The organism is Roseateles sp. P5_E1, from assembly GCF_054049335.1.
In genome coordinates, this window is sequence record NZ_JBFUMN010000032.1 from 1 (window position 1) to 56474 (window position 56474).

At 67.6% G+C, this 56474-nt stretch carries 51 protein-coding genes and 1 pseudogene (1 of these 52 running past the window's edge); 33 read left to right on the top strand and 19 right to left on the bottom strand.

Annotated features, from left to right (window positions below; translation table 11 throughout):
* Window positions 1-199 (top strand): annotated as a pseudogene (locus ACXJKJ_RS20520) (IS110 family transposase); the annotation flags it as partial.
* Between the two features lie 487 nt (window positions 200-686).
* Here ACXJKJ_RS20520 and ACXJKJ_RS20525 read toward each other — a convergent pair.
* The 3 genes from ACXJKJ_RS20525 to ACXJKJ_RS20535 all read right to left on the bottom strand — a co-directional run bounded on the left by ACXJKJ_RS20525 (window position 687) and on the right by ACXJKJ_RS20535 (window position 3266).
* On the bottom strand, window positions 687-1460 hold the full coding sequence (locus ACXJKJ_RS20525; RefSeq protein ID WP_457391935.1) for a Rieske (2Fe-2S) protein: 774 nt from the start codon (window positions 1458-1460) through the stop codon (window positions 687-689).
* The gene (locus tag ACXJKJ_RS20530) at window positions 1457-2209 is read right to left on the bottom strand and encodes a hypothetical protein (RefSeq protein ID WP_457391937.1); all 753 of its coding nucleotides are present in this window, start codon (window positions 2207-2209) and stop codon (window positions 1457-1459) included. Before ACXJKJ_RS20530 ends, ACXJKJ_RS20525 begins: the two co-directional genes overlap by 4 nt.
* Window positions 2210-2969: 760 nt before the next feature.
* Window positions 2970-3266, bottom strand: a complete 297-nt coding sequence (locus ACXJKJ_RS20535; protein ID WP_457391940.1) for a hypothetical protein — start codon at window positions 3264-3266, stop codon at window positions 2970-2972.
* 15 nt (window positions 3267-3281) lie between these two features.
* On the opposite strand from ACXJKJ_RS20535, the gene ACXJKJ_RS20540 reads away from it, so the two are divergent.
* The 3 genes from ACXJKJ_RS20540 to ACXJKJ_RS20550 all read left to right on the top strand — a co-directional run bounded on the left by ACXJKJ_RS20540 (window position 3282) and on the right by ACXJKJ_RS20550 (window position 7438).
* On the top strand, window positions 3282-5243 hold the full coding sequence (locus tag ACXJKJ_RS20540; protein ID WP_457391942.1) for a M28 family peptidase: 1962 nt from the start codon (window positions 3282-3284) through the stop codon (window positions 5241-5243).
* Between the two features lie 23 nt (window positions 5244-5266).
* Window positions 5267-7201 (top strand): M36 family metallopeptidase, encoded by a 1935-nt coding sequence (locus ACXJKJ_RS20545; RefSeq protein WP_457391945.1) that lies wholly within the window; start codon window positions 5267-5269, stop codon window positions 7199-7201.
* A 90-nt stretch (window positions 7202-7291) separates the two neighbouring features.
* Window positions 7292-7438 (top strand): hypothetical protein, encoded by a 147-nt coding sequence (locus ACXJKJ_RS20550; RefSeq protein ID WP_457391948.1) that lies wholly within the window; start codon window positions 7292-7294, stop codon window positions 7436-7438.
* Here the strand turns inward: ACXJKJ_RS20550 and ACXJKJ_RS20555 are convergent.
* Window positions 7435-7761: a hypothetical protein gene (locus ACXJKJ_RS20555; RefSeq protein ID WP_457391951.1), complete on the bottom strand. Its 327-nt coding sequence runs from the start codon at window positions 7759-7761 to the stop codon at window positions 7435-7437. The two genes, ACXJKJ_RS20550 and ACXJKJ_RS20555, sit on opposite strands and share 4 nt — an antisense overlap.
* Before the next feature lie 490 nt (window positions 7762-8251).
* On the opposite strand from ACXJKJ_RS20555, the gene ACXJKJ_RS20560 reads away from it, so the two are divergent.
* Both ACXJKJ_RS20560 and ACXJKJ_RS20565 read left to right on the top strand, forming a co-directional pair.
* Complete coding sequence (locus ACXJKJ_RS20560) at window positions 8252-8674, top strand: hypothetical protein (protein WP_457391954.1); 423 nt, start codon at window positions 8252-8254, stop codon at window positions 8672-8674.
* 2 nt (window positions 8675-8676) lie between these two features.
* A complete protein-coding gene (locus ACXJKJ_RS20565; RefSeq protein WP_457391956.1) occupies window positions 8677-9561 on the top strand; it encodes a hypothetical protein in 885 nt (294 codons plus the stop codon).
* A gap of 444 nt (window positions 9562-10005) precedes the next feature.
* Here the strand turns inward: ACXJKJ_RS20565 and ACXJKJ_RS20570 are convergent, their stop codons facing one another.
* Window positions 10006-11010 carry a diguanylate cyclase gene (locus ACXJKJ_RS20570; protein WP_457392053.1) on the bottom strand — a complete coding sequence of 335 codons (1005 nt, stop codon included), beginning with the start codon at window positions 11008-11010 and terminating at the stop codon, window positions 10006-10008.
* Window positions 11011-11328: 318 nt separating this feature from the next.
* On the opposite strand from ACXJKJ_RS20570, the gene ACXJKJ_RS20575 reads away from it, so the two are divergent.
* From ACXJKJ_RS20575 to ACXJKJ_RS20670, 20 genes are all read left to right on the top strand, one after another.
* Window positions 11329-13506 carry a LamG-like jellyroll fold domain-containing protein gene (locus ACXJKJ_RS20575; RefSeq protein WP_457391959.1) on the top strand — a complete coding sequence of 726 codons (2178 nt, stop codon included), beginning with the start codon at window positions 11329-11331 and terminating at the stop codon, window positions 13504-13506.
* Window positions 13507-13728: 222 nt separating this feature from the next.
* Window positions 13729-14004, top strand: a complete 276-nt coding sequence (locus ACXJKJ_RS20580) for a DUF2249 domain-containing protein (RefSeq protein ID WP_457391961.1) — start codon at window positions 13729-13731, stop codon at window positions 14002-14004.
* 35 nt (window positions 14005-14039) lie between these two features.
* Window positions 14040-16307 carry a nitric-oxide reductase large subunit gene (locus ACXJKJ_RS20585; RefSeq protein ID WP_457391964.1) on the top strand — a complete coding sequence of 756 codons (2268 nt, stop codon included), beginning with the start codon at window positions 14040-14042 and terminating at the stop codon, window positions 16305-16307.
* 12 nt (window positions 16308-16319) lie between these two features.
* Window positions 16320-16775 carry an Rrf2 family transcriptional regulator gene (locus ACXJKJ_RS20590; protein WP_457391967.1) on the top strand — a complete coding sequence of 152 codons (456 nt, stop codon included), beginning with the start codon at window positions 16320-16322 and terminating at the stop codon, window positions 16773-16775.
* Entirely contained in the window at window positions 16772-17104 is a 333-nt protein-coding gene (locus tag ACXJKJ_RS20595) for a metal-sulfur cluster assembly factor (RefSeq protein WP_056197899.1), read from the top strand. Before ACXJKJ_RS20590 ends, ACXJKJ_RS20595 begins: the two co-directional genes overlap by 4 nt.
* Before the next feature lie 8 nt (window positions 17105-17112).
* Complete coding sequence (locus tag ACXJKJ_RS20600; RefSeq protein ID WP_457391970.1) at window positions 17113-18210, top strand: hypothetical protein; 1098 nt, start codon at window positions 17113-17115, stop codon at window positions 18208-18210.
* Window positions 18185-19375, top strand: a complete 1191-nt coding sequence (locus ACXJKJ_RS20605; protein WP_457391973.1) for an NnrS family protein — start codon at window positions 18185-18187, stop codon at window positions 19373-19375. The genes ACXJKJ_RS20600 and ACXJKJ_RS20605 overlap by 26 nt, the downstream gene beginning before the upstream one ends.
* 17 nt (window positions 19376-19392) lie before the next feature.
* Entirely contained in the window at window positions 19393-20061 is a 669-nt protein-coding gene (locus ACXJKJ_RS20610) for a hypothetical protein (protein ID WP_457391975.1), read from the top strand.
* Window positions 20058-20273 carry a DUF3079 domain-containing protein gene (locus ACXJKJ_RS20615; protein WP_056197895.1) on the top strand — a complete coding sequence of 72 codons (216 nt, stop codon included), beginning with the start codon at window positions 20058-20060 and terminating at the stop codon, window positions 20271-20273. Before ACXJKJ_RS20610 ends, ACXJKJ_RS20615 begins: the two co-directional genes overlap by 4 nt.
* A gap of 62 nt (window positions 20274-20335) precedes the next feature.
* A complete protein-coding gene (locus tag ACXJKJ_RS20620) occupies window positions 20336-22204 on the top strand; it encodes a type IV pili methyl-accepting chemotaxis transducer N-terminal domain-containing protein (RefSeq protein WP_457391978.1) in 1869 nt (622 codons plus the stop codon).
* A complete protein-coding gene (locus ACXJKJ_RS20625) occupies window positions 22201-22866 on the top strand; it encodes a response regulator (protein WP_457391981.1) in 666 nt (221 codons plus the stop codon). The genes ACXJKJ_RS20620 and ACXJKJ_RS20625 overlap by 4 nt, the downstream gene beginning before the upstream one ends.
* A 127-nt stretch (window positions 22867-22993) precedes the next feature.
* Complete coding sequence (locus ACXJKJ_RS20630) at window positions 22994-24259, top strand: MFS transporter (RefSeq protein ID WP_457391984.1); 1266 nt, start codon at window positions 22994-22996, stop codon at window positions 24257-24259.
* A 20-nt stretch (window positions 24260-24279) separates the two neighbouring features.
* On the top strand, window positions 24280-25890 hold the full coding sequence (locus ACXJKJ_RS20635; protein ID WP_457391987.1) for an MFS transporter: 1611 nt from the start codon (window positions 24280-24282) through the stop codon (window positions 25888-25890).
* 178 nt (window positions 25891-26068) lie between these two features.
* Window positions 26069-27406 carry an MFS transporter gene (locus tag ACXJKJ_RS20640; RefSeq protein ID WP_457391990.1) on the top strand — a complete coding sequence of 446 codons (1338 nt, stop codon included), beginning with the start codon at window positions 26069-26071 and terminating at the stop codon, window positions 27404-27406.
* Window positions 27407-27417: 11 nt separating this feature from the next.
* Complete coding sequence (locus ACXJKJ_RS20645; protein WP_457391993.1) at window positions 27418-31209, top strand: nitrate reductase subunit alpha; 3792 nt, start codon at window positions 27418-27420, stop codon at window positions 31207-31209.
* 19 nt (window positions 31210-31228) lie between these two features.
* Window positions 31229-32752 (top strand): nitrate reductase subunit beta, encoded by a 1524-nt coding sequence (narH, locus tag ACXJKJ_RS20650; protein WP_457321501.1) that lies wholly within the window; start codon window positions 31229-31231, stop codon window positions 32750-32752.
* Between the two features lie 8 nt (window positions 32753-32760).
* Entirely contained in the window at window positions 32761-33453 is a 693-nt protein-coding gene (gene narJ / locus ACXJKJ_RS20655) for a nitrate reductase molybdenum cofactor assembly chaperone (RefSeq protein WP_056197879.1), read from the top strand.
* Window positions 33450-34145, top strand: a complete 696-nt coding sequence (gene narI, locus ACXJKJ_RS20660) for a respiratory nitrate reductase subunit gamma (RefSeq protein ID WP_457391995.1) — start codon at window positions 33450-33452, stop codon at window positions 34143-34145. Before narJ ends, narI begins: the two co-directional genes overlap by 4 nt.
* 8 nt (window positions 34146-34153) lie before the next feature.
* Window positions 34154-34903: a peptidylprolyl isomerase gene (locus ACXJKJ_RS20665; RefSeq protein WP_457391997.1), complete on the top strand. Its 750-nt coding sequence runs from the start codon at window positions 34154-34156 to the stop codon at window positions 34901-34903.
* Window positions 34903-35592 (top strand): carbonic anhydrase, encoded by a 690-nt coding sequence (locus ACXJKJ_RS20670; protein WP_457392000.1) that lies wholly within the window; start codon window positions 34903-34905, stop codon window positions 35590-35592. The genes ACXJKJ_RS20665 and ACXJKJ_RS20670 overlap by 1 nt, the downstream gene beginning before the upstream one ends.
* On the opposite strand, the gene ACXJKJ_RS20675 is transcribed toward ACXJKJ_RS20670, so the two are convergent.
* Window positions 35589-35981 (bottom strand): ribonucleotide reductase subunit alpha, encoded by a 393-nt coding sequence (locus tag ACXJKJ_RS20675; protein ID WP_457392003.1) that lies wholly within the window; start codon window positions 35979-35981, stop codon window positions 35589-35591. The genes ACXJKJ_RS20670 and ACXJKJ_RS20675 overlap by 4 nt on opposite strands.
* Before the next feature lie 172 nt (window positions 35982-36153).
* Between ACXJKJ_RS20675 and moaA the strand changes: the two genes are divergently transcribed.
* The 4 genes from moaA (at window position 36154) to ACXJKJ_RS20695 (ending at window position 40541) form a co-directional block, all read left to right on the top strand.
* The gene (moaA, locus tag ACXJKJ_RS20680; RefSeq protein ID WP_457392056.1) at window positions 36154-37224 is read left to right on the top strand and encodes a GTP 3',8-cyclase MoaA; all 1071 of its coding nucleotides are present in this window, start codon (window positions 36154-36156) and stop codon (window positions 37222-37224) included.
* 87 nt (window positions 37225-37311) lie between these two features.
* Window positions 37312-38517, top strand: coding sequence for an NAD(P)H-dependent flavin oxidoreductase (locus tag ACXJKJ_RS20685; protein WP_457392006.1), 1206 nt, complete (start codon window positions 37312-37314; stop codon window positions 38515-38517).
* Between the two features lie 101 nt (window positions 38518-38618).
* A complete protein-coding gene (locus ACXJKJ_RS20690) occupies window positions 38619-40061 on the top strand; it encodes a hypothetical protein (protein ID WP_457392008.1) in 1443 nt (480 codons plus the stop codon).
* A gap of 36 nt (window positions 40062-40097) precedes the next feature.
* Window positions 40098-40541, top strand: a complete 444-nt coding sequence (locus ACXJKJ_RS20695; RefSeq protein ID WP_457392011.1) for a hypothetical protein — start codon at window positions 40098-40100, stop codon at window positions 40539-40541.
* Window positions 40542-40544: 3 nt separating this feature from the next.
* On the opposite strand, the gene ACXJKJ_RS20700 is transcribed toward ACXJKJ_RS20695, so the two are convergent.
* From ACXJKJ_RS20700 to ACXJKJ_RS20730, 7 genes are all read right to left on the bottom strand, one after another.
* Complete coding sequence (locus tag ACXJKJ_RS20700) at window positions 40545-41108, bottom strand: SCO family protein (protein ID WP_056197864.1); 564 nt, start codon at window positions 41106-41108, stop codon at window positions 40545-40547.
* Window positions 41105-41833, bottom strand: a complete 729-nt coding sequence (locus tag ACXJKJ_RS20705) for a formylglycine-generating enzyme family protein (RefSeq protein ID WP_457392015.1) — start codon at window positions 41831-41833, stop codon at window positions 41105-41107. Before ACXJKJ_RS20705 ends, ACXJKJ_RS20700 begins: the two co-directional genes overlap by 4 nt.
* A complete protein-coding gene (nirK, locus tag ACXJKJ_RS20710) occupies window positions 41833-43266 on the bottom strand; it encodes a copper-containing nitrite reductase (RefSeq protein WP_056197860.1) in 1434 nt (477 codons plus the stop codon). The genes ACXJKJ_RS20705 and nirK overlap by 1 nt, the downstream gene beginning before the upstream one ends.
* A gap of 206 nt (window positions 43267-43472) precedes the next feature.
* Window positions 43473-45602 (bottom strand): S1 family peptidase, encoded by a 2130-nt coding sequence (locus ACXJKJ_RS20715; RefSeq protein ID WP_457392019.1) that lies wholly within the window; start codon window positions 45600-45602, stop codon window positions 43473-43475.
* A 15-nt stretch (window positions 45603-45617) separates the two neighbouring features.
* Window positions 45618-46658: a hypothetical protein gene (locus ACXJKJ_RS20720; protein ID WP_457392022.1), complete on the bottom strand. Its 1041-nt coding sequence runs from the start codon at window positions 46656-46658 to the stop codon at window positions 45618-45620.
* A 69-nt stretch (window positions 46659-46727) separates the two neighbouring features.
* The gene (locus tag ACXJKJ_RS20725) at window positions 46728-50150 is read right to left on the bottom strand and encodes an ATP-binding protein (protein ID WP_457392024.1); all 3423 of its coding nucleotides are present in this window, start codon (window positions 50148-50150) and stop codon (window positions 46728-46730) included.
* A 17-nt stretch (window positions 50151-50167) separates the two neighbouring features.
* Complete coding sequence (locus ACXJKJ_RS20730; RefSeq protein WP_457321478.1) at window positions 50168-50374, bottom strand: hypothetical protein; 207 nt, start codon at window positions 50372-50374, stop codon at window positions 50168-50170.
* Between the two features lie 109 nt (window positions 50375-50483).
* Between ACXJKJ_RS20730 and ACXJKJ_RS20735 the strand changes: the two genes are divergently transcribed.
* The 3 genes from ACXJKJ_RS20735 to ACXJKJ_RS20745 all read left to right on the top strand — a co-directional run bounded on the left by ACXJKJ_RS20735 (window position 50484) and on the right by ACXJKJ_RS20745 (window position 51527).
* Complete coding sequence (locus ACXJKJ_RS20735) at window positions 50484-50699, top strand: hypothetical protein (RefSeq protein ID WP_457321476.1); 216 nt, start codon at window positions 50484-50486, stop codon at window positions 50697-50699.
* A gap of 4 nt (window positions 50700-50703) precedes the next feature.
* A complete protein-coding gene (locus ACXJKJ_RS20740) occupies window positions 50704-51246 on the top strand; it encodes a 2'-5' RNA ligase family protein (protein ID WP_457392027.1) in 543 nt (180 codons plus the stop codon).
* 92 nt (window positions 51247-51338) lie between these two features.
* Window positions 51339-51527, top strand: a complete 189-nt coding sequence (locus ACXJKJ_RS20745; RefSeq protein ID WP_056197841.1) for a hypothetical protein — start codon at window positions 51339-51341, stop codon at window positions 51525-51527.
* A 1-nt stretch (window position 51528) separates the two neighbouring features.
* Here the strand turns inward: ACXJKJ_RS20745 and ACXJKJ_RS20750 are convergent, their stop codons facing one another.
* The 6 genes in view from ACXJKJ_RS20750 to pxpB are tightly spaced (at most 16 nt apart) and all read right to left on the bottom strand, a layout consistent with a single transcriptional unit that may run on beyond the window.
* A complete protein-coding gene (locus ACXJKJ_RS20750) occupies window positions 51529-52512 on the bottom strand; it encodes a DUF72 domain-containing protein (protein WP_457392030.1) in 984 nt (327 codons plus the stop codon).
* Window positions 52512-53471, bottom strand: a complete 960-nt coding sequence (locus tag ACXJKJ_RS20755; RefSeq protein ID WP_457392032.1) for a DUF979 domain-containing protein — start codon at window positions 53469-53471, stop codon at window positions 52512-52514. The genes ACXJKJ_RS20750 and ACXJKJ_RS20755 overlap by 1 nt, the downstream gene beginning before the upstream one ends.
* A complete protein-coding gene (locus ACXJKJ_RS20760) occupies window positions 53468-54184 on the bottom strand; it encodes a DUF969 domain-containing protein (protein WP_457325032.1) in 717 nt (238 codons plus the stop codon). The genes ACXJKJ_RS20755 and ACXJKJ_RS20760 overlap by 4 nt, the downstream gene beginning before the upstream one ends.
* 16 nt (window positions 54185-54200) lie before the next feature.
* Window positions 54201-54935: a 5-oxoprolinase subunit PxpA gene (pxpA, locus tag ACXJKJ_RS20765; RefSeq protein WP_457392035.1), complete on the bottom strand. Its 735-nt coding sequence runs from the start codon at window positions 54933-54935 to the stop codon at window positions 54201-54203.
* Window positions 54920-55852 carry a 5-oxoprolinase subunit C family protein gene (locus ACXJKJ_RS20770; RefSeq protein ID WP_457392038.1) on the bottom strand — a complete coding sequence of 311 codons (933 nt, stop codon included), beginning with the start codon at window positions 55850-55852 and terminating at the stop codon, window positions 54920-54922. The genes pxpA and ACXJKJ_RS20770 overlap by 16 nt, the downstream gene beginning before the upstream one ends.
* Window positions 55849-56474, bottom strand: the 3' portion of a protein-coding gene (gene pxpB, locus ACXJKJ_RS20775; RefSeq protein ID WP_457392040.1) for a 5-oxoprolinase subunit PxpB. Its footprint extends 34 nt past the window's final position; only the last 626 of its 660 coding nucleotides appear in the window; the start codon falls outside the window, past its right edge; it ends in the stop codon at window positions 55849-55851. Before pxpB ends, ACXJKJ_RS20770 begins: the two co-directional genes overlap by 4 nt.

Below are 56474 nucleotides of genomic sequence, written 5' to 3' on the forward strand. Positions count from 1 at the left end.
GGACAAGGGCAAGGCGGTGACGGCAGCGGCTCACAAGCTGGCGCGGTTGATCTACGCGATGCTCAGCAAAGGCCAGGAGTACACCGATGCGGGTCAGGACTACTTCGAGGAGCGCTACCGGGAGCGGGTGCTCAGGAACCTGCGGCAGCGGGCTCAGCAACTCGGCATGCAGATCGTGCCCGTGGCCCAGACCGCCTGAAACCTCTTTGCAGATCAACTATTTGGTGGGTGTTTCTTGAGAGCTGCCCGCACGGTCGACGAAGGTGATCGGCGGGCAAGGGATCTGGATGTTCTGAATCCTGCCCAAGAGCCCCATCTGCTTCCGCCGCGCTGCGTCTCCGACGACCGGTTCACCCTGGGAAGCGGTCGTTCGTAGCATTCAGCCCATCAGGTCCAGTGGCGTCTCGGCGAGCGACTGCGTCCGACGGCGCTGACCAGACGCTTCCGACCCTCAGCTGCCATTCGCGGTTCTCCGGAGCTGCCCGACAAGCGCGCCCAGTTCTTTCGCGCTGCACTTTCACGAAGCAGCCGTTCGTGGGCACCGGGACCTTGCCAAGAGCGCACAAACGACAGCTATGCAGCACGCTAGCAATGCGCTGCGAAACTTGGCCTTCGACAAGCGCGGTTTATCGCTGATTGCCAGTCACGCAGTCGCATAGCGGGAGCCGAACGGGGGGCAACCACGGTCAGCGAATCTGCTTGAACGTACCGCGGAATTTCACGAACGATTGGTCAGGGTTAGTAATGTTGGTGTAGATGATGGATTGCTCGTAGTCCTCTAAGTGCACAACTGTTGTTCGATCGGACTCCTGCCAAGTCACCATGAACAGGTCATCGCGTAGATAGGTTGCCTGAATCGCGACGGTTTCAGAAGATCCTCGCGAACCATCTCTTCGGATTCCGGTGTAGGTCAGCGTGGTCTCGTTCTCGAAGAACAGCTCGACAACAAACACGCCAAAATCTACCAAATACTTATTTCCGGTGCCTGGGAATGTTGAGGAAGTGGGTGCGATGCTTACCTCTGCATCCAAATGTAGGTTAAATCGCATAGCGGGATTGACCGGCTCGGCGGCAATCGCAACGAACACTTCATCGCCTCGCACTTCTGTTGCAAACGAAATCAGCGGAGTCCTTGCCGGCCCACGTACAACCGCACCGCTTTGAACGTTGAATTGACTGCCGTGACAGGGACACGTCACAACGTGAGACAAGGCGTCAAAGATCGGCGCATCCGTAGATCCCCAAACGCCATCGCCCGTTAGAACAGGGCAGCCACGATGTGTGCAGGTCGACGCGATGACACTCAGTGCTGGAGTCCCATTAGCCGCGTCAACAAATCGCGAAAGCATGCGCGGCCAAGCGTTCGGTGCGACCGCTTGCAGTGCTCCTGATATGTCGACGGGAGGACCGTCAACAATGAATGCGTCGATTTTCCCGACGCTGACATATCCATCGCTCATGGCTGTTTCCTTTGGGCTCGAAAGAGTGACCACAGAAAGTCAAGTTGCGTATATCGTAGAGTTGATGTGTGTGGAAGTGCCGTGGCGCCCGAATAGGTAACGAAGTCGTTAGGATTCGGTGGGCCAAAAGGTGTGAGAACCTGACTCTCCGAAAAAGGCGGTTCAAATATCGAAAGTCGGTTGGAAAATTTACCGCTCTTTGGGCCAATAGAGGCTCGCGCATGGCAGGAGATGCAAGAGGACGAGGTCTGGAAATCTGTCTCAATCTGAGAGTTCGCAAGTTTTGTGGGGCGACCTGTCGAATCAACGAAGTCGATTTGCGTGCCTCTCAAGCGATAGTTTTCCCACTTTGTTCCTTCTAGGCCGATGCCCTTTGGTGCAGCTTCGCAATCGAGTTGGTTGCCTGGGCAAGAGAAGGCATCGCGGGAGGGTAAAAGCCAAGGACCGTACCCTTCCTTGCCCATGTTTTCGGCCTTCTTGTTATCGACATGCTCGAACGTTGCCCAGAACCAATTGGGAAGATCCTTAGTCAAGATGTGTAGCGCAGTCAGTCCGTATAGCTTTCCGCCTGAGCGGCACGAGTGATAGCGCTTGGCATCTAGCTCTGAAATCTCGCGCCACTGGGCTTTGACCTCCTTCGCGGCCGCCGGGAACTTGATCGTCTGAGTTCCGGAAACAAACAGTGCTTCTTGGCCCTCCACCGAAAAGAGGCCGTTCTGAACGATGAATGTGAATGTCTCAAAGTTCATTCGAACCTCGTCGACTCCCGGTTGAGCTACTCCGGGGTCGAAAAGGACCGACATTCCCTTTCCCTTGCGGAGAAGGTTCTGCAAAGGCGCTATGTCGCGCGCGGTCGCGTCGCAATATGAATCAAGAGGGGCGTTCCATGACGCGGGTGTTGCTCCGCCAGTTTGGAACACCTCGCTCTTTTTTGGGCCTCCTGAGACTAGCTTCCAGGATTCCCATACGACCCGTCCATCGGTGCCTAGCTTCCGCGTGGAATCGGGATCTCGGCTGCCCGCTTTAGCTGGCCAATTCAGTGCGACGAACAAACGCCATGCGTACTCGTCAGGCGATGTAAGCGCCATCGCCGAGTCCTGAGGCTGCTGCCAGCCGGACAAGGTCCATGCGGGCTGACCGGCGTTCTGAGCTGAGGCCAAGGCTGACACGATACAAAGCCCGGCCGCAAGGACTTTCACAAATATGCGCATGGCAAACCTCCCCCTGAAAGGTGTTTTCGGGCGCTGGTTGATCGCCCAACGCTACGTTGGATTTGGTTCCAAGGTTCCCGGCGTCGCATCACCAACATTGACGACGACTTGTGCCGCCAAGAGCCTGGCGCCAGCGCGGATCAATCCAGATAGCAATACGGCTAAGACGGACTGCCTTGAAGGCCTGGACCGGCCGGACGTGGCTTAGCACCGCAGCGTGCGGCCGTTGACGGCTGCATGTTGACTGTCGATAAACTGCGGCTTGCCGCTAGTTCGCTGGCGCCGTCCCAGCGACAGATCAGAAATGAGCGACTGCTTTTTTCAGCGGCGAGATCTGGGATTCGAAGATCTGCAGGTTCGGGACCACCCGGTCACGGGGGACTGCTTTCGCATGGCTGAGCTTCAAGGGCTGCTCAGCCGCGGTGAACTGGGCAGGGGGTCGGTCATGCGTCGACACACAGGAGTCGTCGGCCGGACTGATCTCATTGCCGCAAAGCTGCCGGTCACCGCCCCGCTCCTCAGTCTTGCGGATGCATTTGCGCACCGCTCCCCCAAGATTGCGAGCGCGCAGCTTGAACCGAGCCTTTGCCACCAACCAGAGAGATCCTCCGTGCCCGCGTCCCCTGTTTCCGTCGTGTTTTTTGACCTGGGCGATACGCTCGGATCGCCGGTTCTGTCGCCATCGCCGCCGCGCTTGGTTGGATTCAAGGTGTTCCCCTTCGTGCTGGAGTTGCTGCAGGGCCTGCGCGCCAGGGGGCTGCGCCTCGGAATCATCTCCAACACTGGGACCGAAGCCGGCAAGGCCGTGGACAAGGTGCTTGAGGCGTCCGGAATTCTCAGTTCATTTGACGCCGCGCTGCGGATCTACAGCGCCGACGTCGGTCTGACGAAGGCCACGCCGGAGATCTGCGAGCTCGCGGCGAAGCGCGCGGGGCACGCGGCTGACCCCGGTGCATGCCTGTTCGTCGGTGAAGACGCCTCGGAGCGTGTCAACGCCCAAGCGGCGGCGATGCAGGTCTGCCCGCACCCGAAGCTTGTCAATGCCGCGCTGGCCGGCGAGGAGCTGCGATTCGTGCGTGTCACTGCACCCGCCGGATCGCAGCCGGCCGCGTGGCGTTCCGCCCTGCAGGCGCTGGCCATGGTGCCGATGCACGTCAGCGGGCCCGAGGGGCGAGAGCTGTACGGCATCGCCAGCGAGCGCGCCGTTCTCCAGCTTGCGAACATGGGGTGCGGAGTCAATCCGCTGGGGGAGTGGAACGCGCCGCTCGTCAACGAGCTGTTCCTGCTGCGCGATGACCTGGCGAAGGAGTCGGGCGCGCTGTCGTCTGTCGGTCAGTCGCAGGACCTGCTTGCCGACGATCGGAATCGAAACGCCGTGCTGTCCACGCACAATGGCGAGGTGATGTTCGCGTTGGCGGCAGGCAGGTCTCTCAGCGAGATTCACTTCGAGCACACGCGCCATGGGCACACGCTCAAGCTGATCCCGGACCCTCTGCTACTCGAGCCGCTGTCCGATCAGCCGTTGACGCGTCCGGCCTGGAGCGCGGAAGACGTGCACGCAGGCCTGGCGAGCGCGGGATTCACCGGCGATCCGACGCTGACTCCGGACGAGTTGGCGCAGTTCGGCACGCTTGGCGAGTCGTCGATTCGCCGGCGCATCGAGCGCTACAGCGGCGCACATCCGTTCGACGCCAACTCGCCGCGCACGATCGCCAGCAGACACATCCACCACGCCGACAACGACCTGGTCACGCGAGGGCTCGCGACCGAGCTCGAAGCGATCGGACAGGGGCGGCTGACGGTGAGGCTGCACCCCTTCTCGCACATGGGGCGCTCGCTGGTCAACGTCGAGGCCGAGCTTGCAGGGACGTCCGCCGAGATCGTGCTGGTGACTGCCCACCTTGATTCGACCGCCGCGTCGTCGCCGGACTACGACGAGAGCAGGGACGCGGCGCCCGGAGCCGATGACGATGGAAGCGGCGTCGCGGCCGTGCTCGCAATCGCTGAAGYARTCCTCGCGTTGTCGGCGACCCGGCCTCTGCTGCGCAACGTGCGCTTCGTGCTGTTCAACGCCGAGGAAGAGGGCTTGGTCGGCAGCCGCGTCTACGCGCGTCAGCAACGGTCGGCCGGCGCGCCGATCGTGGCAGTGTTCCAGATGGACATGATCGGCTTCAACCGCGTCCTGCCGAGATCCTGGGAAGTGCACGCCGGATCCGCATCTTCTGCAGACGTGGAGCGTCGATCGCTGGCACTGGCGAAGGTCCTGCTGTCGTTGAGCCGGCAAGTCTCGCCGCAACTCGAACCGCCGCAGATCTACGCCAGTGATTCCGGGCCGGACGGCGACCCAGCTTCGGGCCGCAGCGACCACGCGCCATTCCAGGCCCATGGCTATGCGGCATGTGTCGCATCGGAGGACTTCTTCATGGGACCGGTGCCGGACTCCCCGGCGGCGGAGGAGAACCCGAACTATCACCGAACGGAAGACACCTTCGTCGACGCCGCCTACGCCGCCGACATCGCCAGGGTGGTCGGCGCGGCCGCATGGGTCGTGGCGCGATCGCCGACACAGTGACACTCAACCGAAGGGACATTTCCATGGCAAGCACACGTGAGCTCGACACCCGCAAGACAAACCGCAACCCGGACCGGGGCGCTGCGCGCACGGTGCCGGGTGGAGGCGCTGCGGACGCGGCGCTGCGCGACTCGCGGCGGACCAACACCCTCACAGGTGTGCCCGCGGTCGTGAAACCTGCGGCGGCGCACGCGCCGCAAGGCAGCTTGATCGAGAAGGCGCTGGCGTTCGTGTCGAAACAGCCGGCGAGTTTCGGCTTCGATGCCGCCGGCGCGCCGGCTCAGTTCGTTCCCGATCCGGTGGTCAATCGGACGACCGCGGGAAGTGCCGCAGTCCACCTGCAACAGACACACGACGGTGTCCCCGTCTTTCAGATGTCACGCACCGTACGCTTCGACAGGAGAGACCAGATCGTCGATGCCGTCGGCGACAACGCCATCGTTTCTTCCGGCTTCAGTGTCTTGCCGCGGATCGATGCGGCGTCGGCGGTGGGCGCGGCCGCGAGACACATTGCCGACACCGCTGGCGAAACGCACAAAGACGCGTTCGGCGAGCAGCAGATGCTGCCGACCGTGGACCTGTCAGGGTTCAAACCCGTCCTCGTCAGCTCGGTGTCGTCGCCGGCGCGGCCGACAGTATTCGAGAAAGGTCCCTTCGAAAGTCCGATCCAGGCGTCGCTGGTCGTGTTCCAGCAGCCGCAGGGGTCGCGGCTTGCGTGGCAGGCGGTGCTCACGCTGCCGGACCACGCGGACCAATACCTGATCCTCGTCGCTGCGGACGACACATCCCAGGAGGTTYTGTACTCGCGCAGCCTGATGCACAGTGCGCTTGCCCAAGGCTCGGTTTACGAGTTCAGTCCGGGCGTGGCGGACCGCCGCGTGATCGCCTTTCCTCGCGCCTTGGACGAATACCCCGCTGTACCCGCGAAGCCACTGCTCAACTTTCCGAGCCATTGGGTGTCGGCCGACAAGACGATCGGAAACACAACCCGCGCGACGCTGAACACCGGCTCCACGTCATTGAGCGGCGTGATCGACAACGGGGTACTCAGATTCAGTCCGCAGGGTCCGTTCGGAGATGAGCAAAAGCTTCTCAACATCTTCTACTTCTGCAACTACATGCACGATTGCCTGTTCATCCTCGGCTTCGACGAGCTGGCCGGCAACTTCCAGCAGACGAACTTCAGTCAGGGCGGCAGTGCAGGAGACGCGGTAAGGGCACGCGCGCACAGCGGTGCCGTGTTCGGAACCGCCAACATGTCGACGCCTCCCGACGGCACGCCGCCGGTCATGAACATGGGGCTCGTCACGTCGACCGGCCGCCATACGGCCTTCGACGCCGACGTGGTGTTTCACGAGTACGTGCACGGCCTCACGAATCGCCTGGTCGGTGGTCCGCTCGATTTCGATTCGCTGGGCAAGCTCCAGAGCGGCGGCATGGGCGAAGGTTGGAGCGACTACTTCGCACTGACCATTCAGAACTTCTTCCGCGAGGAAGAGAAGGTCGTCACCGGGGACTGGGTCGTGAACTCGGCCGCAGGAATTCGCAGCGCACCGTACGACGACGCCTTCCCGAACACCTATGGCGACCTGAGGTCCATTCCGGAAGTGCACGACATCGGCGAAGTGTGGTGCGCCGCGCTGATGATGATGACTCGGCGAATCCGCGCTGCGCTCGGCGACAGCAAGCGAGGCTACCGGCTCTCCTGGCAGATCGTCGTCGACGGGCTGAAGCTGCTGCCGGCCGACCCGACCTTCCTGCAGTCGCGCGATTCCATCCTGCGCGCGCTGGACGACAGCGCGGAGGCCGGGCACGTGACGAAAGACGAACACCGCGCGGCCCGCAAGGCCGCGTGGCAGGCGTTCGCGCACTTCGGCATGGGCGTCGATGCGCAGTCCGACGACGCCGACGATGTGGACAACATCGTTGCCGACAAGACATTGCCGAACGATCTGTAGTGGACGAAGGCATCGCCCAACCGGGCGAGCCGCTCTTGTCCGGGCACAAACGTGTAGTTGAACGTGGGCAGGAACCAGCTGAGGCTCGTCGTGCGATTCGGCAGTTACAACGCACCCGCCTGGAAGCCCTGGTTCGAGATCGCTGGCAACCAGATGAAAGCGGGGTTGACGCTGGTGTCGGGCAGACCGTCGCGAGTCCAGACACCGGGGATCGGCGTGTTGGCGTCCACCACCTAGAGGCCGATGCGGACCTGGGTGAAGTCGTTGCCCGCCGGCGGTGGTTCGAAGGTCATGCGGAAGATCAGCGTCACCATCGTCACCGAGTTGGGCGTCGGCGTGAAGATCGCGCCGTACTCCTCGATCGCGCAGCAMTCGCGGATGCTGTAGCAGCACAGTTGCTCCAGCGCTGAAGCTGCCGCTGGCCAGCGACTCCTGATGGCCGAGCCGAGCCAACGAAAAATCGAGGCTCGTCGCCGCAAACCTGTCGTTCGGCACTTCGCCGAGGCAAGAATTTCGAGCGCGGCGCGACGGGCGGCTTGTGGCCGGGACCGGGTTTCCACCAGATGTACGGTGAACCGACGCTGACGGCGTGGACCGTTCCAAGGAAGGTCAGTTAGTGGCATCGCAAGGCAAGACCCGGTACCGGCCAGTAGCAGTCGTCCGCGACCGGCGGCAATTGGGTAGGCTTTGCCAGTAGGAGACAGATAGGTAGATCTTCATCGACAACTCAAAAAGTAGTCGGACGGAGCTATGTCGTGCGGAGCCGCCTCAATCCAGCCGGACGTCACGAACACACGCATGGAACCACGGGAAATGCGTACAGATCTACGTGCAAGCAGTGGCTGACCTTCAAGGATAGTGTTGCGCTGATGCGCCGGCAGAAGTTGCTCGGGCAAACGGCCTTAGTCAGTGCGCCGTCTAGGCGCTTGGCCCTCCAAGCACGTCGTAAGAACTGTGTACGGAAAGCTTGTCGCCTTTTGCTGCGCGTGCGACCATGAAGCCTGCCGCCAGTTGGCAATGCTGGCCTGCGGCCTGCCTTTGGAGGACTGAATGGCGAAAGGGCCCCCGAAGGCTTCGGCCGAAGTAGGGCAGGACAATCCTGGCGATGCCCAGCAGCAAGCAGACCCTGCTGCGCCAGCGCAGCAACCGACGCGTCCCTCGCTGGTGCCCGCGCAGGTGGCGCCGCCGGCGCCCCTGCCCCGGCCCGTCAACCCGGCGCCCCCAATTCAGCGCGGCAGTCGTGCACCTGCCGGCAACGTCGGCCAGGGTGGTGGGATGCCGCACCGCGACTACTTCCCCTGGATTCTGGGCATCGTCGTGACCATAACGTTGTTGTGTCTCTTCATGGCCCTGTACGAATCTAGGATCGCGAACCCAAATGAGCAGAGCAAGCAACTCTTCTCCGTACTAGTGGACATTTTCAAGATCGGGTGTGGTGCTGTCATCGGGCTATTGGGTGGCAGGAAGGCTTAGTCATGAGAACCGAAGAGATCTCACAAATTCTGTTCGCCTTCGGTGATCCGTTTACGTTGCTGGCCGGTCTGCTCGTCGTCCTGGGTATCGTCATCTTCGTTGCGACGCGCAAGATCGAGGTCGCCTACAAAGGCGTTCCGATCAAGCTAATTTCGGCCATGATGATTGCCATTGCCGCGGGCGCTACGATCGTGAACGTGGCGAGGCTCTCACCAAGCCCTCCACCAAAGGACACCTTCGAAGCGCCGAAGAAGTCATCCACTCTGCAGGTCACGTTCTACGGCATGAAGTCCCGTACTGAGTCCGTCACGGTCCCGTTTCGCGTGAGTTCCGGTCAGGTTAATGTTGGGTGCAACGAGGTGCGCGGAACGCAGGTGACGTTCCCAACGCCAATCGGTGCGCGAAACGTCGTCGCTACTCCTTCTTGGGAGAACATTCGCGACGTGAAGCAACAAGACAAGAACTTGACTGTCCAAGGAAACGTGGTCATGGCGACGGGACAGCTCGTTGGCAACAACCGCGAGTGGACCGGTAATTGTCCCGGCGGAGGGCACGGCGAGCTTGTGGTCACGGGCTCGTACGTGATCGACCAGTCCGCCGATCCCGAGCAGGTTGTGATCTCGACATTTCAGGGCTTCGTGCAGCCGAACAGCTCGGTCAACGTTCCGCTGCCCACCTCGCCAGCTCTCCCCGCCGACATGAGCAGCGAGTTGTCGGTCGCCACGGCTGGTGGCCTTACTAGCAAGCTGATTCTTGACATCAAGATTGATGCGACCGGAAATGCGACTGGGGTGGTGAAGCCTTCAGGCAACGCCGCGGCGTCGGCACCCGCGCCTTTGCTCGCCGCACGGGTCGAGGGCAAAACGCTCGCGGTGGATGTACGCTGAAGCATTAGTTTCGTTGCCTGGCAGTAGGTCGGTTGGCACGTTGGATGACGGGATGCGGGGCCACCTCCGATTGCCTGCTCGGATTCGACCGGCAGTTTCAGGGCGGCCAGATCAAGGCAGCGGATGTCGCTGATGGGTGGCAGGAGCTGTTCGGTGCCATCGGATGCAGCCGTTCGACCCGGATGTCACTGGACCCCTCGGGATCGACACGGCGAGCGACTGCTTCCAAAGTGGACCGGTCGCCGGAGAAAGCCGCGGCGGAGGCCGATCCGTCACCTGCATGAGATTCAGCGAACCACAATCAATCGCCTGCTGATCGCCATCGCCGATCACGCGCCCAACGAACCGGATCACCTGGCGCCACTGCACGGGCGGCGCGGCGGTGGCGTGGGGCGCGACTTGGTAGTCATTCGGCCAGGCGAGCTGCTCAAAGGCCAACCTAACTCAAAGGCTCATCAGCTCGCTGGTGGTGCAGTCCCGACCGCGTTCCTTCGAAAGATAGAGCGCATCATCAGCGCGCTCGAGCACGCAGTCCAACGTCTCATCCGGGCGAGCTTGCGCGACACCCGCGGAGAAGGTGAAGGAGATGCCCGCGGTCGGCCCCATGGTGCTGCGCACGCGTTCAAGTGCCGTGCAGGCGTCAGCCAACTCCGTGCCCGGCAGCAGAAGCAAGAACTCTTCACCGCCGACTCGCCCGAGAGATTGGCCGGATCGCAAGTGGGTGCGAATGTGCTCGCAGAAATGACGCAGTACTGCATCTCCGCCGGCGTGGCCGTGTGTGTCGTTGACTTTCTTGAAGTGATCCAGATCCAGCAACGCCACGCAGACGGGATGCGAATGCCGGCGTGGGTCCGCGAGAGCGCTAGCGGCAAGCTTCAAAATATGGCGCCGGTTCGGGACACCTGTCAGTTCATCAGTAAATGCTGCCTGGACCGCAAGTTCGTGTGCGTGCGCCAGTTCGGCCGCCATGCGCTGGTTGGCCCGTAGCAACCGCTCGAGGTCATCCTTCTCGTCGCGCAGCGACTTGCGCTGCAGGTACAGCGCTACGAAGGCTGCCACCTTGCTCTGCATCACAAGCGGCGGAACCGGCTTCATCAGAAAGTCAACCGCACCAGTTTCATAGCCCTGAAACGTTCGCTCGGTGTCGATGCTGGCCCCGGTCAAAAAAATGATGGGCACCTCATTTGTGCGTTCATCGCCGCGCATTGCCGCGGCGAGCTCGAAACCATCTACGCCAGGCATGTTGACGTCGATCAACGCCAAGGCGAACTCATATTGACGCAGTAACTCCAACGCCACCGCTGCCGACAGCGCAGATACAACCTCAACGCCTGGGCGATCCAAGATCAGCTTGGTCGTGGACAAGCTGTCAGGATGGTCATCGACATGAAGAACGAAGGCGATGTCGCGGGTAGGCAGCGCTAGCTCCCGAAAACACTGTCTATACACGTTAGCAAGAGCCAGAGCCAAGGATGTAGCTCAGGATAAGAATTTTTCAATACGTTACTGATGGCTGCCGTCGAATTCCGCACCGAGAGCGAGAAGCGACGCAAGGCGGTGATCCCAAAGATCGCGCCGCGGCAGAGCGGCGAGTGTTCGCTTCGATGCGCTACCGAGGGCAACCACTTGGATACCCGAGCTGAAACGTTCCGTAAAAGAACCCCGTAGCGGGGTTCCCGCCACGATTTCTTGGGGCGCAGCCCCTACAAACGCGCGCTGACCGCGGTGCATGGGCCCGCGGCATTCAACGCAGTTTGAAGGACCTTGATGACCGCTACGCACGACCCGCATCCCGCCCTCGCCCGGCGCTCCCTGCTTGCAGGCCTGGGCCTGCTGCCCGCCCTGCCGTTGCTGTCCAGCGCGCCGGCGCTCGCCGAGACCCGCCCGGTGCCCGCCTCGGCCAGCGGCGTCTTCCGCCACGCCGGCCTGTTGGTCACGGAGGACGACTTCAAGCGCATCCGTGGTCATATCGCGGCCGGCGAGCAGCCCTGGGCGGGCTGGTGGAACAAGCTGTGTGCCGACCGCCTCACTTCACTGGACGYCTGGCCGAGCGCGCTGCCGGCGGTCTACCGCCAGGACAGAAGCAAGGCCTCGCTGTACCGCGACATCCAGCGTGCCTGGTGCCTGGCACTGCGCTGGAAGCTGTCGGACGACCCCCGCTATGCCGACAAGGCGGTGGAGACCCTGGATGCCTGGGCGCAAACGCTGAAATTGGTCGCGACCAAGGCCGAAGGATCGACCGCCCCTGACGATCACACCTACATCCTGATGGCCGGCATGCAAGGCCACCAGTTTGCCCAGATCGGCGAGGTGATGCGCAGCTACCCCGGTTGGGCGCCGGCGAGCCTGGCACGCTTCCAGCAGATGCTGCTGGATGTGTTCGGCAGCATCTGCTCGGGGTTTCTCAAGAAGGTCTCCCTCGGCTCGCATGCCAACTGGGACATGGCCTCGCTGTGTGGCGCCATGGCCATCGGCGTGTTCTGCGACCGGCCCGAGTTGTACAGGCAGGCCTGCGACTACTACGCGGGCAACAACCAGGGCGAGCTGGCCATGTTCGGCAATGGCTCCATCGTGCACAGCGTGTACTTCATGCACCCGGGTCATTTCGGGCAGTGGGAGGAGAGCGGGCGCGACCAGGGGCATTCGACGCTGGGGATGTCGCTCGGCGGCGACCTGCTGGAGATGGCCTGGAACCAGGGTGACGACCTCTACGGCATGTACAACAACCGCTTCCTCGCGGCGGCCGAGTACGTGGCGCGCTCCAACCTCAAGGACGAGAACGGCAACGTCTACGCCGTGCCGTACGCGCCGGAACACAACCCCTCGCAGCCCCATACGGCGCGGTGGACGGAGGTCAACCAGTCCTTCCAGAACTACCGCAACGCCTGGGAACCCATCTACAACCACTACGTGAACCGCATGGGGCTGGCGGCGCCCAACGTTGCGCGCATGCTGCCCCTGTGCGAGCCGAATTACGGGTCGGGCAATGGCGACGACATGGTGTACCCGACGCTGACGCAGCGCCGGCCCGCCTATGCCGGGCCGATGAAGGCGCCCTCCGGCCTCACGTCCCCGGTGCACGACGGTCGCGTCGTGCTGTCGTGGTGGGGCAGCGTCGGTGCGACGTCCTATGTGGTCAAGCGGGCCGCCCGTGCCAACGGGCCCTTCACCCATCTGACGACCGTCGCCGCCGACCAACTCCTCACCCACACGGACACGCCGCCCAAGGGCGTCTGGTTCTACCAGGTCACCGCCCTGGGCAGCGCCAGCGCCAGCGCCGCCTCCACCGCGGTGCGGGCCGCCGTGCCCGGCGAGCGGCGCTTCTCGATGCCGCTGAATGGCAGCAACGGCACGGGCACCATCGGCGCGTTGCAGACTCCCGCCGGCCAGTGGAAGGCCGTCGCGGGCGAGCTGCTGGACGGCGCGACCTGGGGCGACGGGCGGCTGAACGACAAGGCCATCGTCTTCGACGGCAAGTCGGCCGGCCTGCAGCTGCCCGAGGGGCTGTTCAGCGGCCTGGGCGACTTCACCTTGTCCCTGTGGGCCAATGCCAATTCACTGCGCACGGACAGCTGCCTGTTCTTCGCCGGGCACGACGGGTTTTCCTACATGCGCCTCGTGCCCAAGGGCCGCGTGGGGCTGCAGTTCGCCATCACCGGCGCGGGGTTCAACGACGAGCAGAACCTGGTCGCGCCGTGGTTCATGCCCATTCGCCGCTGGGTCCATCTGGCCGTCACGCTCAAGGGCACCACTGGCCGGCTCTATGTCGACGGCACAGAGGTGGCGAGGTCCGACGCCATGATGCTGTCGCCGCGCCAGGTCGGCGACCAGGTGGCCTTCCTCGGGCGCGACTGGGGCCATGCGTCATTCAACGGCCGCATCCAGGGCTTCCGCATCGAAGCGGGGGCCTTGAGCGCCGCCGAAATCGCGGCTCTGGCGAAGTAGCGGTCGGCGGGGGCGCACCGGCGCGCCGTGCGCGTGCGCCTCATTCCCGCAGTGCTCACCGGCGCCGGTACCCGGCCCGGCAGGGCAGCTGCTGGGCGGCTGGCTCGCGACAGGTCACTGCCGACAGCCGGCTCCGGACGCTGGCATTTGATCTATGTCAAACCGCGTCACGGCGGCGTTTCTAGAATTTGATGCATCAAAAATGCATCTTTAGAGGCGCCCATGTCAGTCCCTTCCCTTCAGTTCGACTCTCGCGGATTCGCAATGAGTGACCGCGCCCCAGCGATCGTCGCCAAGCTTCACGTCCTGGCCGCCAACGAAACGCTGGAGCTGTTGATGGACGGGGAGCCCGGCTCGCTGGAGGCCCTGCTCAACGTTCACAGGCCCGGGATGTTCAGCTGGCAGAGCGTCGACCGCGGCCCGGACTTCTGGCGGGCGCGAGTCACAAGGCTTGGCTCTGCGCGCGGCACGTGCTGCGGCGCTTGCGGCGGCGCCTGACGTTCAACTGTTCCTGGCGTTCCAAGGAAATCACCATGAAATCCCGTAGCAATCTCTGGCGCTGGCTGGGGCTCATCTTCGTGCTGTCGTTCGGCGCCCTGGGCTACCTGGGCTGGCAGATCTATCTTTCCGCTCCACCCATCCCGAACCGGGTGGTCAGCGCCGACGGCGAGCTGTTGTTCACCGGCGAGCAGATCCAGCTCGGCCAGCAGGCTTGGCTGTCGGCCGGCGGCCAGCAGCTCGGCACGGTCTGGGGGCATGGCGCCTATGTCGCGCCGGACTGGTCGGCCGACTGGCTGCATCGCGAGGCGGTGGCCCTGAAGGCCCGGCGCCTGGCCGAACAGCAGCAAAGCGGCCTGACGGTCAGCGACGCGCAGCGCGCCGCCGTCGACCAGCTGGTGCGCGATGAAATGCGCCGCAACACCTACGAAGAGAGCAGCGGCGATGTGCGCGTCACCGCCGCCCGCGCCCAGGCCATCCGTGAAGTCGCTTCGCACTACGACGGCCTGTTCGGCACCGAACCGGCGCTGGACAAGCTGCGCGACCAATACGCGATGACGGCCGGCGCCTTGCCCGAAGCCGAGCACCGCAAGGCGCTGGCGGCCTTCTTCTTCTGGTCGGCCTGGGCGGCCGTGACGGATCGCCCTGGCGAGGCCGGTCTGTCCTACACCAGCAACTGGCCGCACGAACCGCTGGTCGGCAACACGATGAGCACGTCGGCCGCGATGTGGTCGATGGTCAGCATCGTGCTGCTGCTGGCCGGCATCGCCGCGATGCTGTGGCTGCACCAGGGCGACGAAGAGCTCGCCGTCGTGCCCAAGGCCGACCCGCTGCTCGGCGCCAAGGCCACACCGTCGATGAAGGCCACGCGCAAATACTTCTTCGTCGTCATCGGCCTGATGCTGCTGCAGATCGGCATGGGCGCCATCACCGCCCACTATGCGGTGGAAGGCCAGGCCTTCTTCGGCATCCCACTGGCGCAGATCCTGCCGTACACCGTCACCCGCACCATCCACACGCAGATCGGCATTTTCTGGATCGCGACTGCCTGGCTGGCCACGGGCCTGTACGTCGCGCCGCTGCTATCGGGCGCCGAACCCAGGCTGCAGAAGCTCGGCGTCGATGCGCTGTTCTGGGCCCTCATCGTCGTCGTGCTCGGCTCGACGATCACCGGCTGGCTCGGCACGCTGCAGCACCGCGGGCTGGACTTCAGCTTCTGGTTCGGCAACCAGGGCCTGGAATTCACGAGCATGGGCCGCTTCTGGCAGATCCTGCTCTTCGTTGGCCTGCTGTTCTGGGTCTTCCTGCTCGGCCGTGCGCTGTGGCCGGCGCTCAAGCGGCCTTCGGAAACCCGTGGCCTCATCGCCATGGTCTTCCTGTCGGCGACCTGCATCGGCGGCTTTTACGCGAGCTCGCTGACCTGGGGCCAGCACACCCACTACTCGATGGTCGAGTACTGGCGCTGGTGGCTGGTGCACCTGTGGGTCGAGGGCTTCTTCGAGGTCTTCGCCACGGCCGTCGTCGCGCTGATCTTCACCAACCTGGGCCTGGTGCGTGCGGCCTCCGCCAACCGCGCCATCGTCGCGGAGACCATCGTCTTCCTGTTCGGCGGCATCCTGGGCACGCTGCACCATCTGTACTGGACGGGTACGCCCACATCGGTCATTGCGGTCGGCTCAGTGTTCTCCGCGCTGGAGGTGGTGCCGCTGACGCTGATCGGCCTGGAAGCGCTGCAGACCTATCGCCGCGCCAAGGGCGTGGCCTGGCTGGGCGCCTACAAGTGGGTCATCCTGTCCTTCGTCGCCGTGGGCTTCTGGAACACGGTGGGCGCCGGCCTGTTGGGCTTCGCCATCAACCCGCCGGCCTCGCTGTACTACGTGCAGGGCCTGAACATGACGGCGGCCCACGGCCACGCGGCGCTGTTCGGCGTCTACGGCATGCTGGGCATCGGCCTGATGCTGTTCTGCCTGCGCGGGCTGTACGACAGGGCGCTGCATGCCGACCGATTCCTCAAGCCCGCCTTCTGGAGCCTGAACATCGGCCTGGCGATGATGGTCTTCCTGTCGCTGCTGCCGGCTGGCATCTACCAGGCCTACCAGAGCATCACGAAGGGCCTGTGGTACGCCCGCTCGCCAGAGGTCATCCACTCCAAGGTGATGGAGACGCTGGTGTGGCTGCGCGTGCCGGGTGACATCGTGTTCGCCGCCGGCAGCGTCTTCCTGGCCGTGTATGCGCTGTACCTGCTGCGCCGCCCCGCGGCGGACCGCCTGCCTGCAGGCGCCGCTCCGGCCCGTGGGCGCTGAAAGGATTGAAAGATGAGACTCACCGCCTTCACCGACTACAGCCTGCGCGTGCTGATGTTCCTGGCCGCCGAGCCCGACCGGCGGGCCACGGTGGGCGAGATCTGCGCGGCCTTCGACGTGAAGGCCAACCACCTCACCAAGGTCGTGCACCACCTGGCCAAGCGCGGCTGGGTGAGCACCGTGCGCGGCAAGGGCGGCGGCCTCACGCTGGCCCGGCCGGCGGCGCAGATCCGCATCGGCGAGGTTGTGCGCGACACCGAGGGCCAGGCCCTGCCGGCCGAGTGCTTCTCGGCTGAGGCCAGCCATTGCGCCATCGTCAACCACTGCCGGCTCAAGGGCGTGCTGGGCGAGGCGGTGCAGGCCTTTCACGCCGTGCTGGACCGCTACACGCTGGCCGACATCACGGCCAACCGTCAGCAGTTGGTACAGCTGCTGCACTTCATGGCGCCGGCGAGGTCGGCGCCATGACGGGCATGGCCTATCCCTACGAAGGGCCGGAGGAACTTCGGCAACCCATCCTGGCGGCGCTGCGCCGCGTGGTGGACCCCGAAGTGGCGATGTCCATCGTCGATGTCGGCCTGGTCTACGGCGTGACCGTCGAGGCCGAGCGCGTCAAGGTGCTGCTGACCATGACCTCGGCCGCCTGCCCGGTGGTGGACGTCATCGTCGACGACGCCTGCACCGAGCTCGACAAGGTCGTGCCGGTCGACCAGCGCATCCATGTCGAGGTGGTGTGGGAGCCGCCCTGGACGACCGATCGCATGAGCGACCGGGCCAAAGCCTTCATGGGCTGGTAGGGCAGGGGATGCGACGCGCTCCGGGTCTGCTGCCGCGACTGGCCTTCGCGGGCCTCGCGGTGGTGGCTCTGGTGGCCGGCATTGCCGGCGGCCTGGTGCGAGCCGGGGTCGCCGTGCCCGTGGCGAGCGCGGCCGTCGCTACCCATGCCTTCCTGATGATCTGCGCCTTCATGGGCACCGTCATCGGCATCGAGCGCGCCGTGGCCCTGAAGCATCCGGCGGGTTTTGCTGGCCCGCTCGCCTCGGGCGCTGCGGGCCTGGTGATGCTCTCCGGCGCGCCAGGCCTGGCCGCATGGCTGGCCGCGGGCGCGTCGCTGGCCTTTGTCGGCGTGAACCTGGCCGTGGTCAGGCGGCAGCGGGCCGCGCACACGCTGCTGTTGCTCGCCGGCGCAGTAGCCTGGGCGGCCGGCAGCCTGCTGCACGCGCTCGGCCTGATGGCCGGCGCCGTGGTGCCGCTGTGGTTCTGCTTCCTCGTGTTCACCATCGCCGCCGAGCGGCTGGAGATGACGCGGCTGATGCGCCGCCATGCCGGCGCCGGCCCGGCCTTGCTTGCCATCCTGGCCGTGGCTGCCTGTGGCGCGGTGTTGTCCGGCCTTGTCGCGGACGTGGGCGGCCTGCTGTATGGCTTGTCTCTGGCAGCGCTCGCCAGTTGGCTCGCGGTGTTCGACATCGCACGCCGCACGGTCCGCGCCGCGGGGCTGAGCCGCTACATGGCCCTGTGCCTGCTCACCGGCTACTTCTGGCTGGCCGTTGCCGGCCTGGCCTGGGCGGGCACGGCGCTGGGCCTGCCGTGGCGCGACGCCGCTCTGCATGGCCTCGCGCTGGGCTTCGTCTTCAGCATGGTGTTCGGCCATGCCCCGGTCATCCTCCCCGCCGTCGCCCGCGTGAAGCTGGCGTTCGGCTGGCCTTTCTACCTGCCACTGGCGCTGCTGCATGCGTCGCTGGCCGTGCGTCTCGGCGGCCGGTTCGACGCCCGACTGACGGCCGCAGGTGCCACCGGCAACGCGCTGGCCATCGCTGCATTCGTGCTGACGCTGGCTGGAGCAGCCATCGCCTGGCGAGCTCAACGGAAACCAACACATGATGCCCTTGCTGAGAATCGATGAGCCCCCGCCGGCCGCGCCCGCGGGCTTTGCACTGTTCGCGCTGGGCTTTCGGCCCTTCTACCTGCTGGCCAGCGTGTTTGCCGCGCTGTCCGTGCCGCTGTGGGCGCTGCAGTTCTCGGGTCTGCTGGGCCACGCCTATCTGGCCGGCCCGATCTGGCATGCCCACGAGATGCTGTTCGGCTTCACGCTGGCCGTCATCGTCGGCTTCCTGTTCACGGCCGGCCGCAACTGGACCAACCTGCCCACGCCTACCGGCTGGAAGCTCGCCGCGCTGGCCGCGCTGTGGATCGCCGCCCGCGTGCTGGTGTTGACGCCTTTTGCGCTGGCCGCTGCCGTTGCCAACGTCGCCTTCCCGCTGGCCGCGGCCATCAGCCTGGCCTTGCCTTTCGTGAAGGCTGGCAGCCGGCGCAACTACTTCTTCATCGGCCTGCTCGCGCTGCTGGCGCTCGCCGCCGGCTGCGTGCACCTGGCGCAGTTCGGCGTCGACTTGGTGCCCGGCTGGCTMGGCATCCAGGTGGCGCTGGACGTGGTGCTCTTCATCCTGGCCGTCATGGGCGGGCGCGTCATCCCGATGTTCACGAACAACGGCGTGCCAGGTGCTGGCGCGAGCCGCAACGCCTGGGCCGAAAAGGCGGCGCTCGGCGGCGTGCTGGCCCTGCTGGCTGCCGATGCAGTGGGCTTGCACGGGTGGCCGCTGGCCGTTCTCGCGGCCGCCGCCGGTGCCGCCCACGCCTGGCGCTGGGCGTTGTGGCGGCCCTGGCGCACGCTGCGTGCGCCGCTGGTGTGGGTGCTGCACCTGGCCTACCTGTGGGTGCCGGTGCATCTGCTGCTGCGCGCGCTGGCCGAAGCCGGCTGGCTGATGCCGTCGCTGGCCACGCATGCGCTCACCGTGGGCGCCGTCGGCGGCCTCGTCATCGGCATGATGACCCGCACCGCGCGTGGCCACACCGGTCGGCCCTTGAAGGCTGACCGCTTCGAGGTCGCCTGCTATCTGCTGGTTGCCGCCGCGGCCGCCGTGCGCGTGCTTCTGCCTTTGATCGCGCCTGCCCAGATCGTCCACGCGGCCCTGGCCTCGGCGCTGCTGTGGTCGGCGGGCTTTGGCCTGTACGCGGTGCGCTACTGGCCGGTGCTGTCCCGCCCGCGCCTCGACGGCCGACCCGGCTGAAATCAACGAGACCCAACATGAAACTACCCAGCTACTTTGACGAAGTCCCCCGCCTCACGATGCAGGACCCGCTGGCCCGCGTGCTGGGCTGCGCCGAGGACGGCATCCTCGACTACGGCTTCGCCGACGCCGTGCGGCTGACGGGCCATTCCTGCGTGGCCGTCGCGTCGGCCTACTGGCTGACCTGGCTGGCGCTGGAGCAGCTCTACCCGGACGGCCTGCCGCAGCGCGGCGGCATCAAGGTGGAGTTCCGCGACGATGCGCGCTCCGGTGGGACCGGTGTCGTCGCGACGGTGGTGCAGATGCTCACGGGTGCGGCGGGTGGGTCCGGCTTCAAGGGCCTGGGTGGGCGCTTCAGCCGGGCCGGCCTGATCCGCAGCAAGCCCGACCTGGTGCTGGCGCTGCGCTTCACCCGGCTCGACACGCAGGCCGCCGTGGACGTGGGCGTGGACACGACCTCCCTGCCGGGACAGGCGGAACTGGATGTGCTGGTGGCGCTTCTCGCCTCCGGCAAGGCGGCGCCTCAGGACGAGAAAGACCTCGGCGAGCTGTGGCARGCGCGCGTGCGCTCGCTGCTGCTGGAACGCGGGCGTGATCGCACGGTGTTCATGGTCCGGCCGGTGCATCGGCTGCGCGGCGCGGCCGGCTTTCCCCACATGCCGGAGGCCGCAGAGGCGTTCGCGTGAGCAGGAAGTTCCCGATCCGGCCGGCCAACCCCGGGCGCATCTGCTGGGGCTGCGACCGCTACTGCTCGGCCGAGTCGCTGCAATGCGGCAACGGCTCGGTGGCAACGCCGCATCCCAGCGAACTGTTCGGCGACGACTGGATGAGCTGGGGCTTGGATGCCAGGGTGGCCGCGGCCGAACCCGCCGGGCCTGCGGGAACGGTAGCGGAGTGATTCATCGCCTTCCTTGCGCGAGATCAAGCTCACCCCGGAACGGCCTGCCCAGAATCCATTGCATGTCCCAAGGCTGGCATCGCGCGCGTCTCGCCACCAAGGTCGGCATCCTCGGTGCCGCCTTGCTGTGCATCGCGCTGGCCTCGATCGGCTTGACGCTGTGGATAGGCTGGCAGCTCGAAGGCGGCGCGGCGGCCGTCAACGAAGCGGGGCGGCTGCGCATGCAGACCTGGCGCCTCGCTCACCAGAGTGTCGGCGGCGGCAGCGAATCCCGGCGCTTGCTCGTCCAGGCGTATGACGCCTCCCTGCAGCTGCTGGTGGACGGCGACCCCGCGCGCCCCCTCTTCCTGCCGCGCGACGGACACACCCTGCAGGCCTGGCGTGGCGTGCACGAGGGCTGGCAGCAGCTGAAGTCGACCGCGGCCGATGGCCTGCCGGCGCCCACCGGCGCCCAGGCCGAGGTCCAGGTTCGGCGCATCGACGTCCTCGTCGACGCCGTCGAGGCGCGCATGGCAGGCTGGAGCTCGCTGCTGTCCAGCGTGCAGCTGGCGCTCGTCGGCCTGGCCATCGCCGCGGCCCTGATCTTCCTGTACGCCTCGCACCTCGTCGTGTTCGCGCCGGTGGACCGGCTGCGCCGCGGCCTGCAGGCGCTGGAGCAGGGTGCCCTCGGCGCCCGCGTGGCCGAGGATTCGCAGGACGAATTCGGCGACCTGGCGCGCGGCTTCAACCGCATGGCGCAGCGCCTTGAGGCCGTCTACCAGGGCATGGCCGATGAAGTGCGTGCCAAGACGGCCGACCTGCGCCTGGAGCAGCAGCGGCTGGCCACGCTGTACGAGGCCACGTCCTTCGCCGCGGGGGCGTCGTCGGTACGCGACCTGGGCGCGGGTTTTGCCGAACGCATGCGCCGCGCGGCCGGCGCCGATGCCGTGGCGATGCGCTGGCTGGACCCGAGCCAGCAGCGCATGGTGCTGCTGGCTTCGCAGGGCATGCCCCCCGCGATGGCCGAGGCCGAACGCTGCGTGGCGCCCGGCGCCTGCCATTGCGGCAGCCCCGAGCCTCATGCCAAGGTCATTCCGATCACCCGCGAGAGCGATCACAGGTCGCACTGCGCCAAGGCCGGCTTCGTCGCCGTGACGGCGGTGGCGTTGACGGTGCAGGGCCGTGTGATGGGCGAGGTCGACCTGCTGTTCCGCGACCCGCCCCAGCCCAGCCAGGCCGACCGCGAGTTGCTGGACAGCCTGGCGAGCCATCTGGCCAGCGCCATGGACAGCCTGCGCAGCGAGGCGTTGCAGCGCGAAGCCGCTGTGGCCGAGGAGCGCGGCATGCTGGCCCGCGAGATGCACGATTCCATCGCGCAAAGCCTGGCCTTCATGAAGATCCAGCTGCAACTGCTGAAGGACGCGCAGCGGGGCGGCAAGGCCGATGCAGCCGTGCGCCTCATCGACGAGCTGGAGCTGGGCCTGAAGGAATGCACGGCCGACGTGCGGGCGCTGCTGATGCATTTCCGCACCCGCACCGATGGCGACGACCTGCTGCCCGCACTGCAGCAGACGCTGCAGAAGTTCCGCCTGCAAAGCGGCCTGCAGGCCGAGCTGGAGGTGGACGGCCACGGCGCACCGCTGCCGGCCGACGTGCAGGTGCAGCTGCTGCACGTGGTACAGGAGGCGTTGGCCAATGTGCGCAAGCACGCCCAGGCCAGCCAGGTCCACGTGCGGCTGGCGCACCAGCCGCACTGGCAGATCGACGTGCGCGACGACGGCCGTGGTTTCGACATGGCCCTGGACTCGCCGGACGACAGCCACGTCGGGCTGCGCATCATGCGCGAGCGTGCCGCCAAGGTGGGTGCCGCCGTGGCGCTGGAATCCCAACCCGGGCGCGGCACGCTGGTGCGCGTCTCCCTGCCCGAATACGAGACGGCCAATACATCATGAATACCGAACCCATCCGCGTCCTTGTCGTTGACGACCACACGCTGTTCCGCCGCGGCCTGATCGCGCTGCTGGCCACGCAGTCGCAGCTGCAGGTCGTTGGCGAGGCCGGCGACGCCGGTGCGGCCGAGCGCCTGGCGGCCGAATTGCAACCCCAGGTCATCCTGCTGGACAACCACCTGCCCGGCGTCACCGGCGTGCAGGCCCTGCCGGCGCTGAAGGCGGCCGCGCCGGGTGCCCAGGTGCTGATGCTGACGATGAGCGAGTCGGAGGCCGACCTGGGCGCGGCCCTGCGCGCCGGCGCCTGCGGCTATCTGCTGAAGACGGCGGACAACCACGAGCTGACCCAGGCCATCGAGCGCGCGGTGCGAGGCGTGTCCAGCTTCAGCACCGAGATGGCCGGCAAGCTGGCCACGGCCTTCCGCCACGAAGCTGAGGCAGCGTCCACCGCCGTCACCGCACCGCCCGACCCCCTGGGCACGCTGTCGCCGCGCGAGCGCGAGATCGTCGACCTGATCGCCCGCGGCGATTCCAACAAGCACATCGCGCGCGAGCTCGGCATCGCCGAGACGACGGTGAAGATCCACGTGCAGCACTTGCTGCGCAAGCTGGACCTGGACTCGCGCGTGCAGGCCGCCGTGCTGGTGACGCAGCAACGCGCGTAGTTCTTTAGGACGAGGCCGCCCGGGCCGTCGTCCTCCCTGCGGGCGGTGCCCCGCTGCCCCTCTGGTGAATGTGCGGCGCGCAGGCTGCGCGGGACAGTCTCCTCATGTTCACTGAGGAGGAAACCGCATGACTGCGCCCCCTGTCGACCGCAAGGCCTGGTCGGTGCTGATCGTCAGCACCTTGGCCTTCACCGTCTGCTTCATGGTCTGGATGATGTTCGGCGTCATCGGCATCCCCATCAAGAAGCAGCTCGGCCTCAACGCCACCGAATTCGGCCTGCTGACGGCCATGCCGGTGCTGACCGGCTCTCTCGTGCGCGTGCCGCTGGGCATCTGGACGGACCGTTATGGCGGCCGCATCGTGCTCACGCTGCTGATGCTCGCCACCGTGCCGGCCATCTGGCTGATGGCCTACGCGACGCAGTACTGGCATTTCCTCGTCATCGGGCTCTTCGTCGGCCTGGCGGGCGGCTCCTTCTCGGTGGGCACGCCCTACGTCGCGCGCTGGTTCCCCAAGAGCCGCCAGGGCATGGCCATGGGCGTCTACGGTGCCGGCAACTCCGGCTCGGCGGTCAACAAGTTCATCGCCCCGGCGCTGCTGGTCGGCTTCGGCTGGGCCATGGTGCCCCAGGTCTATGCGGCCATCATGGCCGGCACCGTCGTGCTGTTCTGGCTGTTCAGCAGCAGCAACCCGGCCCACCTCGTCACCAGCAACGTCAGCTTTCGCGAGCAGCTGAAGGCGCTGAAGGACCCGCGTGTGCTGAAGTACTGCCAGTACTACAGCATCGTGTTTGGCGGCTATGTGGCGCTGGCGCTGTGGATGGTGCAGTACTACGTCGGCGAGTTCAGCCTGGATATCCGCGTGGCCGCGCTGCTGGCGGCCTGCTTCAGCCTGCCCGGCGGCGTGCTGCGCGCCATCGGCGGCCTGCTGTCGGACAAGTACGGCGCCCACAAGGTCACCTGGTGGGTGCTGTGGGTGAGCTGGATCTGCCTGTTCCTGCTCAGCTACCCGCAGACCGACTTCACCATCGTGACGCTGGCCGGCGCCAAGACCTTCCACATCGGCCTTAACGTCTACACCTTCACCGCGCTGATGGCCGTGCTGGGCGTGGCCTGGGCCTTTGGCAAGGCCTCGGTCTTCAAGTACATCAGCGACGACTACCCCGGCAACATCGGCGCCATCAGCGGCATCGTCGGCCTGGCCGGCGGCTTGGGCGGCTTCGTGCTGCCCATCCTGTTCGGCGCGCTGCTGGACCTGACCGGCATCCGCTCCAGCGCCTTCATGTTGATGTACGGCGTCGTCTGGGTCTCGCTGATCTGGATGTACTGGACCGAGGTGCGCCGCACCGAAGTCATGGGCCGCAACGCGCCCGAATTCCACCTCGCCGGCTGAGCGCCGAAAGGACCCGCATCATGAGCAAGAACGACATCGCGGACTGGCGCCCCGAGGACGACGCCTTCTGGGAAAGCACCGGCAAGCGCATCGCCTACCGCAACCTGTGGATCTCCATCCCGGCCCTGCTGTGCGGCTTCGCCGTCTGGGGCATGTGGGGCATCATCGCCGTGCAGATGCTCAACCTGGGCTTCCCCTTCACCCAGGCCGAGCTCTTCACGCTGACGGCCATCGCCGGCATTTCGGGCGCGACGATGCGCATCCCGGCCTCTTTCCTGATCCGCATGGCCGGCGGGCGCAACACCATCTTCCTCACCACGGCCATGCTGCTGGCGCCGGCCATCGGCACCGGCATGGCCTTGCAGCACAAGGACTGGCCGCTGTGGGCCTTCCAGCTGATGGCGCTGTGGTCGGGCGTGGGCGGCGGCAACTTTGCGTCATCGATGTCCAACATCAACACCTTCTTCCCCAAGCGCCTGCAGGGCACGGCGCTGGGCCTGAACGCGGGCCTCGGGAACTTCGGCGTGACGACGATGCAGGTCGTCATCCCGCTGGTGATGACGGTCAGCTTTTTCGGTCTGAGCGGCGACCCGATGACGCTGGTGAAGGCCAGCGGCTGGATCTTCGGCAAGATCCCCGCGGGCACGCAGACCTGGATCCAGAACGCCGGCTTCGCCTGGCTGCTGTCGCTGGTGCCGCTGTCCGTTCTGTGCTGGTTCGGCATGAACAACCTGAAGACGGTGACGCCCAACGCCGGTCATCCGGTGGTTGCCTTCCTGAAGATCACCTACCTGTACTCGCTCGCATTCCTGCCGACCATCGGCATGCTCTATCTATACCTGCCGGCGCCGACGGGCCTGGGCCTGCTCAGCATGTGGGTGGCCATCCCGCTGGACATCGTCGCGGCGCTGCTCGTCATGCGCCTGGCTGCCTTCGGCGCGATGAAGGAGAACGTGGCCAAGCAGTTCGCCATCTTCCGCAACAAGCACACCTGGAGCCTGACGGCGCTGTACGTCGTCACCTTCGGCAGCTTCATCGGCTTCTCCATGGCTCTGCCACTGGCGATCACAGTGATCTTCGGCTTCCAGCACATCCCTGATGCGGCCGGCGTGCTCACCCACACGCTGAAGAACCCGAACGCCCCGTCTGCGCTGACCTACGCCTGGATCGGACCCTTCGTCGGCGCCGCGGTGCGGCCCGTCGGCGGCTGGATCTCTGACAAGATCGGCGGCTCCATCGTCACGCAGGTCATCTCTGCGGTCATGGTGTTCGCGTCCGCCGCGGTCGGCTATGTCATGCAGCAGGCCTACGGCTCAGCCACGCCGGAGCAGTTCTTCCCGGCCTTCATGGGCCTGATGGTGCTGCTGTTCGCGGCCAGCGGCGTCGGCAACGGCTCGACCTTCCGCTCGGTGGGCGTCATCTTCGATCGCACCCAGGCCGGCCCTGTGCTCGGCTGGACATCGGCCGTCGCGGCCTATGGCGCCTTCGTCGCGCCGGTGCTGATCGGCGAGCAGATCAAGGCCGGCACGCCGCAGTTCGCCTTCTACGGCTTCGCGGCCTTCTATGCCGTCTGCCTGGTGCTGAACTGGTGGTTCTATCTGCGCCGTGGCGCGGAGGTCAAGAACCCCTGAGGCGAGCCCAAGACTGCTCACGAAGGCCCGAAGGCATCGCCTTCGGGCCTTCTTGCTTTTCAGGCCCGGCGCGCGCGCCTCCTCCGAAAGAACGATGCCTGCCGCCTCCCACCTCCTCCTTCCGCGCCGGTCCTACCCGACCGGCGGTGGATGGGCAGAGAAGCCCCCGCCGCGGAGCATGACCATCGTGCCAAAGACCCTCTCACTCCCACTGCGCTGGAATCCGGAAGACCCGGATTTCTGGGCCGGCCATGGCCGGGCGGTGGCGCTGCGCAACCTCTGGGTCGCCATTCCCGCGCTGGCGCTGTCGTTCGCGGTGTGGATGCTGTGGTCGGTGCTCGTCGTGCACCTGCCGGCGGCGGGTTTTCGCTACAGCACCAACCAGCTGTTCTGGCTGAGCGCGCTGCCGGCTCTGTGCGGCGCCACTTTGCGCATCTTCTACGGCTTCGCGGTGCGCTGGGTCGGCGGGCGACGCTGGACGGCCTTGTCCACCGCCAGCCTGCTGCTGCCGGCTGGTGGCATCGCGCTAGCGGTGCAGGACCCCGCCACGCCCTATGAATGGATGGTGGTGTTGGCCCTGCTGTGCGGCCTGGGCGGCGCCAACTTCGCCAGCGGCATGGCCCACATCAGCGCCTGCTTCCCGGCGCGCGAGCAGGGCAGGGCGCTGGGCCTGGGCGCCGGCTTCGCCCACCTGGGCGTCGGCCTGGTGCAATGGGCCGTGCCGGTGGTCATTACGCTGGACCTCTTCGGCCTGCCCGCTCAATCGGGCGGGCTGTGGCTTGCCAATGCGGGACTGGCGTGGCTGCCGCTGATCGCGCTTGCCAGCATGGCGGCCTGGTTCGGCATGGACGACCTGCCCTCGGCCGGCGTCGGCATGGCCGAGCAGGCCCAGCTCTTCACGCACCGCCACAGCTGGCTGATGAGCTGGCTCTACCTGGGCAGCTTCGGCAGCTTCATTGGCTTCGCGGCGGCCGGCCCGCTGCTGCTGCGCAGCCAGTTCCCCGGCTTCGAGGGCGCGCAGCACCTGGTGTGGCTGGGTCCGTTGCTGGGCGCGCTGGCGCGGCCGCTGGGCGGCTGGGTGGCCGACGACTTCGGCGGCGCGCGCGTCAGTCTGGCCTGCTTCGGCGGCCTGGCGCTGGGCGTCGTCGGCGTGCTGGCCAGCCTGGGCGGCGGCGGGAGCGCGTGGCTGTTCGCCGCCAGCTTCGTGCTGCTCTTCGTCGCCGCCGGCATCGCCAACGGCAGCACCTTCCGCATGGTGCCGCTGGGCTTCGTGCGCGAGGCACAGCAGAGCCAGCGCCCATTGCCCGAAGCGCAGGCCCAGGGCGCCGCGGCACTCGGCCTGTGCTCAGCCGTCGGTGCCTACGGCGGCTTCTTCATTCCCAAGAGTTTTGGCAGCGCGATCACGCTGGCCGGCGGCCCCGAGGCCGCGCTCTATTGCTTCCTGGCGTTCTACCTGAGCTGCATGGCCATCTGCTGGTGGTTCTACGGCCGGCGCCACGCTCCCCTGTCCTGCTAACGGAGAAATCAATGTCCCATTTCCTGGATCGACTGACCGCCTTCCAGCTGCCCAAGGAGGTCTTCGCCGGTGGCCACGGCGTGAGCACCGGCGAGGACCGCACCTGGGAGGACGCCTACCGCAACCGCTGGGCGCACGACAAGATCGTGCGCAGCACGCACGGCGTGAACTGCACCGGCTCCTGCTCATGGAAGATCTACGTCAAGGGCGGCATCGTCACCTGGGAGACCCAGCAGACCGACTACCCGCGCACCCGCCCCGAGCTGCCCAACCACGAGCCGCGCGGCTGCGCGCGGGGCGCGAGCTACAGCTGGTATCTCTACAGCGCCAACCGCGTGAAGTACCCGATGGTGCGCGGCCGCCTGCTCAAGCGCTGGCGCGAGGCGCTGGCGGTCTCGAAGAGCCCGGTCGATGCCTGGGCGCTGATCCAGAGCGACGAGAGCGCCCGGCGCGACTACCAGCAGCTGCGCGGCATGGGCGGCTTCGTGCGCTCCACCTGGGACGAGGTCAACGAGCTGATCGCCGCGGCCAACGTCTACACGATCAAGCAGCACGGCGCGGACCGCGTCATCGGCTTCTCGCCCATCCCGGCGATGTCCATGGTCAGCTACGCGGCCGGCAGCCGCTACCTGAGCCTGATCGGCGGCGTCTGCATGAGCTTTTACGACTGGTACTGCGACCTGCCACCGGCCAGCCCGCAGGTCTGGGGCGAGCAGACGGACGTGCCCGAATCGGCCGATTGGTACAACAGCAACTACATCATTGCCTGGGGCAGCAACGTGCCGCAGACGCGCACGCCGGACGCCCACTTCTTCACCGAGGTGCGCTACAAGGGCGCCAAGACGGTGGCGGTGACGCCCGACTACTCCGAGGTCGCCAAGCTGGCCGACCTGTGGCTGCACCCCAAGCAGGGCACCGACGCGGCGCTTGCCATGGCCATGGGCCACGTCGCGCTCAACGAGTTCTATTTCAAGGAGCGCAGCCCCTATTTCGACGACTACGCGCGTCGCTACACCGACCTGCCGCTGCTCGTGCTGCTGGAGGAGCAGACCCTGCCCGACGGCCGCAAGACCCGCGTGCCCGGGCGCTACCTGCGCGCCAGCGACCTGGCCGGCCAGATGGGCCAGAGCAACAACCCCGAGTGGAAGACGCTGGCCTATGACGCCACCGGCCGCCTGGTGCTGCCCCATGGCTCCATCGGTTTCCGTTGGGGTGCCGAGGGCCGCGACGACACCGGCAAGTGGAACCTGGAGGCCAGGGAGGCCGAGGGCGGCGGTGACGTCAAGCTCAAGCTCTCCCTCGTGGAAGACGGCGCGCAGGCGCACGAGCTCGTCGATGTCGCCTTCCCCTATTTCGCCGGCAGCGCCAGCGAGCACTTCACGCCCAACCCGCAGCAGGACGGCGTCAGCCACTGCGCCCGCGTGCCGGCCACCACGCTGAAGACGCAGGACGGCGAGGTGCTTGTCGCCACCGTCTTCGACCTGCAGGCCGCGCAGTACGGCATCGACCGCGGCTTCGGCTCGGGTGCCAGGAGCTACGACGACAACGCCCCCTACACGCCCGCCTGGCAGGAAGCCATCACCGGGGTGCCGCGCGCGCAGGTCATCCGCGTGGGGCGCGAGTTCGCCGAGAACGCGCACAAGACCAAGGGCAAGTCGATGATCATCATCGGCGCCGCGATGAACCACTGGTACCACTGCGACATGAACTACCGCGGTGTCATCAACCTATTGATGATGTGCGGCTGCATCGGCCAGAGCGGTGGTGGCTGGGCGCATTACGTGGGTCAGGAGAAGTTGCGCCCGCAGACCGGCTGGGTGCCGCTGGCCTTCGCCACCGACTGGGTGCGCCCGCCGCGCCAGATGAACAGCACCAGCTTCTTCTACGCCCACAGCGACCAGTGGCGCTACGAGAAGCTGGACGTGGACGAAGTCCTGTCGCCACTGGCGACAGACGCCCAGCGTGCCGAGTTCGCCGGCAGCCTGATCGACTGCAATGTGCGCGCCGAGCGCATGGGCTGGCTGCCCAGCGCGCCGCAGCTCAAGACCAACCCGATGCAGGTGGTGAAGGATGCCGCTGCCGCCGGCATGGAGCCCAAGGACTACGTCGTGCGCGGCCTGCGCGACGGCTCGCTGCAGATGAGCTGCGAAGACCCCGACGCGCCGCAGAACTGGCCGCGCAACATGTTCGTCTGGCGCTCCAACCTGCTGGGCTCCAGCGGCAAGGGCCACGAGTATTTCTGCAAGCACCTGCTCGGCACCGAGAACGGCGTGCAGGGCAAGGACCTCGGCGTGGACGACGCCAAGCCCAACGAAGTGCGCTGGCATGCCCAAGCGCCGCAGGGCAAGCTGGACCTGCTCGTGACGCTGGACTTCCGCATGAGCACGACCTGCCTGTACAGCGACATCGTGCTGCCCACCGCCAGCTGGTACGAGAAGAACGACCTCAACACCAGCGACATGCACCCCTTCATCCACCCGCTGTCCGCGGCCGTGGACCCGGTCTGGCAGTCGCGCAGTGACTGGGAGATCTACAAGGGTTTCGCCAAAGCCTTCAGCAAGGTCTGCATCGGCCACCTGGGCGTGGAGAAGGAAGTCGTCCTGTCGCCGCTGATGCACGACACGCCGGCCGAGCTCGCCCAGCCCTTCGGCGTGAAGGACTGGAAGAAGGGCGAGTGCGACCTCATCCCCGGCAAGACGGCGCCCACCATCGCCGTCGTCGAGCGCGACTACCCGGCCACGTTTGAGCGCTTCACGGCGCTGGGCCCGCTGATGGAGAAGCTGGGCAACGGCGGCAAGGGCATCGGCTGGGACACCAAGACGGAGGTGGCCCAGCTCGCCGAGCTCAACGGCGTGAACGCCGAAGGCCGCGCCCGCATCGTCAGCGACATCGACGCCTGCGAGGTCATCCTGCAACTCGCGCCCGAGACCAACGGCCACGTCGCGGTGAAGGCCTGGGAAGCCCAGGGCCGGGCCACCGGCCGCGAGCACGTGCACCTGGCCCTGCACCGCGAGGACGAGAAGATCCGCTACCGCGACATCCAGGCGCAGCCGCGCAAGATCATCAGCTCACCGACCTGGAGCGGGCTGGAGAGCGAGAAGGTCTCCTACAACGCCGGCTACACCAACGTGCATGAACTGATCCCATGGCGCACGCTGACCGGGCGCCAGCAGTTCTACCAGGACCACGCCTGGATGCGCGCCTTCGGCGAGGGCTTCAGCAGCTACCGCCCGCCGGTGGACCTGAAGACGACGGGCGGGATCCAGAACATCAAGCCCAACGGCCACCGCGAGATCGTGCTGAACTTCATCACGCCGCACCAGAAGTGGGGCATCCACAGCACCTACAGCGACAACCTGCTGATGCTGACGCTCAACCGCGGCGGCCCCGTCATCTGGCTCAGCGAGGACGACGCCAAGAGCGCCGGCATCGAAGACAACGACTGGGTGGAGCTGTTCAACATCAACGGCGCCATCGCGGCCCGTGCGGTGGTGAGCCAGCGCGTGAACCCCGGCATGACGCTGATGTACCACGCGCAGGAAAAGATCATCAACACGCCCGGCAGCGAGATCACCGGCGTGCGTGGGGGCATCCACAACTCGGTGACGCGCATCGTCACCAAGCCCACCCACATGATCGGCGGCTACGCCCAGTACAGCTACGGCTTCAACTACTACGGAACCATCGGCACCAACCGTGACGAGTTCGTCGTGGTGCGCAAGATGAACAAGGTGGACTGGCTCGACACACCGCGTGACGACCACCTCGCCGCGGCCTACCAGGCCCAAGGCGAAAACCCCTGAGAACCCGAGGAGCAAGCAAATGAAGATTCGCGCACAGATCGGCATGGTCCTGAACCTGGACAAGTGCATCGGCTGCCACACCTGCTCGGTGACCTGCAAGAACGTCTGGACCAGCCGCCCCGGCGTCGAGTACGCCTGGTTCAACAACGTGGAGACCAAGCCCGGCATCGGCTATCCCAAGGAATGGGAGAACCAGGACAAGTGGAACGGCGGCTGGATCCGCAAGCCCGACGGCAAGCTGGAACCGCGCCAGGGAGGCAAGTGGAAGCTCCTGATGAAGATCTTCGCCAACCCCAACCTGCCGGAGATCGACGACTACTACGAGCCCTTCACCTTTGACTACGACCACCTGCAGTCGGCCCCCGAGATGAAGCATGCGCCGACGGCCCGCCCGCGCAGCCTCATCACCGGCCAGCGCATGGAGAAGATCGAGTGGGGCCCGAACTGGGAGGAGATCCTCGGCGGCGAGTTCAGCAAGCGCAGCAAGGACAAGAACTTCGACGACATCCAGAAGGACATCTACGGCCAGTTCGAGAACACCTTCATGATGTATCTGCCGCGGCTGTGCGAGCACTGCCTGAACCCGGCGTGCGTGGCGAGCTGCCCGTCGGGCTCGATCTACAAGCGCGAGGAAGACGGCATCGTGCTGATCGACCAGGACAAGTGCCGCGGCTGGCGCATGTGCGTGTCAGGTTGCCCCTACAAGAAGATCTACTACAACTGGAAGAGCGGCAAGGCCGAGAAGTGCATCTTCTGCTACCCGCGCATCGAAGCGGGCCAGCCCACCGTCTGCTCCGAAACCTGCGTCGGCCGCATCCGGTATCTCGGCGTGCTGCTGTACGACGCCGACCGCATTCTTGAGGCCGCCGCCACGCCCAACGACAAGGACCTCTACCAAGCCCAGCTCGACCTCTTCCTGGACCCCTTCGACCCCGCCGTCATCAAGCAGGCGCGGCTGGACGGCATCCCGGAGAACTGGCTGGAGGCGGCGCGCAACAGCCCGGTCTACAAGATGGCCGTGGACTGGAAGGTGGCCCTGCCGCTGCACCCCGAGTACCGCACGCTGCCCATGGTCTGGTACGTGCCGCCGCTGTCGCCCATCAGCGCGGCGGCCAACGCCGGCCAGCTGGGCGAGGTGGGCGAGCTGCCCGACGTGAAGCAGCTGCGCATCCCCGTGCAGTACCTCGCCAACCTGCTGACCGCGGGCGACACCGTGCCCGTCGTCGGCGCGCTGGAGCGCATGCTGGCCATGCGCGCCTACCAGCGCGGCGTGCACGTGGACGGCGTGAAGAACCTGGCCGTGCTCGATCAAGCCGGGCTCTCTGAAGCCCAGGTGCAGGACATGTACCGCGTGATGGCCATCGCCAACTACGAGGACCGCTTCGTCATTCCGACGACGCACCGCGAGTACGCCGAGAACGCCTTCAACGTGCGCGGCGGCTGCGGCTTCAGCTTCGGCAACGGCTGCTCCGAGGGCGTGACGGAAACGAGCCTCTTCGGCTCGGAGAAGAAGCGAACCATCCCCATCAAGGCAACGATCTGAGGGCCGCCATGTTCACCAAACCCACCCACGCCCCCTACAGCCTGCGCGTGCTCGCCGCGCTGCTGCGCTACCCGGATGCGGCCTTGCGTGCCGCCGTGCCCGAGCTGCAGCAGGCCCTGCGCGCCGAGGCCGCGCTGCCGGCGGCTCGCATCGACGAGCTGTGCGCGCTGCTGCAGCATCTTCATCGCGACGACCCCTTCGCCGTGGAAGCCGATTTCGTCGACCTCTTCGACCGCGGCCGCGGCACGGCCCTGCACCTGTTCGAGCACATCCACGGCGACTCGCGCGAGCGTGGCCCGGCCATGGTCGACCTGCAGCAGACCTACGAGCGTGCGGGCCTGTACCTCGCGCCCGGCGAGCTGCCCGACCACCTGGCCGTGGTGCTGGAGTACGCCAGCACGCAGCCGGCCCGCGAGGCACACGACTTCCTCGCCGAGATCGCTCACATCACGCGGTCCATCTTCAGCGCGTTGAAGCGTCGCCAGAGCCCCTATGCCAGCGTGCTGGCCGCCGCGCTGGAGTTGGCGGGCGAGCGCGCCGAGCGCGTCGAGATTCCGCCCGAGCCCGAGCTCGACGAAGACTGGGCCGAGCCCGAGGCCTTCGGCGGCTGCTCGTCGGCCGGCCAGTCGCGGCCCGAGCAGCCGCAGCCCATCCACATCGTGCGCAAGCCCAGTGCGCATCAACCGGGAGCCCAGGCATGAACGCCGTCCACAACTTCCTGTTCGTCGTCTACCCCTACATCTGCCTGGCCGTCTTCCTGATGGGCAGCCTGGCCCGCTTCGACCGTGATCAGTACACCTGGAAGAGCGACAGCTCGCAGCTGCTGCGCAGCCGGGGCATGAAATGGGGCAGCAACCTCTTCCACGCCGGCATCCTGTTTCTGTTCGTTGGCCACACGGTAGGCATGCTGACGCCTCATGCCGTCTACGAGCACTTCATCAGCCCTGCAACTAAGCAGATGCTGGCCATCGTCGCTGGCGGCGTGGCCGGCACGTTCTGCTTCATTGGCCTGTCGATGCTGATCTGGCGCCGCATGACCGATCCGCGCATCCGCCTCACCAGCCACCGCACGGACCTCGCCATCCTGTGGATCCTGTGGGTGCAGCTGAGCCTGGGCCTCATCACGCTGCCGTTCTCGCTGGCGCACGCCGACGGCGCGGTCATGCTGGTGCTGAGCGACTGGGCGCAGCGCATCGTCACCTTCAACCCCGACGCGAGCGGCCTCGTGGCCCTGGCCTGGCCCTACAAGGTCCACATGGTGCTGGGCATGACGATCTTCCTGCTGTTCCCGTTCAGCCGCCTCGTGCATGTGTGGAGCGGGCTGGCGTCGGTGTTCTACGTCTTCCGCCCCTACCAGGTCGTGCGTTCGCGCCGCCTGAACCTGCCGAAGTGAGGTCCACCATGGCTCATGTGAACCACATCGAGATCGCCGCCGTCGAAGAGGCGCTGGACGAGGCCGCGCTGCGCCAGCGCGCCTGCACCGAGCTGCTGCGCCAGCGCGCCATCGCGCTGGGCCTGCTCGCCACCGACGACCCCGCGCCGCGCGAGGGAGCGCTGAGCGAGGCGGCCAGCCAGGCCATCGAGGCGCTGATCGCGCAGGAACTGGCCGGCCCCGAGCCGGACGAGACGGCCTGCCGGCGCCACTATGAGGCCAACGCGCGCCACTACGCCCAGGGCGAGCGCGTGCAGGTGCGGCACATCCTGTTCGCCGTCACGCCCGGCGTGGACGTGAGCCTGCTGCGCCAGCGCGCGGAAGGGCATCTGATCCAGCTGCGCGCCAGCGACGTGGCCGCTTTTGACGAAGCGGCGAAGATGCTGTCCAACTGCCCGAGTGGCGCCGAGGGCGGGCGGCTGGGCTGGCTGACGGCGAACGACTGCGCGCCCGAGTTCGCCAAGGAGCTGTTCGGCCGTAGCGAGATCGGCGTGTTGCCGCAGCTGCTGCACAGCCGCTTCGGACTGCACATCGCCGCCATCGACGCACGCGAGCCGGGGCGGCTGCCGGCCTTCGAGCAGGTGCGCGAGGCCGTGGCCCAGCGCATGCGCCAGCTGCATCAGATCAGCGCGCTGCGCCAGTACCTGCAGACACTGGCCGCGGACGCGCGACTGGAAGGTGTCGAGCTTCAGCAAGCGAGTTCACCATTGGTGCAGTGATGCCCGACGAGCTGCTCGAACGCCTGCGCCGCTTCCAGACCGATGCCTTCCCGCAGCAGCGCTCGCTGTTCCGGCATCTCGTCGACGACGGCCAGCATCCGCTGACACTCTTCATCGGCTGCTCGGATTCGCGCCTCGTGCCCTATCTGCTGACCGGCGCCGGCCCGGGCGAGCTTTTTCTCGTTCGCAACGTCGGCGCCTTTGTGCCGCCGTACGACCAGAGCCAGGGCTTCCACGGCACGGCGGCGGCCATCGAGTACGCGGTGCTGAACCTGCAGGTGCGCCGCGTCATCGTCTGCGGCCACAGCCACTGCGGCGCCATCCGCGCGCTCTACGGCGAGGTGGCGCCGGCCGCGCAGAACCTCGCCCGCTGGCTGGACCTTGGCCGCGAGGCCGCGCTGCCGGTGGCCGAGCCCGGCCCCGAGGTGATGCGCCGCACCGAGCAGCGCGCCATCGTGCTGCAGCTGGAGCGACTGATGGACTACCCGATGGTGCGCGAGCGCGTCGAGGCGAGGGCGCTGACGCTGCACGGCTGGCACTACGTCATCGAGGACGGCGAGGTGCACGTGTTCGACGTGGCCGTTGGCGCCTTCGTGCCCGCCTCGCGCGCCGACAATGCCGGCACCGGGCCCTACCTGCTGAGCAGCGAGGAAGACGGGATGGACGCCAGCGGCGTCCCCATCGTTTAGCCGATAAACACGGTCTCGCCAGTCGGGTTGAACGACAGCAGCCCGCCGAACTCACCGGTCTCCACGCGCTTGGTCAACAGCTCCAGCATGCGCTGGATCTCGCTGGTGGTCGTGCGGCCGGCCAGGGCAGCGGTGAACATCAGTTGCCAGGCCGGTCCGGCCTGGCGCGCCTCGGCGGCCAGGGTCGCGAAGTCCTGCAGCTCGGCCGGGTCCTTGTCCACGCACATCAGCGGGCGCAGCACGCCGCCCTCGCCGGCGGCATGGGCGGCCCGCTGCTCGGGCGTCGCGTCGGGTTCGCACTCGGCCGTGGTGAAAACCATCAGCAGCCGTTGCGGCTCGGGCTGGGCACGGGCCATGGCCAGCAGGTCGTTGAAATGCTCGATGTTCATGGTCGACACCGTAACGCGCTGCCGCCGCGGCGTGCGCGGCGGGCGGACGAGGCGGCCATCGCCCGAAAGGAGTAGGTCGCCGGTGCCCTCGTCCTGCCACGGCCGGATGGGCCGGGCCGGGGCCGCTGCCCAGAATGCCGGCATGGACGCAAGGACAGCCCCTTTGCTTTGGATGCCCCGTGTGATCGCCTCGCTGGCACCGCTGGACGGCACGCTGCACGACCGCCGCCAGCGCCCCTGGCGCGACCTGCGCATCTCGCTGACCGACCGCTGCAATTTCCGCTGCAGCTACTGCATGCCGCGCAGCCGCTTCGGCCCCGGCCACCGCTTCCTGCCGCAGTCGCAGCTGCTGAACTTCGAGGAGATCGCCCAAGTCGCCCGCCAGGCCCTGGCCCTGGGCGTGCGCACGCTGCGCCTGACCGGCGGCGAGCCGCTGCTGCGCCGCGACCTGGCCACGCTCGTGCGCCAGCTGGCCGCGCTGCGCACGCTGGACGGCACGCCGCCCGACCTGGCGCTGACGACCAACGGCAGCCTGCTGGCCGGCCAGGCCGCTGCGCTGCGCGACGCCGGCCTGAACCGCCTCACAGTGAGCCTCGATGCGCTGGATGACGCCGTCTTCCAGCGCATGAACGACGTCGGCTTCCCCGTGGCCGAGGTGCTGCGCGGGCTGGAGGCGGCGCAGCGCGCGGGCTTCGAGCGCATCAAGGTCAACATGGTGATGCGCCGTGGCGTCAACGACGGCGAAGCGCTGCCGCTGGCCGAGCACTTCCGCGAGAACTTTGGCGCAGGGATGGTGCTGCGCTTCATCGAGTTCATGGACGCCGGTTGCCACAACGGCTGGAAGATGGACGAGGTGCTGCCCAGCGACGAACTGCGTGCGCGCATCGCCGCGCGCTGGCCGCTGCTGCCGCTGCCCGCCACCCGTGGCGGCGAGACGGCGCAGCGCTGGCGCTACGCCGACGGCGCGGGCGAGATCGGCTTCATCAGCAGCGTCAGCCATGCCTTCTGCGGCGACTGCACGCGCGCCCGGCTGACGGCGGACGGCCGCCTCTTCACCTGCCTGTTCGCACCCCAGGGCCACGATCTGCGCCCGCTGCTGCGCGCTTCCCRGGGCGGCGAGACGGAGCTGCGGGAGCACCTGGCCGGCATCTGGGCGCAGCGCGGCGACGCCTACTCCGAGCAGCGCGACAAGCTGCGCCTGCTACAGCCCGAGCGTGCGGACATGCATGTGCTGGGCGGTTGACGAATCCACCTGACCTTGCACCAGATCAAAGTGGTGCGGGGCGCTTGCGCCCAGCATCGCCCCTTCCGCCTTTCATCCGCCCACGCCATGACCACTCCTTCGCTTCTCGACCGCATGGCCATGGCCAGCCTGAAACCCCTGCTGATCCGCGGCCGGCAGTTGCTGCCCATCGTGCAGGGCGGCATGGGCGTGGGCATCTCGGCCCATCGGCTGGCCGGCAGCGTCGCCGCGCAGGGCGCCTGGGGCACCATCGCCTCAGTGGATCTGCGCCGCCACCACCCCGACCTGATGGCGCGCAGCGAAGGCATGCGCGACAGCGACGAAAACAAGAAGACCGTCATCCAGCAGGCCAACCAGGAGGCGCTGGCGCGCGAGATCCGCCTGGCCCGCGGGATTGCCGGCGGGCGTGGCCTGCTGGCCGTCAACGTGATGCGCGCGGTGAGCGACTACGCGGCCTCGGTGCGCACGGCGCTGCAGGAGGGCGTGGACGCGCTGGTKGTGGGTGCCGGCCTGCCGCTGGACCTGCCCGAGCTGGCCCAGGACCACCCCAATACGGCCCTCGTGCCCATCCTCAGCGACGCGCGCGGCGTGGCGCTGCTGTGGCGCAAATGGGAGCGCCGCCAACGCATCCCCAGCGCCATCATCATCGAGCACCCGGGCCATGCCGCCGGCCACCTGGGCGCGGCGCGCGTGGCCGACCTGAGCGACGCGCGCTTCGACTTCGAGACCGTGCTGCCTGCGGTGCGCCAGCTGATCCGCGACGCTGGCGTGGAGGGCCAGGTGCCGCTGATCGCCGCCGGCGGCGTGCGCTGCTGCGAGGACATCCAGCGCCTGCAGTCCCTGGGCGCCGACGCGGCCCAGCTCGGCACGGCCTTCGTCGCCACCGAGGAGTGCGACGCCCACCCCAACTTCAAGCAGGTGCTGGTGGAAGCGCGTGACGAGGACCTGGTCGAGTTCACCAGCGTGGCCGGCCTGCCCGCCCGCGCGGTGATGACGCCGTGGCTTCGCAAATACCTGAAGGCCGAGGAGCGCCTGCAGGCCGTGGCCCAGCTCAAGCAGCGCTGCACGATGGCCTTCGACTGCCTGAGCCAGTGCGGCCTGCGCGACGGCCTCAAGGGCTGGGGCCAGTTCTGCATTGACCAGCGCCTGGGGTCGGCATTGCGGGGCGAGGTCAACAAGGGCCTGTTCTTCCGCGGCCGCGGCGGGCTGCCCTTCGGCAGCCAGATCACCAGCGTGCGGCAATTGCTGGAGCGCCTGCTGACGCCCGGCATCGCCGTTGGAACTCCTGCGTGATGCCGGCGTCCTGGCTTGACCGGCGTCACGGGGAGCTCCTATCCTCGCGCCCCATCCCGCCGGAAGCCCTGCGGCCTTGACGCCCCGAAGGAGCGCTCCCCATGTCCACGCCGCCCGACCAGTTGCCCAAGCGAGGAGGCGCCCGGACCGCCGTGCGCGAGGTGCTGGAGTCGGTCGATGCGAAGCCCACGAAGGGCGACCCGGTGGCCACGGCCAAGGGCAAGTACGACGCCGCCAAACTCAAGCTCGAGCAGGGCGATCTGGCCAAGGTGCCCGGTGCGGCGCCGCCCGGCGTGGAATCAGCGCATGCCGCCGTGCAGAGCGCCCGCAATGGACTGGTGGCTGACCCCAAGACCCTGCAGGACTATGTCCGGGCTGCCAAGGCCCTGGACGTGCTGGGCAGTAAGGTGGCTGACTACCTCAAGGCCGAGACCAAGGCCATGCAGCAGCTGAAAAAGAAATACGACGACACCAAGGCGGAGATCGACAAGGCGCTCAAGGCCCTGCCGGCCACGGCACCGAGCGGATTGACGGCCGCATTCGATGCGGTCACCCAGGCCAAGGCCAAGCTGCCCGCCGACCCCAAGACCATCACGGCCTATGTCGACGCCATCAAGGCCTTGCCGGAATTCAAGACTGCCGTGGCCGACTGCGCCAGGGCGGTGGCGCGCAAGGCCAATGTCGACAGCGGCACCGCAAAGTTCGGCTCGACGGGCACCGAGCTGAAGAAGCTCAAGGGCTCGGCCAAGCTCAACGACGAGCAAAAGCGCATCCTCGACCAGGCGCTGAAGAACCAGCTCGGCAAGACCGACAAGCCGATGTCGGACAGCGAGCTGAAGAAGTTGGCCCAGACCGTGGTCGACAAGACCAACCAGCTCGCCGAAACGCCGCTGGAGAAAGTTCCCAAGGGCAGCAAGACCATCAAGAAGGGGCTCAAGGGGATCAACGAGAAGCTGGCCCAGTCGCCCACGCTCAAGACCAATATCGTCAAGCTGCAGCAGGACAAATGGGTCATCAAGCTCAACGAGCCGGGCGGGGGTAGCTACTGCGACAAGGTCAACAAGACCATCGCCATCGACCCCAGCGACCCGCTCGACGAGGCCCTGGGTGGGCTGGCGCACGAGACCGGCCACGCGCTGTTCACGCCGCCGCCCAAGCCCACGCTGAACAGCGTGGCGGACGGGCTGGAATATGTGCGCAAGGCCACCGAGGTGGACTTCATCGACGAAGGCGAAGCCCAGCTCGTGGCCTGCCGGGCCGCCAAGGAGCATGCGGCCGAGGGCGTGGTGAGCGAGGTGCCGGCCGACGCCTCCGGCAAGTTCATGGCCATCTACGACAAGCTGGAAAAAGGCGACATCGACGAGGCCACAGCGCGCCAGGAGATGGCCAAGGAGTTTGGCGACCTCATCACCAGCACGACCCATGAAGACTACAAGACCTACTATGGCCGCGGCCATATCGACACCTGGAACAGTGCCCATGCGTCTGATCCGGCCAAGCAGCTCGATTACGCTGACCTGAGCGGCGTGACCCTCTTCCCCTGATCTTTGAAGCCCGCACCCCTTTCGGAGCGCCAGCCCATGAGCGACCTGACCCTCTTCGCAATGATTGACCAGTTGGTGGCCGAGCCAGCGCTGGATCCCGCCAAGGTCTCAAGCCTCCTCGGCGTCACCCTGGTGCGGGACCCGGATGCCGACACAGCCGCCATCGAGGCCTGGGCGCCGGCTGCAGGCAAGGGCGGGGCGTATGAAGCGATCGACCTGCGCATGCCCGACGCCGACATTGGCGACGGCGCCGTCTTCCTCAGTGCAACGCTGCGCGAGGATGGCGGCATCGACGGGGCCGCCATCGGCACGCACTACGGTCTCGACTTCAAGACCGAGATCCCGTCGCCGCGCTTTCGCCCCGGCAGCGTGCCGGTCTATCTGGTGTACGAGCGGGAGTGGGGCACGCTGTCCTTTGGCGTTACGGCGGACGCGCAGCGCCGGCTGGTTCGCTTCGTGGTGTCGACGCGCCGCCGTTGACGGTCAGGGCTGGCGCGCCGCCACCTGCTTGCGGATCGCGTTGACCATGTTTGCATCCGCGCCGGCCAGCATGGAGGTGCGCGCCGTGATGCGGCCTTCGCCGTCGAGCAGGATGAGCTCGGCGCTGTGATTGAACTCTCCGTCGGGCAGGGCGCGGTACTGGAACTTCAGCAGCGCGGCGATCTTGCGCACCGTGGCCGGGTCGGTGCGGGCCAACGTCCATTGCGAGGCGTCCAGCCCACGCTCCTTGGCCATGGCTTCCAGCTTGGCCGGCGTGTCGCGCGCCGGGTCGAAGCTGATCAGCAGCACCTTCACGCGCCGGCGCTCGGCCTCGGTCAGAGCCGCCTCGGTGTCGCGCGCCGCGTCGATCAGCATCGGGCAGACGAACTGGCAGGAGGTGTAGAACATGCTGACCAGCACCGGCTGGCCGCGTCCGCCATCCAGGCGGATCACCTGGCCCTGTTGGTTGGTCAGCCTGGCATCCAGCTGGTAGACCGAATCGCCGGGCAGGGCGGCCATGGCCGCGCCGGCCAGCAACAGCCAGGCCCAGATCAGAAATCGTTTCATGGCTTTACCTCGCGAGCACATCGAAAGCCCAGGCTGCCGGTGCTGTCGGCCGCGCTGAGAGAAGAAAGCAGCGCCACGCGCATCAGCACGGCGTAGTTCTGGCGGTCCTGCAGGTCGATGGCGCCGGCGCCACAGAACTTCAGCCGGTCCGGGTCACTGGCGCTGCGGCTGTCAGCGTTGACGAGCAGGGCGTTGAAGTCGTCCACCCATTCCCAGGCCACGCCGTGCAGGTCGCGCACGCCGTAGACGTTCGCCGAGCCCCCTACTGCTGGCAGCGCGCGGTTGGCCGGGCGGGCATACCAGCCCAGGATGCGCGCCAGCCAGGCCGGATCGCCGCGCGCGTCGGTGCGCGTGGCGTCGGCCGCGGCGGCGTATTCCCATTCGTACCAGGTCGGCAGTCGGCCGCCCTCGGACTCGCAATAGGCCTGGGCGGCGAACCAGCTGACCTCGGTGACGGGGGTGTCATCACCGCCGGCCTCGGCCCAATGGCGCAGATAGCCGGCACCGGCGAAGGCCTCAGGCGCGCGGCTGGCCTGCCATTCGGTGTGGGTGGACAGAAAGCGGCCGAACTCGCTACGCGTGACGGGCGTCTCGCGCATCTGGAAGGCCGCGACGCGCGTCGGTTCGCGGTCGGTGTCGCGGGCCAGCACGCTGTTGAGCGTGCCGGCCGGCAGGGCCACATAGGCCGCGCCGGCCAAGCCCAGCAACGCGCTGGCCAGGGCCATCAGTGTGCTGCCTGGTTGGTGGTGGCGGGCTTGGCGGCACGCTGCTTCTTGACCTCGTCGGCCGAGACGCTGCCGCCCACATTGCCCCAGCTGTTCAGCACATAGGTCAGGATGTTGGCGACCTCGTCGTCGTTGAGCTGGTTCATCGGCGGCATGACCGAGTCGTAGTCCTTGCCGTTGACCTTGACCTTGCCCGACAGGCCGTGCAGCACGACACCGACGGCGCGCTTGGCGTCCTGCCCCAGCCAGTCGGACTTGGCCAGCGGCGGGAACACGCCCGGCAGCCCGGCGCCGTTGGCCTGGTGGCAGACCGAGCAGGTGCCGGCGAACAGCGCCTGGCCGGCGGCGATCTGGTCCTTGGCCGTCAAGGTGCCGCCCGCGGCGGCCGCGGTGGCGGTGGTCACGGCGCCGAGGTTGGGAGCGGCGCGGTCACCCAGGTAGACCGAGTCGACCTCCTTGCCGGAATAGATGCTCTTGTCCTCGGGACCGTCGATCTTCAGGATGGCCAGCGCGCCCTTGTTGAAGGCGCGGAAGATGGAGTGGTCGACCATCACATAGCTGCCTGGCACCTTGGCCTTGAAGTCGACGATGGCCGCGCCGCCGGCGGGGATCAGCGTCGTCTGCACGTTCTTCTGCGCCAGCGTGCCGCCCTCGAAGCGCACGTTGTCGAAGATGGCGCCGATGACGTGGAAGCTCGACACCAGGTTGGGGCCGCCGTTGCCGACGAACAGGCGCACGCTCTCGCCCACCTTGGCCTTGATCGCCTTGTCACCGGTCAGCGCACCCTCGGCGCCGTTGAACAGCACATAGGTCGGCTGCTCGGCGATGGCCTTCTCCATGTCGAAGGGCTGCTGGCCCTTCTCGCGGTATTTGCCGGTCGTGTAGAAGTCGCCCTGCATGACGTAGAACTCATGGTCCACCTTGGGCAGGCCCTGSGGCGGYTCGACGAGGATGAGGCCGTACATGCCRTTGGCCACGTGCATGCCCACCGGCGCGGTGGCGCAGTGGTAGACGTAGATGCCTTCGTTGAGGGCCTTGAAGGTGAACTGCGATTCATGGCCTGGCGCCGTGAAGCTGGATGCCGCACCGCCGCCGGGGCCGGTGACGCCGTGCAGGTCGATGTTGTGGGGCATCTTGCTGCTCGGGTGGTTCTTCAGGTGGAACTCCACCGTGTCGCCCTGGCGCACGCGGATGAAGCTGCCCGGCACGGTGCCGCCAAAGGTCCAGAAGGTGTAGCTGACGCCCTCCGAGATGGGCATGTCTTTCTCGACGACCTCCAGCTCGACGATCACCTTGGCCGGCGACTTGCGCCCGGTCGGTGGCGGCACGAAGGGCGGGCTGGTCAGCTGAGCCTGTACAACTGGCAGAGCGGGTGCGCCCTGAGCCAGCGTGGACGTGGTGATCGCGGCGAGCAGAAGCAGGCGCAGCAGCATGGCGGGTCTCCGTTGTGGTTCGGGCCATGCTAGGCAGCACAGGTAGGTGCGGCCTTGCGCTGGATCAAGCGAGGCAGCAGGGGGCTGTGCATCTCATCAACTCAACCACATCCCGCCATGCAAGCGGCCCTCCGCCTTCTCGCCCTCGTCATCCTCGCGGCCATCGTGCTGTCGCGGTTCGGTCGGGCGAGCGTACCGCCGCGCGATCAGCGCTCGTTGACCTTCGCCTGTTGCATCAGCAGGTCGAGCTTGGCCTTCATCCGGTCCTGCGGTGTGCCGGTCTCGGCGCGGTACTGGAAGGTATAGAGGACGTCCGGGGCCGGCTGGGCATCTGCAACGCCATAGATCGTGCTGATCATTTGCCTGTCGTTCGCGGTCAGCGCAACGCTGTCGTAGGGGTGGGCGTGATGCAGCCGTTTGCGCCATTCCGTCTTCGCAGCCTCGCTCCCGGCCTCTGCGGGTGTCCCATGGCGGAAGACGTCGACCTCGGTCTTCTCGTCGGCGTTGTAGGCCACGATGCCTGCGATGCCCAACTGGGCATCCGCGGCGTCACGGGTGAATGCGAAGTCCAGCCGCAGGCGGCCGTCCTGATCGATCTTCTGCAACTCGGGCCCGTAGCTGAAAGCCAAGCGGCGATCGTCGAACGCGAAGCTGCGGCCAAAGTCGATATGCAGCACCGATGCCGCCAGCGGCTTGGGCAGCAGGGCCCGCTGTGACAGGAAGCGGTCCCATTGCGAGAGCTTTCCTTCGTAGGACGCCGCGAAGAAGCCGGTCAGCAGCTTCATCCGCTCGATCTGGAAATCGCGCCCCAGCGTGGAGACCCTGCTCTCGAAACCGACCGTACCGTCGGGCACGGGCAGGTCGAATTCGACCAGCCAGTCGCTGCCGAACCAGGTGGTGATGCGCCAGGCGCGCACTTGCCAGACCCGGCCCCAGGWGTCGGTGAAGAGGGTGTCCTCGGTSGGAGCGCCCATTGAAACGATCTTGGCATTCTCGGCATTGATGTGGATCGTGGCCGGKGACGCCTTGAGCACCACCTCCCTGGCCATCTGGGCGTCCGAATACCACTTCGCCTGATTGACGTTGTTCGGCTTGTGCCGGTGGAACACGAGGTATCCCTTGAAGTTGGCCGAGTCCTGCCAGCCCTCGCGGCCAAGATCGAGCCGCGTGTAGCTCGGCTGAGTGAAGATCCAGTTGCCGTTGCCGTTCTGCACGACGATGGCGGGCGCGCTGCGCTCGTAGAGGCCGTGAAGCAGCCGTTCGCTGCCGCTGCCGCGGGGGAAAGTCTCGTTCGCGTTGTCGGCGAGCAGCCCGCGCAGCTGCGCCGTATTGAACTCGTCCGCCGCCTTCATATAGGCCACCGACAGCTCGGCGAAGCTCTTTGGCGCAGTGATGTCCGTCTTGAATCGTCCCGACCGCGTCTTGTCGAAGACGGCGAAGCCGGCGACGGCGCGCGAATCCACGCTCACCAGGTGGTCTGGCGCGCTCTTTACGAGTGCGGCGGGAACGGCAATGTTCAGCGTGTTCTCGGAGGTGCGCATGGCGCGCACGAGACCGATCACGCTGCCCTTGGCGTCGATCAGCGGTCCGCCGCTGTTGCCGCCCGATATCGGCGCGGAGAACCGCATCCACTTCCAGCGCCCGCTCTCGTCTTCCGGCGTGTCCGACGTGTAGTTCCCTTCCCGCATGACGACGCCCTCGCCGAGTGCGTTGCCGACGGCGTAGACCGTCTCGTTGAGCTCAGGCTTGTCATTCAGTTCCAGGAAGGCGGAACGATCCGGCTGCTTGGCCAGCGTGAACACCGCGAAGTCCTGGTCGATAGAGCCCTTGGTGATCTGCGCGATCGGATAGAGCTTGCCGTCCGCGTCGCGCAACATCGGCTCGCCGCGCGAGTCGCCGAACGCTGCGATCAGCACGTGCATCGCCGTGGCGTACTGGTTCGGGCCGATGGCGAAGGCAGTCCCTATCGACACGTACTTGTCGGAGCGCAGCTGGTAGGGAATCAGCTCCTGCCAGGGCTTGTCGTAGGTGACGGACTCCTGGGCCGGCTTGGGCAGGACGACTTCAAAGGTCGCCTCGCGCACCTTGCGCTGGATGTCGGCCTCCAGCGGCGCCGCGCACGCGCCGACGCAGAGCTGCAAAGCGAGAACCACAACCCCGCCGATGCGAGCCGCCGCTATCAATGACTTTTGCATACGCCTCCCTTGTGGTGACGGCCCGAAGAAGGCTGGGCCGCCGAGGGATGCTGCGGTGGGCAGGCTGCCGGCTGGTATCGAGCGGGTGAAGAAGGATGAAGTGCCTGACGGGTGCCTGACTTGTGCCTGTCGGCCCGGCACCCCGCGCCACGCCCTTCAAGCGCGACGGTTCAGCTTGCGAGCCCGCCACGCCAGCACAGGCAGCCCGATCAGCAGCAGCCATGCCGCAACCGGTTCGGGCACCGCCGAAGGCACGGCGTAGGTGAAGCCGCTGTCGCTTTGCAGCGTGATGCCCAGCGCGGGGTCCAGGCCGCCCATGTAGAGGTAGGCGGAGTTGCCGTAGTCGGCACTGTTGTTGCGCCCATTGAGCACATCGCCTGGCCCCCAGCCGTTGGAAAACATTCGCGTAAAGGCCACGAGCCCATAGGTGACGCTGACCTTCTCACCCACTTTGGCGGAGAAGGTCGTTTCGTAGTCCTTCAATGCGTCGCCGCCGAAATCGTCCGACACGTCCACGTTTTGATTGAACTGGTTGATGCCGAAGGAGAGCCGCCCGCCGCCTTGCCCGCTCACGTCCATCAACACCTTGACCGACACGGGGGTTCCGGCGGGCAGCACGGTCGAGTTGATGGTCACGCGATCCGTCAACTGCGCCGTGGCGCGTCCACCGATGGAGACGTCGTTGCCGCCCGCACCTTGAATCTGGACGAAGGTGGACGCGTGCAGTTGGCCGAAGGATGCGAATGCGCGTGCCCTGGCGTTCATCACGAAGTTTGGCACCTGCGAGACGTTGCCGGCGTCGAATACCGAACGCAGATGGGTCACAGTGCCGGTGTCTGTCGTTGGCGAGCCGAGCCCGATGAACCGACCGAACCCCACGCACTCGAAAGAAGCGGTGCTGCCGGGTGTGCAGGAGCCGGTCGTGATGACGTTGTCGGCACTTTGCGTGAGCAGGAGCGCCTCCACAAAGACACCGGCCGCCGTCGCTGAAAGCGACAGGGTCAGCAATGAGGCCGCCGCGGCAAGTCGTGCGCATCTGATCAGTAACGGCGCCCTGTGTGTTGTCAGCCGGCGCCGGGCCAGCCTGCCCACCAGCCACGGTTCAGGCACGACCGCAGCCACGGTCCAGTCGATGCCGTTGTCGGTCTGGGCGCTGCCGGCCGGCAGGCCGGTCATCGGGAATGCGATCAGTTTCATGGCGTGCTCCGAGATGCGGTGCCGCCACGGTAGAACGCGGCCGTTGCCGCGCCGTTGCGGCGCGCCTGTTCAGAGCCAGGTGGTGCGCAAGCTGGCCTGGATCTCGGGCCAGTCGGCCAGGCTGGCGCCCAGGCGTTCCAACCGGGCTGCGAGCACCTTGCCGCCCAGCGCCTGCGCCAGCTCCAGCGCGGCGGTGGCGTTGGTGCGGGGGTCATCGAGTACCGCCCGGGCCAGAGCCAGCTGTGACGCGTCGGCACCGGCGCGGCAGCGCACCGCCAGCATGCGCAGCCTCAGTTCGTCGTTCATGCCCGGCGCGTCGTCGTCGGGCAACCGCGCCAGCGCGCCGGCGAGGTCGCCTTCGCAGCAACAGCGTTGGGCGTCCACGAGCGCGAGCCGCTGCCGGACACGTGGGTTCTCGAGCTCGTCGGGCGGCCCCAGGCGCCGCAACCAGCTTCGCGCTTCATTCACCTCACCGCGCAGCAGCGCGCCCACCGCGCAAGCCAGCCAGACCGGCTGCCCAGCCTGCGGCGACTGGGCCAGCGCATCGTGGTCCAGCGCCGCGAGCAGGGCCGCGGCGCGTGGCCACTGGCCCAGCACCGCCATCGGCTCCAGCACCGCCATCGCAATGCCGGCGATGGACATCGGCTGACCGATGGCGATGATCTCGTCGATGGCCGGCTCGATGTGGGCCCAGGTGCGGCCCCAGTCGCCGAGCATGAAATAGGCGTCGATGAACAGCGCGCGAAACATCGTCCTGGCCTCGCTGCCCTTCTGGTCGGCGCACAAGGCCCAGCCTTCCAGGGCCACCGGCAGCGCGTCGCCGGGGCGCGTTTGCTGCAGGAAAGTGACCGCCAGGTTGTACAGGGAGAACAGCTGCGTGGGCCGGTTGCCGAAGCGCCCGGCCAGCGCGGCGGCTTCACGCAGGTCGGCCTCGGCGGCGTCCACGTTGCCGCGCTCGGCCTGGAAGGCGCCGCGCAATTGCAGGCTGCGGGCGGTCAGCATGCCGTCGCCGCGCTGCCGGCTGGCGGTGACGAACTGGTCGGCACGCGTGACAGCCGCATCGAAATGCGCGGCGGAGAACTCCAGCATGGCCAGCGATGCCAGCAGCTCCGCGCGCTCGGGGTGGGCGGGGTGGACGAGGGCCAGCGCCTCATCGCCCAGCATGCGAGCCTCGTCGATGCGGCCGTGCCGTTGCAGCGCGTCCATGCGCAGCGACAAGCCGCGCAGCCGCTGGCTGTCGTCGGTCGGCAGGGGCAGYGCGTCGAGCAGGGCGAGTGCGGCCTGGGCGCCCTCGCCGCGCACGAGATAGCGGGCGAGAGCGTGGCCCGCGTCCACCTCGACATCGGGCGGCAGTGCGGTGCCTGCGCGCAGGTCTTCCAGGCGTTGCCGGCAGGCCTCGGCCTCGGTGCGGCGGCCCAGGCCGTTTTCAGCCTCCAGCAAACGGGCCAGCAGCATGGCGGCCYGGGGCGGCGTCGGCTCGTCGGCCAAGCCGTGTTGCCAGTGCCGCGCCGCTTCGCCCAGTGCCGCCAGCGCGCGGGCGGCATCGCCAGCGGCCAGCCGGTGGGCGACGGCACGTCGGGGCTCGCCGCAGGCTTCGAAATGGCGCGCGGCCTCGGCGGTTGCGCCCAGCGCTTCGGCCCCCAGCGCCAGGCGGTGGTGCACCAGGCGCCGCCGCACCGGCTCCAGGGCCGAGTCCAGCGCCTGGCGTGCCAGGTCGTGCGCCCAGGCATAGCCGCCGGCCGCATGGGCCCGCACGAGCTGGGCGCGTGCTGCCTGCTCCAGCGCCTGCACCGTCTCGAGTTCCGACAGCGCGCAGGCCGAGGCCAGCCAGGCGGCACCGAAAGGCTCACCGGCCAGCGCGGCCGCTTCGAGCAGGCGTGCCGTCTGCGCGTCCAGTCGGCGCACCCGCGCCAGCACGGCCTCGCGCACGCTGGCGGGCATGGGCAGCTCGCGGTAGTCCTGCGTCACGGCGTCGAACGGGGTGCGCCAGCGGCCTTGCTCGTCGACGTCCAGCACCGCAGTCTCAGCCAGGTCGCGCAGCGTCTCCGAGATGAAGTAGGGGTGGCCGCCGGTGGCGCTGCACAGGCGTTCGGCAAAGCGCACCGGGTCGGCGGCGCCGGACAATTGACGCACCAGCTCGTACACCGCTTCCGCCGACAAGGGGCCGAGCGCGACCGTTTCGGCCGCGAGTGCCGCGCTGAAACCCAGCAGTTCGGGGTCGTCGCTGGCGCCGCGCCAGCAAACCAGCTCGATGGCGCCTTCCGAGCCGGCCTCGCGGCGGCGTGCGGCGGCGCGGGCCAGCAGCGTGCGGCTGGCGGGGTCGGCCAGCTGCCAGTCATCCAGCACGAGGGCGTCGAAGGCGCCGCGCGACAGCGCCAGCCAGGCCTGGATGCAGGCCTCGTCGAAGCGCAGCCGCTCGGCCTGCGTGCGCAGCGGCGCCGGTGCCGGGCCCAGTTCGGGCAGCAGCCGGGTCACTTCGGCCACGATCCAGTCGTCCAGCCCGCGCAGGTCGGGCGGCTCGCCAGCCAGCACGCGCAGCACGCGGGCACAGGCACCGAAGGCGATGTCATGGTCGCCGCTGCGGCAGCGCACCAGCGCATAGGCGCCCTGCGAGGCCGCGAAATCGGTGGCCAGGCGGGTCTTGCCGACGCCAGCCTCGCCGACGATGACGACTGCGGTGCGGCGCGCCCAGGCGCCTTGCAGCCGCGCCACCTCGGTGGCCCGGCCGACGAAGGGCAGGCGCTCCGGCCAGGCCTGCGGGGGGCGGATGGGCAAGGGCGGGGCAGCCGGCGCGCTGCCGCGCAGCGACTGCGCCAGCGCCACGGTCTCGGGCATGGGCGCCAGCCCCAGCTCGGCCGCCAGCATGGCCTGGCAGCGCTCAAACTGGCGCAATGCCGCCTCGCGCTGGCCAGTGGCAGCCAGCAGGCGCATGGCCTGGCGGTGATGCCGCTCCTGCAGGCCGTCCTCGCTCAGCAGGGTCTGCACATAGCCCAGCGTGGCGGGCAGGTCGGCTCGCACCTCGGCGGCTGCGGCCGCGGCCTCCAGCGCGCGCAGCCGCAGTCGCAGTGCCCGCTCGCGGGCGGCGCTCAGCCACGGCGCGAACTGCGGCGCGTCGTCCAGCTGCAGGCCGTCCGCCAGCTCGCCCGGCCAGCCCGCAAGCGCCAGCTCGGGCATGGCTTCGGCCAGCAGCAGGTCGCAACGCAGCGTGTCGCCAGGGTGCAGATGGTCGTCATCGGCCCGAAAGGATTCGGGCACGCCCGCCTCGCGCAGCCGCGCCAGCTCGCGGCGCAGGTTGCGGCGCGCGCTGGGTTCGTCCAGATCCGGCCACAGCAGCGCGCACAAACGCGGGCGGCTGGCGCCGCCGTCCAGCGCGAGCACCAGCAGCAGCGCCTGAGTCTTGCGGTTCGTCAACGCCACGGGATGGCCACCGCGCCAAAGGCGCACCGGCCCCAACACGCGCAACTCCAGCTCGGCACCCGACGGTTCTTGCATGCGCGGATTGTGCGAGGTCAGCGCAGGCCGCTCGACGTGGCCGGCGCATTCGACATAGGGGTGCTCAGGAAGCGCGCCAGCTCGAAGGGGCTGTCGAAGTCGCGCTGGCTGCCATCGTCCAGCACCACGCGGGCGCTGAACGCACCCGGCCCCGGTGCCCACCAGCTGAGCAGACCGCAGCGCGGCGCCGCGAGTGCTCGCAGCCGGGTGGTGTTCTCGTCCATCGACATGCAGCGACTGTGGTGGCCAGGCGTTGCGGCAGCGTTGCGTGGCGCGTGGGCTTCAGGGTTCGCGGCCGGAGCGTTAAGCTGCCGCGCCTTCACGGAGCAATTCATGCGCGCAGCCTTCAGCCTTCTCGCCCTCGTCATCGTCGCGGCCATCGTGCTGTCGCTGGTCAAGAAGCAGGCCTCGGCCTTGAAGCCGCCGCCTGGTTCACCGGCGGCCAGTGCCGCCCTGCCCATGCCAAAGGCCGTTGGCGAGCAGGTGCAGAGCAGCGTCGACGAAGCCGCCAAGCGTGCGGCCGAGGCCGCCTCCGCTGCCACCAATTGAGGCCGTGGCCGGCCATAAGCTCTTCTTCGCGCTGCGGCCGGATGAACAGGCGGCCGAGCGCATTGCGCGCGCCGCAGCCGCCGAACATGTGGCGCGCGGCCTTGTGCCGCGGTTCAGGCCGAGCCGCATCTTCCACATCACGCTGCACTACTTCGGCCGCTTCGAGGGTGAGCCTGACCCGCAGCTCGTGGCGCAGGCGATGCGCGCGGCGGCCGAGCTTGTCTGGCCGGCCTTCGACGTCGGCTTCGAGCGCTTCGCCAGTTGGGGCCGCGAAGGCGCACGCCAGCACCCCTTCGTCCTGACCGGCGGCCAGAGCCTGGAGGCGGTGCGCGAGCTGCGCGACGCGCTGGCTGATCGACTGGTCGACCATGGCCTGCCGGCAGTGAAGGACTATGAGCCCCATCTGACGCTGCGCTACGACAAGCGCCCGGCGCCTGCCTGGGAGGTCGACCTGGCGGGCTGGACGGCGAGCGAGTTCGTTCTCGTCAAAAGCCCCCAGGGCCTGACCCGGCATGACGTCATCGCACGCTGGCCGCTGCAGGGCTGAGGTCTGCTCCTACAGCCCTTGAAGCTGGCGGCCGACGGGCGCGTGGTTGCGGATCGATCACGATCAAGCAATCCCTGCCAGCGGAGGCCACCATGATCCTCAAGCCCGTTCTTGCCGTCCTCGCCACCTCGGCCCTGACCATGAAGCTGGTCCAGCACCTGGGCCAGAAGCATCACCAACGCCGCGTGCGCCACGACGGTAAGCAACATCGCGAAGATGTCAGCCGCTGGGAAGCAGAGGGCGGCAATCTGCCGGAGCCCCAGCTGCCGGCCAAGCGCTGAGTCAGCCGTCGACGATGGCTTGAGCGAGCGCCCGAACGCTCAGCGGCGCCGAGCCTTCGGCCTTGTTGGAAATGGTGATGAAAGCATCCTGCCCGGCGCCCGCGGTGCCGCGGATGATGCGGGCCAACTCGGCGCGCGTCTCGGGGTCGGGGTCCAGCATCTCATTGAACTCGCCATAGCGCTTCTCGGCCTCTTCGTAGCCATAGGGGCCGTGCAGGCGGTTCAGGTTCCATCGCACCACCAGCGGCCCCGGCCACAGCGCGCGCAGCAGCGGCAGTTGCTCGGCCAGCGGCGGCAGCTTGGGATGCAGGCCGACGCAGTAGCGCGCGCCCGTGTCGCGCAGCAGGGCCGCGAGATCCGGAGTCAGCCAGGCAGCGTCGCGTACCTCGACAGCGATGACGCCCACAGGTGGTTTGGGCAGGGCCAACAGCAGTGCATGCAGCCGGTCGAACTGCTCGCTCATGCGCGCAAGCAGCGGCCCGGGCAAGGGGCTGAGCTGGAAGACGAGGGCGCCTATCGTGGCGCTCAGGCCTTCGAAAGCGGGCTCGATGAAATCCTGCATTGCCGCCGTCGGATCCAGGAACAGCGGGTTGAGTTCCTGGCCGCGTCCGTCCTCGCTGCGCAGCAGCGCATCCGTGACGAGGCTGGGTGCCTTGACCGTGAATCGAAAGCCCGGCGGCACCTGGCTGGCATGTCGCTCGAAGTCGCTGGCCGCGATCGGCCGGTAGAAGCCGCGATCGATGCCCACGGCGCGCAGCAGCGGATGGGAGGCATAGGCGGTCAGGCCGGTCTTGGACAGCGTCGCTTCGCTGTGCTTGCCGGCCCAGACCAGCCCCTCCCAGCCGGGGTAGCTCCAGGTCGAGGTGCCGAGATGGATGTGTGGCGACAGACTTGCTGCCAGCGCCAGGTCTTCGGGCACCGGCGGCGCGGGTTGCACACCGCGCGGCCGCTTCTCGGGCGGGCCGCCGAACAGCTCGTCCTGCATCAGAACATCAGCACCTTGAGGAGGACGATGTTGACGCCCAGCAGCAGCAGCGCTGTGGGCCATTGCGCGCGGATGACGGCGTTCTTGTCCTTCAGCTCGAGCAGGGCGGCGGGGATGATGTTGAAGTTGGCGGCCATGGGCGTCATCAGTGTGCCGCAGTAGCCGCAGAACATGCCGATGGCGGCCATCACGGCCGGGTTGCCGTGGTGCATGCCAAGCAGGATGGGGATGCCGATGCCGGCCGTCATGACCGGGAAGGCCGCGAAGGCATTGCCCATGACCATGGTGAACAGCGCCATGCCCAGGGCGTAGGCTGCCACCGCGAACAAGGCGTTGTCGACGGGGATATAGCTGGTGGTGAGATGGGCCACGGCCTTGCCGACACCAGCATCGGTGAACAACAGGCCCAGCGTGGCCAGCAGCTGCGGCAGCAGGACCGCCGGCCCCATGGTCTCCAGCAGGCGGCGCGCCTCGCGCAGGGCCTGCATGGGACGTTCGCGCGTCATCCACAAGGCGCCAACCAGGCCGACCAGTGCGCCAAGACCGACGCTGATCAGCGTGACGTTCTTGGGCTCGACGAGCAGCAGGCCGCCGACGCGGACCTCCTTCAAGGTCAGCGTGCCGACCAAGGCCAGTGTCGTGATGGCCAGGATGGGCAGGAAGAGCTTGTTGCCCAGGCGCGCGGCGCTGGCCTGGCGTTCGGCCGGCTCCCGCTGGCCATGCTTGCCGATGGACACGCCGCCGAGCCCGCCCAGCGCGGCGAGCATGAGGACGATCAACCCGCAGATGACGGGCGGCAGGTTGTCGCCGACCAGGTAGATGACGGCCCACAGGGCCCAGAACAGGCCGCTGCTCCAGCGCCGCGGATTGCTGTGGTCGTGGCAGGTCAGCCAGGCGACGATCAGCAGCGCGGCGCCGGTCAGCAGGAAGAGCTGGTCGAGCTTGAGGAGGGCGGTCATGGCTTGGCTTCCTCTTCAGCACGGGCGCGGGCGATGTCCTGCGGCAGGCGATGGTCCATCCGGATCAGCCGCGCGGCGTGGATGACGAAGGCGGCAATGGCCGTCGGGATGCCCCACAGCGCGATGTGCAGCGGGTCGGTGACGATGCCGTTCTCGGCCAGGAAGGTTTGCATCAGCACGATGGAGCCGAAGGCGACGAAGATGTCCTCGCCGAAAAAGAGGCCGACGTTGTCGGTCGCTGCGGCCATGGCCTTCCACTTGTCGCGCACGGCCTGCGGCACGGGGCCGTGGGTCTTCTCGGCGGCAGCTTCGGTCATGGGCGCGACCAGGGGCCGAACCATCGGGGCATGGCCGCCGAGGGACGTCAGGCCCAGCGCCGCGGCGGTCTCGCGGATGAAGAGATAGACGACGAGCAGACGGCCCGCCGTCGCCGAGCGTATGCCTGCGATCCAAGCCTGGGCACGTTCGCGCAGGCCGTGGCGCTCCAGCAGGCCGATGATGGGCAGGGGCAGCAGCAGGGTCAGCGGCAGGTTGCGCGTCTTGACGAAGCCGGTGCCGAGCTTGGCGAGGATGAGGTCCGGCGGCAGCTTGGCCGCGAGGCCGGTCGCGATGCCGGCCACCGCGACGACGAGGACGGGGTTGAAGCGCAGCACGAAGCCGACGATGACGACGGCGACGCCGATCAGCGGCCACAGGGAAACATCTGCAGTCATGAAAAGGACTCCTGGGTCAGGGGCGCAGTTGCACGCCGGCTTGGGTGAGAGCGGTGTTGATAGCTCGGGCGAAGGCGAGGGCGCGCGGGCCGTCGCCGTGCAGGCAAATCGTTTGGGCCTGCAGCGGGACGGTCTCGCCGCTTACGGCCTGCACGACACCTTCGCGCACCATGCGCAGCGTGCGGGCGACGGCCTCTTCGGTGTCTTCGACGAAGGCGCCGGGCAGGCTGCGCGGTACCAGGCTGCCGTCGGCGCGGTAGCCGCGGTCGGCAAACACCTCGGCCACCGCGCGCAGGCCGGTGCGCTCGGCCGCTTTCAGCAGTTCACTGCCGGCAAGGCCGTAGAGAGCCAGTGCTGGGTTGACGTCGAGCACGGCGGCGGCGACAGCATCGGCCAATGCCGGATCACGCGCGGCCTGGTTGTAGAGGGCGCCGTGCGGCTTGACGTGATGCAGTCGGCCGCCGGCCGCGCGCACCAGGGCGTCGAGGGCACCGATCTGGTAGATCAGGTCGGCTTTCACATCGGCCGGCGCGAGCTGCATCTCGCTGCGGCCGAAGTTCTCGCGGTCGGGGTAGCTGGGGTGGGCGCCGATGGCCACGCCGCGTTCCAGTGCTGCGACCACGGTCGTCTGCATCAGCCGCGCATCGCCGGCATGCCAGCCGCAGGCGATGTTGGCGGAGCTGACGAGGGCCAGCAGCTCGGCGTCGTCGGGTGCGCCTTCGCCGAGGTCGGCGTTCAGGTCGACATGCATAGGGCAGTCCTCAGTTGGGCCAGCGTGGCCTGGCGCTCGCGCAGTGCGGCGATGGCCTCGTCGGTGGTGCAGGGGGTGAAGCGCAATGTGGCGCCGAGGCGCAGCTGGCCGAGCTTCCACAGGTCGGAGCGGATGACGACGCCGATCTTGGGATAGCCGCCTGTCGTCTGCGCATCGGCCAGCAAGACGATGGGCTGGCCCGAGGGCGGCACCTGGATGACACCCGGCAGCACCCCGTGCGAGGCCAGTTCGGCGCCGCGCTCGCGCCGCAGTTCGGGCCCGGCGAAGCGGTAGCCCATGCGATTGCTCTGCGGCGTCAACTTCCAATCGGCGGCCCAGAAAGCTTCGCGCGCAGTGGCAGAGAAGTCCTCGTGCTCGGGGCCGGGCAGCACGCGCACGCTCGCGCCCCAGTCAGGCGCGCGGATGCCGATGCTGCGAGCGGGCAAGCGCTCGGGCGCGGCCAGCGGCAGCACATCGCCATCGCGCAGCGCGCGACCACCGAGCCCGCCGAAGCCGGCCTTGAGGTCGGTGCTGCGCGAGCCCAGGGCGGCGGGCAGCGCGATGCCGCCGGAAACCAGCAGATAGCTGCGCATGCGCTCGCGCGGCGCGGCGAGCTTGAGCGTCTGGCCGGCCTGCACGCGCTGCCGCCACCAGGGCCGCAGCGGGCGGCCGTCGAGGCTGGCGTCGGCATCGGTGCCGGTGACGGCAATGCAGCAGTCGGCTGCAAAGCGCAGTGTGGCGGGGCCGAGGGTGAACTCGAGGCCGGCGGCGTCGACGGGGTTGCCGACGAGCAGATTGCCCCAGGCGAGCGCGATGTCGTCCAGCGCCCCGCAGCGGCTGATGCCGCGGTCGCGCCAGGCCTCGCGGCCGAGGTCCTGCACGGTGGTCAGCGGTCCGGCGCGCAGCAACTCGATCATGCGAGGTCCGCCACGAAGCGCACGCGGTCGCCCGGCGCGAGCAGCGTGGGCGGCTCGGCCTTGGGGTCGAAGAGGGGCAGAGCGGTGTGACCGATGAGCTGCCAGCCGCCGGGCGTGGCCAGCGGGTAGATGCCGGTCTGCGCGCCGCCGATGCCGACGCTGCCGGCGGGCACCGCCACGCGCGGCTCACTGCGGCGCGGCGTGTGCAGCGAGGCGTCCAGCCCGCCGAGGTAGGCAAAGCCGGGCTGAAAGCCGATGAAGTAGACGACGTACTCGGCCTCGGTGTGGCGTTGCACGACCTCGTCGACCGAGAGGCCGCAGTGCGTGGCGACGTCGCCCAGGTCGGGGCCATGCGCGCYGCCATAGCTGACCGGGATTTCGACGAGGCGGCCCGCCTGCTGGCGCCGCAGCGGCCTGGCCCACAGCGCGCGGGCAGCCTGCTCCAGCGTCTGGCCGTCGGTATGCAGCGGGTCGAAGGTCAGCGTCAGGTTGTTCATGCCCGGAATCAGGCCGAGCACGCCTTCGGTCTGTGCCAGGACCGCGCCGAGTTGCCAGATGCGCTGCTGGTGTTCGATCGCGATGGGTGCATCGACCGCACAGCACAGCGCCGCTTCGCCCAGGG

Coding starts and splice junctions, on each gene's coding strand:
- ACXJKJ_RS20525 (WP_457391935.1), bottom strand. CDS start 1,460: ATGAGCGATGGATATGTCAGCGTCGGGAAAATCGACGCATTCATTGTT.
- ACXJKJ_RS20530 (WP_457391937.1), bottom strand. CDS start 2,209: ATGAACTTTGAGACATTCACATTCATCGTTCAGAACGGCCTCTTTTCG.
- ACXJKJ_RS20560 (WP_457391954.1), top strand. CDS start 8,252: ATGGCGAAAGGGCCCCCGAAGGCTTCGGCCGAAGTAGGGCAGGACAAT.
- ACXJKJ_RS20565 (WP_457391956.1), top strand. CDS start 8,677: ATGAGAACCGAAGAGATCTCACAAATTCTGTTCGCCTTCGGTGATCCG.
- ACXJKJ_RS20580 (WP_457391961.1), top strand. CDS start 13,729: ATGTCAGTCCCTTCCCTTCAGTTCGACTCTCGCGGATTCGCAATGAGT.
- ACXJKJ_RS20585 (WP_457391964.1), top strand. CDS start 14,040: ATGAAATCCCGTAGCAATCTCTGGCGCTGGCTGGGGCTCATCTTCGTG.
- ACXJKJ_RS20590 (WP_457391967.1), top strand. CDS start 16,320: ATGAGACTCACCGCCTTCACCGACTACAGCCTGCGCGTGCTGATGTTC.
- ACXJKJ_RS20595 (WP_056197899.1), top strand. CDS start 16,772: ATGACGGGCATGGCCTATCCCTACGAAGGGCCGGAGGAACTTCGGCAA.
- ACXJKJ_RS20600 (WP_457391970.1), top strand. CDS start 17,113: ATGCGACGCGCTCCGGGTCTGCTGCCGCGACTGGCCTTCGCGGGCCTC.
- ACXJKJ_RS20620 (WP_457391978.1), top strand. CDS start 20,336: ATGTCCCAAGGCTGGCATCGCGCGCGTCTCGCCACCAAGGTCGGCATC.
- ACXJKJ_RS20625 (WP_457391981.1), top strand. CDS start 22,201: ATGAATACCGAACCCATCCGCGTCCTTGTCGTTGACGACCACACGCTG.
- ACXJKJ_RS20630 (WP_457391984.1), top strand. CDS start 22,994: ATGACTGCGCCCCCTGTCGACCGCAAGGCCTGGTCGGTGCTGATCGTC.
- ACXJKJ_RS20635 (WP_457391987.1), top strand. CDS start 24,280: ATGAGCAAGAACGACATCGCGGACTGGCGCCCCGAGGACGACGCCTTC.
- ACXJKJ_RS20640 (WP_457391990.1), top strand. CDS start 26,069: ATGACCATCGTGCCAAAGACCCTCTCACTCCCACTGCGCTGGAATCCG.
- ACXJKJ_RS20645 (WP_457391993.1), top strand. CDS start 27,418: ATGTCCCATTTCCTGGATCGACTGACCGCCTTCCAGCTGCCCAAGGAG.
- narH (WP_457321501.1), top strand. CDS start 31,229: ATGAAGATTCGCGCACAGATCGGCATGGTCCTGAACCTGGACAAGTGC.
- narJ (WP_056197879.1), top strand. CDS start 32,761: ATGTTCACCAAACCCACCCACGCCCCCTACAGCCTGCGCGTGCTCGCC.
- narI (WP_457391995.1), top strand. CDS start 33,450: ATGAACGCCGTCCACAACTTCCTGTTCGTCGTCTACCCCTACATCTGC.
- ACXJKJ_RS20665 (WP_457391997.1), top strand. CDS start 34,154: ATGGCTCATGTGAACCACATCGAGATCGCCGCCGTCGAAGAGGCGCTG.
- ACXJKJ_RS20670 (WP_457392000.1), top strand. CDS start 34,903: ATGCCCGACGAGCTGCTCGAACGCCTGCGCCGCTTCCAGACCGATGCC.
- ACXJKJ_RS20675 (WP_457392003.1), bottom strand. CDS start 35,981: ATGAACATCGAGCATTTCAACGACCTGCTGGCCATGGCCCGTGCCCAG.
- ACXJKJ_RS20690 (WP_457392008.1), top strand. CDS start 38,619: ATGTCCACGCCGCCCGACCAGTTGCCCAAGCGAGGAGGCGCCCGGACC.
- ACXJKJ_RS20695 (WP_457392011.1), top strand. CDS start 40,098: ATGAGCGACCTGACCCTCTTCGCAATGATTGACCAGTTGGTGGCCGAG.
- ACXJKJ_RS20700 (WP_056197864.1), bottom strand. CDS start 41,108: ATGAAACGATTTCTGATCTGGGCCTGGCTGTTGCTGGCCGGCGCGGCC.
- ACXJKJ_RS20705 (WP_457392015.1), bottom strand. CDS start 41,833: ATGGCCCTGGCCAGCGCGTTGCTGGGCTTGGCCGGCGCGGCCTATGTG.
- ACXJKJ_RS20720 (WP_457392022.1), bottom strand. CDS start 46,658: ATGAAACTGATCGCATTCCCGATGACCGGCCTGCCGGCCGGCAGCGCC.
- ACXJKJ_RS20730 (WP_457321478.1), bottom strand. CDS start 50,374: ATGGACGAGAACACCACCCGGCTGCGAGCACTCGCGGCGCCGCGCTGC.
- ACXJKJ_RS20735 (WP_457321476.1), top strand. CDS start 50,484: ATGCGCGCAGCCTTCAGCCTTCTCGCCCTCGTCATCGTCGCGGCCATC.
- ACXJKJ_RS20745 (WP_056197841.1), top strand. CDS start 51,339: ATGATCCTCAAGCCCGTTCTTGCCGTCCTCGCCACCTCGGCCCTGACC.
- ACXJKJ_RS20750 (WP_457392030.1), bottom strand. CDS start 52,512: ATGCAGGACGAGCTGTTCGGCGGCCCGCCCGAGAAGCGGCCGCGCGGT.
- ACXJKJ_RS20755 (WP_457392032.1), bottom strand. CDS start 53,471: ATGACCGCCCTCCTCAAGCTCGACCAGCTCTTCCTGCTGACCGGCGCC.
- ACXJKJ_RS20760 (WP_457325032.1), bottom strand. CDS start 54,184: ATGACTGCAGATGTTTCCCTGTGGCCGCTGATCGGCGTCGCCGTCGTC.
- pxpA (WP_457392035.1), bottom strand. CDS start 54,935: ATGCATGTCGACCTGAACGCCGACCTCGGCGAAGGCGCACCCGACGAC.
- ACXJKJ_RS20770 (WP_457392038.1), bottom strand. CDS start 55,852: ATGATCGAGTTGCTGCGCGCCGGACCGCTGACCACCGTGCAGGACCTC.